Annotated in this window: 56 protein-coding genes and 1 tRNA gene (1 of these 57 running past the window's edge); 36 read left to right on the forward strand and 21 right to left on the reverse strand. The window is 51.2% G+C overall.

The window, feature by feature from the left end; all coding sequences use genetic code 11:
• The 5 genes from KK062_RS06265 to KK062_RS06285 form a co-directional block, all read right to left on the reverse strand.
• Positions 1 to 571: efflux RND transporter permease subunit (locus KK062_RS06265; RefSeq protein ID WP_254083407.1), on the reverse strand; the 571-nt coding region annotated here is incomplete at its 3' end.
• Between the two features lie 102 nt (positions 572 to 673).
• A complete protein-coding gene (locus KK062_RS06270; protein WP_254083408.1) occupies positions 674 to 1,858 on the reverse strand; it encodes an efflux RND transporter periplasmic adaptor subunit in 1,185 nt (394 codons plus the stop codon).
• 324 nt (positions 1,859 to 2,182) lie between these two features.
• A complete protein-coding gene (locus KK062_RS06275; RefSeq protein ID WP_254083409.1) occupies positions 2,183 to 3,052 on the reverse strand; it encodes a helix-turn-helix domain-containing protein in 870 nt (289 codons plus the stop codon).
• A 290-nt stretch (positions 3,053 to 3,342) separates the two neighbouring features.
• Positions 3,343 to 3,990 carry a rhomboid family intramembrane serine protease gene (locus KK062_RS06280; protein WP_254083410.1) on the reverse strand — a complete coding sequence of 216 codons (648 nt, stop codon included), beginning with the start codon at positions 3,988 to 3,990 and terminating at the stop codon, positions 3,343 to 3,345.
• Between the two features lie 9 nt (positions 3,991 to 3,999).
• The gene (locus KK062_RS06285; protein WP_254083411.1) at positions 4,000 to 4,461 is read right to left on the reverse strand and encodes a MaoC family dehydratase; all 462 of its coding nucleotides are present in this window, start codon (positions 4,459 to 4,461) and stop codon (positions 4,000 to 4,002) included.
• Between the two features lie 75 nt (positions 4,462 to 4,536).
• On the opposite strand from KK062_RS06285, the gene KK062_RS06290 reads away from it, so the two are divergent.
• From KK062_RS06290 to KK062_RS06310, 6 genes are all read left to right on the forward strand, one after another.
• The gene (locus KK062_RS06290) at positions 4,537 to 4,971 is read left to right on the forward strand and encodes a hypothetical protein (RefSeq protein ID WP_254083412.1); all 435 of its coding nucleotides are present in this window, start codon (positions 4,537 to 4,539) and stop codon (positions 4,969 to 4,971) included.
• Between the two features lie 29 nt (positions 4,972 to 5,000).
• The gene (locus KK062_RS06295; protein WP_254083413.1) at positions 5,001 to 5,774 is read left to right on the forward strand and encodes a TatD family hydrolase; all 774 of its coding nucleotides are present in this window, start codon (positions 5,001 to 5,003) and stop codon (positions 5,772 to 5,774) included.
• A 50-nt stretch (positions 5,775 to 5,824) separates the two neighbouring features.
• The gene (locus KK062_RS06300) at positions 5,825 to 6,886 is read left to right on the forward strand and encodes an asparaginase (RefSeq protein WP_254083414.1); all 1,062 of its coding nucleotides are present in this window, start codon (positions 5,825 to 5,827) and stop codon (positions 6,884 to 6,886) included.
• A gap of 50 nt (positions 6,887 to 6,936) precedes the next feature.
• A tRNA-Ser gene (locus tag KK062_RS06305) sits at positions 6,937 to 7,024 on the forward strand.
• Positions 7,025 to 7,350: 326 nt separating this feature from the next.
• A complete protein-coding gene (locus tag KK062_RS31230; protein ID WP_438835846.1) occupies positions 7,351 to 7,710 on the forward strand; it encodes a TOTE conflict system archaeo-eukaryotic primase domain-containing protein in 360 nt (119 codons plus the stop codon).
• The gene (locus tag KK062_RS06310) at positions 7,598 to 8,071 is read left to right on the forward strand and encodes a hypothetical protein (protein ID WP_254083415.1); all 474 of its coding nucleotides are present in this window, start codon (positions 7,598 to 7,600) and stop codon (positions 8,069 to 8,071) included. The genes KK062_RS31230 and KK062_RS06310 overlap by 113 nt, the downstream gene beginning before the upstream one ends.
• 486 nt (positions 8,072 to 8,557) lie before the next feature.
• Here the strand turns inward: KK062_RS06310 and KK062_RS06315 are convergent, their stop codons facing one another.
• The 5 genes from KK062_RS06315 to KK062_RS06335 all read right to left on the reverse strand — a co-directional run bounded on the left by KK062_RS06315 (position 8,558) and on the right by KK062_RS06335 (position 12,920).
• Positions 8,558 to 8,755, reverse strand: coding sequence for a DUF8506 family protein (locus KK062_RS06315; protein WP_254083416.1), 198 nt, complete (start codon positions 8,753 to 8,755; stop codon positions 8,558 to 8,560).
• Positions 8,742 to 9,365 (reverse strand): ATPase, encoded by a 624-nt coding sequence (locus KK062_RS06320; protein ID WP_254083417.1) that lies wholly within the window; start codon positions 9,363 to 9,365, stop codon positions 8,742 to 8,744. Before KK062_RS06320 ends, KK062_RS06315 begins: the two co-directional genes overlap by 14 nt.
• A gap of 861 nt (positions 9,366 to 10,226) precedes the next feature.
• On the reverse strand, positions 10,227 to 11,111 hold the full coding sequence (locus KK062_RS06325) for a pirin family protein (protein WP_254083418.1): 885 nt from the start codon (positions 11,109 to 11,111) through the stop codon (positions 10,227 to 10,229).
• 40 nt (positions 11,112 to 11,151) lie between these two features.
• Positions 11,152 to 12,174 (reverse strand): LLM class flavin-dependent oxidoreductase, encoded by a 1,023-nt coding sequence (locus KK062_RS06330; protein WP_254083419.1) that lies wholly within the window; start codon positions 12,172 to 12,174, stop codon positions 11,152 to 11,154.
• A 92-nt stretch (positions 12,175 to 12,266) separates the two neighbouring features.
• The gene (locus KK062_RS06335; RefSeq protein WP_254083420.1) at positions 12,267 to 12,920 is read right to left on the reverse strand and encodes an isochorismatase family protein; all 654 of its coding nucleotides are present in this window, start codon (positions 12,918 to 12,920) and stop codon (positions 12,267 to 12,269) included.
• Positions 12,921 to 13,295: 375 nt separating this feature from the next.
• Here KK062_RS06335 and KK062_RS06340 point away from each other — a divergent pair, with 375 nt between their 5' ends.
• From KK062_RS06340 to KK062_RS06360, 5 genes are all read left to right on the forward strand, one after another.
• On the forward strand, positions 13,296 to 13,880 hold the full coding sequence (locus tag KK062_RS06340; RefSeq protein WP_254083421.1) for a Crp/Fnr family transcriptional regulator: 585 nt from the start codon (positions 13,296 to 13,298) through the stop codon (positions 13,878 to 13,880).
• Between the two features lie 188 nt (positions 13,881 to 14,068).
• Entirely contained in the window at positions 14,069 to 14,302 is a 234-nt protein-coding gene (locus KK062_RS06345; RefSeq protein WP_254083422.1) for a (4Fe-4S)-binding protein, read from the forward strand.
• On the forward strand, positions 14,302 to 14,604 hold the full coding sequence (locus tag KK062_RS06350; protein ID WP_254083423.1) for a GNAT family N-acetyltransferase: 303 nt from the start codon (positions 14,302 to 14,304) through the stop codon (positions 14,602 to 14,604). Before KK062_RS06345 ends, KK062_RS06350 begins: the two co-directional genes overlap by 1 nt.
• Positions 14,601 to 15,014, forward strand: a complete 414-nt coding sequence (locus KK062_RS06355; RefSeq protein WP_254083424.1) for an OsmC family protein — start codon at positions 14,601 to 14,603, stop codon at positions 15,012 to 15,014. Before KK062_RS06350 ends, KK062_RS06355 begins: the two co-directional genes overlap by 4 nt.
• A 135-nt stretch (positions 15,015 to 15,149) precedes the next feature.
• Positions 15,150 to 15,311: a hypothetical protein gene (locus KK062_RS06360; RefSeq protein ID WP_254083425.1), complete on the forward strand. Its 162-nt coding sequence runs from the start codon at positions 15,150 to 15,152 to the stop codon at positions 15,309 to 15,311.
• Positions 15,312 to 15,314: 3 nt separating this feature from the next.
• On the opposite strand, the gene KK062_RS06365 is transcribed toward KK062_RS06360, so the two are convergent.
• Positions 15,315 to 16,349 (reverse strand): SGBP N-terminal domain-containing protein, encoded by a 1,035-nt coding sequence (locus KK062_RS06365; protein ID WP_254083426.1) that lies wholly within the window; start codon positions 16,347 to 16,349, stop codon positions 15,315 to 15,317.
• 200 nt (positions 16,350 to 16,549) lie between these two features.
• Between KK062_RS06365 and KK062_RS06370 the strand changes: the two genes are divergently transcribed.
• From KK062_RS06370 to KK062_RS06425, 12 genes are all read left to right on the forward strand, one after another.
• Positions 16,550 to 16,819, forward strand: a complete 270-nt coding sequence (locus tag KK062_RS06370) for a hypothetical protein (RefSeq protein ID WP_254083427.1) — start codon at positions 16,550 to 16,552, stop codon at positions 16,817 to 16,819.
• A gap of 33 nt (positions 16,820 to 16,852) precedes the next feature.
• Positions 16,853 to 17,332 (forward strand): DUF2975 domain-containing protein, encoded by a 480-nt coding sequence (locus tag KK062_RS06375; protein WP_254083428.1) that lies wholly within the window; start codon positions 16,853 to 16,855, stop codon positions 17,330 to 17,332.
• 3 nt (positions 17,333 to 17,335) lie between these two features.
• The gene (locus KK062_RS06380; RefSeq protein ID WP_254083429.1) at positions 17,336 to 17,548 is read left to right on the forward strand and encodes a helix-turn-helix domain-containing protein; all 213 of its coding nucleotides are present in this window, start codon (positions 17,336 to 17,338) and stop codon (positions 17,546 to 17,548) included.
• Between the two features lie 343 nt (positions 17,549 to 17,891).
• The gene (locus KK062_RS06385) at positions 17,892 to 18,347 is read left to right on the forward strand and encodes a MarR family winged helix-turn-helix transcriptional regulator (RefSeq protein ID WP_254083430.1); all 456 of its coding nucleotides are present in this window, start codon (positions 17,892 to 17,894) and stop codon (positions 18,345 to 18,347) included.
• A 25-nt stretch (positions 18,348 to 18,372) separates the two neighbouring features.
• Complete coding sequence (ppsA, locus tag KK062_RS06390) at positions 18,373 to 20,994, forward strand: phosphoenolpyruvate synthase (RefSeq protein WP_254083431.1); 2,622 nt, start codon at positions 18,373 to 18,375, stop codon at positions 20,992 to 20,994.
• Between the two features lies 1 nt (position 20,995).
• Complete coding sequence (locus KK062_RS06395) at positions 20,996 to 21,409, forward strand: nucleoside deaminase (protein ID WP_254083432.1); 414 nt, start codon at positions 20,996 to 20,998, stop codon at positions 21,407 to 21,409.
• A 361-nt stretch (positions 21,410 to 21,770) separates the two neighbouring features.
• Complete coding sequence (locus KK062_RS06400) at positions 21,771 to 22,088, forward strand: hypothetical protein (RefSeq protein WP_254083433.1); 318 nt, start codon at positions 21,771 to 21,773, stop codon at positions 22,086 to 22,088.
• Positions 22,089 to 22,101: 13 nt separating this feature from the next.
• On the forward strand, positions 22,102 to 23,016 hold the full coding sequence (locus tag KK062_RS06405) for a helix-turn-helix domain-containing protein (RefSeq protein ID WP_254083434.1): 915 nt from the start codon (positions 22,102 to 22,104) through the stop codon (positions 23,014 to 23,016).
• 107 nt (positions 23,017 to 23,123) lie between these two features.
• Positions 23,124 to 24,644: a sensor histidine kinase gene (locus KK062_RS06410; RefSeq protein WP_254083435.1), complete on the forward strand. Its 1,521-nt coding sequence runs from the start codon at positions 23,124 to 23,126 to the stop codon at positions 24,642 to 24,644.
• The gene (locus KK062_RS06415) at positions 24,644 to 25,324 is read left to right on the forward strand and encodes a LytR/AlgR family response regulator transcription factor (protein WP_254083631.1); all 681 of its coding nucleotides are present in this window, start codon (positions 24,644 to 24,646) and stop codon (positions 25,322 to 25,324) included. Before KK062_RS06410 ends, KK062_RS06415 begins: the two co-directional genes overlap by 1 nt.
• A 167-nt stretch (positions 25,325 to 25,491) precedes the next feature.
• The gene (locus tag KK062_RS06420) at positions 25,492 to 26,718 is read left to right on the forward strand and encodes a TlpA disulfide reductase family protein (RefSeq protein ID WP_254083436.1); all 1,227 of its coding nucleotides are present in this window, start codon (positions 25,492 to 25,494) and stop codon (positions 26,716 to 26,718) included.
• Between the two features lie 81 nt (positions 26,719 to 26,799).
• Positions 26,800 to 28,329, forward strand: coding sequence for a DUF6600 domain-containing protein (locus tag KK062_RS06425; RefSeq protein WP_254083437.1), 1,530 nt, complete (start codon positions 26,800 to 26,802; stop codon positions 28,327 to 28,329).
• Between the two features lie 77 nt (positions 28,330 to 28,406).
• On the opposite strand, the gene KK062_RS06430 is transcribed toward KK062_RS06425, so the two are convergent.
• Positions 28,407 to 29,306 (reverse strand): LysR family transcriptional regulator, encoded by a 900-nt coding sequence (locus KK062_RS06430; RefSeq protein WP_254083438.1) that lies wholly within the window; start codon positions 29,304 to 29,306, stop codon positions 28,407 to 28,409.
• A gap of 147 nt (positions 29,307 to 29,453) precedes the next feature.
• Between KK062_RS06430 and KK062_RS06435 the strand changes: the two genes are divergently transcribed.
• The gene (locus tag KK062_RS06435) at positions 29,454 to 30,581 is read left to right on the forward strand and encodes an alkene reductase (RefSeq protein ID WP_254083439.1); all 1,128 of its coding nucleotides are present in this window, start codon (positions 29,454 to 29,456) and stop codon (positions 30,579 to 30,581) included.
• 102 nt (positions 30,582 to 30,683) lie between these two features.
• On the opposite strand, the gene KK062_RS06440 is transcribed toward KK062_RS06435, so the two are convergent.
• From KK062_RS06440 to KK062_RS06470, 7 genes are read right to left on the reverse strand one after another with little or no spacing between them, the layout of a single operon-like run.
• The gene (locus tag KK062_RS06440; protein ID WP_254083440.1) at positions 30,684 to 31,931 is read right to left on the reverse strand and encodes a cystathionine gamma-synthase family protein; all 1,248 of its coding nucleotides are present in this window, start codon (positions 31,929 to 31,931) and stop codon (positions 30,684 to 30,686) included.
• Between the two features lie 56 nt (positions 31,932 to 31,987).
• Entirely contained in the window at positions 31,988 to 33,097 is a 1,110-nt protein-coding gene (locus KK062_RS06445) for a polysaccharide deacetylase family protein (RefSeq protein WP_254083441.1), read from the reverse strand.
• Positions 33,054 to 33,947 (reverse strand): glucosaminidase domain-containing protein, encoded by an 894-nt coding sequence (locus tag KK062_RS06450; RefSeq protein WP_254083442.1) that lies wholly within the window; start codon positions 33,945 to 33,947, stop codon positions 33,054 to 33,056. The genes KK062_RS06445 and KK062_RS06450 overlap by 44 nt, the downstream gene beginning before the upstream one ends.
• 16 nt (positions 33,948 to 33,963) lie before the next feature.
• A complete protein-coding gene (gene pgl, locus KK062_RS06455; protein ID WP_254083443.1) occupies positions 33,964 to 34,704 on the reverse strand; it encodes a 6-phosphogluconolactonase in 741 nt (246 codons plus the stop codon).
• A gap of 4 nt (positions 34,705 to 34,708) precedes the next feature.
• On the reverse strand, positions 34,709 to 36,241 hold the full coding sequence (zwf, locus tag KK062_RS06460) for a glucose-6-phosphate dehydrogenase (RefSeq protein WP_254083444.1): 1,533 nt from the start codon (positions 36,239 to 36,241) through the stop codon (positions 34,709 to 34,711).
• Between the two features lie 40 nt (positions 36,242 to 36,281).
• Positions 36,282 to 37,697, reverse strand: coding sequence for an NADP-dependent phosphogluconate dehydrogenase (gene gnd / locus KK062_RS06465; RefSeq protein ID WP_254083445.1), 1,416 nt, complete (start codon positions 37,695 to 37,697; stop codon positions 36,282 to 36,284).
• A 41-nt stretch (positions 37,698 to 37,738) separates the two neighbouring features.
• The gene (locus KK062_RS06470) at positions 37,739 to 38,185 is read right to left on the reverse strand and encodes an RpiB/LacA/LacB family sugar-phosphate isomerase (protein WP_254083446.1); all 447 of its coding nucleotides are present in this window, start codon (positions 38,183 to 38,185) and stop codon (positions 37,739 to 37,741) included.
• Between the two features lie 113 nt (positions 38,186 to 38,298).
• Between KK062_RS06470 and bla the strand changes: the two genes are divergently transcribed.
• Both bla and KK062_RS06480 read left to right on the forward strand, forming a co-directional pair.
• Complete coding sequence (bla, locus tag KK062_RS06475) at positions 38,299 to 39,201, forward strand: class A beta-lactamase, subclass A2 (RefSeq protein WP_254083447.1); 903 nt, start codon at positions 38,299 to 38,301, stop codon at positions 39,199 to 39,201.
• 2 nt (positions 39,202 to 39,203) lie between these two features.
• A complete protein-coding gene (locus KK062_RS06480) occupies positions 39,204 to 40,178 on the forward strand; it encodes a 2-hydroxyacid dehydrogenase (protein ID WP_254083448.1) in 975 nt (324 codons plus the stop codon).
• 42 nt (positions 40,179 to 40,220) lie between these two features.
• Here the strand turns inward: KK062_RS06480 and KK062_RS06485 are convergent, their stop codons facing one another.
• Both KK062_RS06485 and KK062_RS06490 read right to left on the reverse strand, forming a co-directional pair.
• On the reverse strand, positions 40,221 to 42,509 hold the full coding sequence (locus KK062_RS06485) for a 7TM diverse intracellular signaling domain-containing protein (RefSeq protein WP_254083449.1): 2,289 nt from the start codon (positions 42,507 to 42,509) through the stop codon (positions 40,221 to 40,223).
• 170 nt (positions 42,510 to 42,679) lie between these two features.
• Complete coding sequence (locus KK062_RS06490) at positions 42,680 to 44,002, reverse strand: HTTM domain-containing protein (RefSeq protein ID WP_254083450.1); 1,323 nt, start codon at positions 44,000 to 44,002, stop codon at positions 42,680 to 42,682.
• Positions 44,003 to 44,598: 596 nt separating this feature from the next.
• Between KK062_RS06490 and KK062_RS06495 the strand changes: the two genes are divergently transcribed.
• The 10 genes from KK062_RS06495 to KK062_RS06540 form a co-directional block, all read left to right on the forward strand.
• Positions 44,599 to 45,201 (forward strand): RNA polymerase sigma factor, encoded by a 603-nt coding sequence (locus KK062_RS06495; protein ID WP_254083451.1) that lies wholly within the window; start codon positions 44,599 to 44,601, stop codon positions 45,199 to 45,201.
• A 253-nt stretch (positions 45,202 to 45,454) separates the two neighbouring features.
• On the forward strand, positions 45,455 to 46,498 hold the full coding sequence (locus tag KK062_RS06500; protein ID WP_254083452.1) for a FecR family protein: 1,044 nt from the start codon (positions 45,455 to 45,457) through the stop codon (positions 46,496 to 46,498).
• A 28-nt stretch (positions 46,499 to 46,526) separates the two neighbouring features.
• On the forward strand, positions 46,527 to 50,045 hold the full coding sequence (locus tag KK062_RS06505; RefSeq protein ID WP_254083453.1) for a SusC/RagA family TonB-linked outer membrane protein: 3,519 nt from the start codon (positions 46,527 to 46,529) through the stop codon (positions 50,043 to 50,045).
• Between the two features lie 19 nt (positions 50,046 to 50,064).
• Positions 50,065 to 51,627, forward strand: a complete 1,563-nt coding sequence (locus tag KK062_RS06510; RefSeq protein WP_254083454.1) for a SusD/RagB family nutrient-binding outer membrane lipoprotein — start codon at positions 50,065 to 50,067, stop codon at positions 51,625 to 51,627.
• Positions 51,628 to 51,814: 187 nt separating this feature from the next.
• Positions 51,815 to 53,044 (forward strand): aminotransferase class V-fold PLP-dependent enzyme, encoded by a 1,230-nt coding sequence (locus tag KK062_RS06515; RefSeq protein WP_254083455.1) that lies wholly within the window; start codon positions 51,815 to 51,817, stop codon positions 53,042 to 53,044.
• Positions 53,045 to 53,093: 49 nt separating this feature from the next.
• Positions 53,094 to 53,555 carry a RidA family protein gene (locus KK062_RS06520; RefSeq protein WP_254083456.1) on the forward strand — a complete coding sequence of 154 codons (462 nt, stop codon included), beginning with the start codon at positions 53,094 to 53,096 and terminating at the stop codon, positions 53,553 to 53,555.
• A gap of 153 nt (positions 53,556 to 53,708) precedes the next feature.
• Positions 53,709 to 54,983, forward strand: coding sequence for an amidohydrolase/deacetylase family metallohydrolase (locus KK062_RS06525; RefSeq protein ID WP_254083457.1), 1,275 nt, complete (start codon positions 53,709 to 53,711; stop codon positions 54,981 to 54,983).
• 15 nt (positions 54,984 to 54,998) lie between these two features.
• Positions 54,999 to 55,928: an RraA family protein gene (locus KK062_RS06530; RefSeq protein WP_254083458.1), complete on the forward strand. Its 930-nt coding sequence runs from the start codon at positions 54,999 to 55,001 to the stop codon at positions 55,926 to 55,928.
• Positions 55,929 to 56,022: 94 nt separating this feature from the next.
• Entirely contained in the window at positions 56,023 to 57,147 is a 1,125-nt protein-coding gene (locus tag KK062_RS06535; RefSeq protein WP_254083459.1) for a bile acid:sodium symporter family protein, read from the forward strand.
• Between the two features lie 119 nt (positions 57,148 to 57,266).
• On the forward strand, positions 57,267 to 57,671 hold the 5' portion of the coding sequence (locus tag KK062_RS06540) for a M13 family metallopeptidase (protein ID WP_254083460.1). 1,611 nt of this gene lie beyond the right edge of the window; the window shows 405 of its 2,016 coding nt (coding positions 1-405); the start codon lies at positions 57,267 to 57,269; its stop codon lies off the right edge, out of view.

The raw sequence follows: 57,671 nt of genomic DNA on the forward strand, positions 1-57,671 counted from the left end.
GCTTCAGCCAGATGCGCATGGAATAATCTTTCGAGCCGAACACCATGGCCTGCCCGACGCCGTTCACCCGTTGGATCTGGGGAATGAAGTTAATCTTGGCATAGTTCTGCAAGAATGTTTCGTCGTACAGCGGGTTGTCGCTCATGAGGTTGGCCACCATGATCATGCTGTTCTGCTGCTTTTGCGTGTTGATACCGGCTTGTACTACTTCTGCCGGCAGCAGGCTGGTAGCTTTTGACACACGGCTTTGCACGTTTACGGCAGCCAGGTCGGGGTTTGTGCCCAACTTGAAATATACTGTCAGCGCCATGGTGCCGTCGTTGTTCGACGTAGAGGTCATGTAGGTCATGTCCTCGACGCCGTTCACGGCTTCTTCAATGGGCGTGGCGACGGAGCGGGCCACCACTTCGGCGTTGGCGCCGGGGTAGTTTGCCTGCACCTGAATGCTGGGCGGGGCGATGTCGGGGAACTGCGTCACCGGCAGTTGAAGCAGCGAGAGCACCCCCAGCAGCACGAGTATGATTGAGATGACCGTTGCCAGTACCGGTCGTTCGATAAATGTCTTTAACATAAGAAGCGTTATTAAAAGGTACGTATAGGTCCTGCCGGGCCTGCTTCGATGAGAAGCAAGCCCGCTAAGCGGCCGGTTGGCCGGCAGGGTATAACGGTGTGATTAAATAGGTTTTGTTTTCAGCAAGCTGTCGAGCGTAATGTGCTGCGGTGCGATCAGTGCACCGTCGCGCAGGCGGCTCAGGCCTGAGTATACGATCTTTTCACCCGGCTTCAGCCCCTCGTCTACAAAGTAATATGTAGCGCTTTGGTCCTTGATGTGGATCGGGCGGCTGGCTACTTTGTTGCTATCGGAGACGACAAACACCAGCACCTTGTCCTGTAGCTCGAACGTTGCCTCCTGCGGCACTACCAGTGCTTGCGCATGGTTGCGTGGGATGCTGACGCGGCCGGTGTTACCCGAGCGGAGCAGACCGGCAGCATTGGGGAACGTAGCGCGGAAGGTGATGGCACCCATGGTCTTGTCAAACTGACCTTCGACCGTGCTCACGACGCCCTTTTCAGGGTATACTGTGTTGTCGGCCAGGATCAGGTTGACGGGTGGCAGATTCTTGAGCTTCTCTTCCAGCGTGGCGCCCGGCACCTGCTCTTTGAACTGCAGGAAGTCGACTTCGCTCAGCGAGAAGTAAGCATAGATATCTTTTACATCCGACAGGACCGTGAGCGGCAGGTCTTCGCCACGGCCCACGAGGCTCCCGAGCTTGTAGGGAATGTGGCCGATGTAACCGCTTACCGGTGCTTTGATCAGCGCATAGCCGGCGTTGATCTCGGCGTTGCCCATCTGGGCACGGGCCTGGGCTACGTTTGCTTTGGCTGATTCGAGGCTGGCTTGTGCTGTCTGCAGTTGGATTTCCGAGATGACGTTGTTTTTCACCAGTGGCGTGAGGCGGTCAACTTCCAGTTGGGCTTTCGACTCGTTGGCTTGTGCAGCCTTCAGCGATGCCGTGGTGTTGGCTACCTGCTCGCGGTAGGGGCGGTCGTTGATGCGGAACAATGGCTGACCGGCTTTAACGTATTCGCCTTCGTCTATAAAGATCGTCTCCAGGTAGCCTGCTACCTGCGGACGGATCTCGACGTTCACCTTGCCTTCCAGCGTAGCGGCATACTCACGATGTGTGGTAGTGGCTATGTTGGCGACAGTCAATACGGGCAGGGTAGGGGTGGGCATTTGCATCATGCCGCCATCGTTGCCCGACGACGAGGTACAGCTGTTTAATATGGCGACGAGTGCCATGCTCCCGAGCATGGTGACTCCGGTGGTTGCAAGTGGGTTCAATAAACGTTTCATACTTCCTTCTTTTAGATATGTATCAATGTGGTTTCAGGTTCGTGAGGCAAGCTGGCAATGTGCCGGCGGGGCGGCCGGAGGTCATGCAGGCCGGTGTAGCAGAGCAACCGGCGCGGAGGGCATAACGCGCAGGGTATACTACGCTTTCGGATCGGCCGTATGACGGCGACACGGGAATGCGTGGTGGATCAACATAATCTGACTTACACGCAAAACCTCTGTAAAAGGTTTTATCGGTAGTAGATTATTGTGCATTCTTGCCAGGTTGATCATGAAGCAAAAGTATTACACTCCATGCCAGCAAACATTTACCTAATCATGGCATTAATTGTACTTTTCGCGGATCGTGCGTTGGTATAGATACGGCGTATGGCCCGTGTGTTTTTTAAAGAATCGATTGAAATACGAATCGTCTTCAAACTTCAGCTGCCAGGCAATCTCCTTCATGGAGTAGTTCCCCCAGAATAACAAACGTTTGGCCTCCGTCAGGCGCTTTTCGTCGATTACCCGTTTGGCCGTCTTGCCAACGGTTGTTTTGATCACCTCATTCAGATGGCCGGGCGTTACATATAGCATGTCAGCATACTCGGCCACCATAGTCTTCTCACGAAAGTGTGTATCGACCTGATATTTAAATTGACGTACCAGTTTATTCTGTGTGGAATCCATCTGCATCACTGGCACACTGATGCTCTGCAAACGTGCGCAACAGATAATAAAGGCATTCAGGAGATTTCGGATCAGGCTGTCTTTCTGTGGTTTGTTCGCGGCAAACTCCTCTTCCATCAGGCGTGCATAGACCAACAGCTCTTCCATGGTCGACGCATCGAGATCCTGAATTACGTGACCAAACATACATTCCCAGCACGCCATCCATCCCTGCACCTCGCCCATCAGGAAGTCTCTGTTAAAGGAGATGAACTGCAACTCGGCATCGTAGGACTTGACATACTGGTGCACTTGCTCCGGACTCATGGAGATCAGCGCCGGTGCTTCGATATAATACTTTTCGAAGTCGATGAACTTCTCGATTGCGCCTCTTGTCAATAAGATGAGCGAATACCCTTCGTTCCGATGCGGCTCCTGGAAATCGGTGAAGTCGTCATCCGGCTCGCACCGGGAGATACCAAAGTTGGTACCACCGGAGCACGTCATGAGATTATAGACAGGAATGATCGTGTCGGTGAGGTTCATGGAAGGGTGTGTATAATGGGCCATCGGACTTCGGTTTCGGGGACTGAATCCTGTATTACAACGAAACGGGTGCTAAAAGTTCGGTCTTTTGGCTGAATTTGTATAGAAAACACATCCGGCCCTACAAAAGACACCCCCTGTGTGTCAAACGATGTCACCTATTTTGGGTCATATACAGGCTGACGGCTGTTCGCTTCACGCAGAGTTCACGCACGCTTCATACAGAAACTGTTACCAAGACAACCATCGTCGTGGAGACCCTTAAAACAGGGCCTTGTTTTTTATTGTGGTTAGTCGAACATCCGCCAGCTCTTGAGCTGTTCGATGAACTCGGGCAGCACGCGCGGGTACAGCACAATGCAGAAGACCATGCCGAACAACGCACCATAGAGGTGGGCGTCGTGGTTGATGTTGTCTTTTGCCTTCTTCCCCTGATACCAGGAGAACACCAGGTAGGCTGTGCCCATGATAAACCCCGGGAAGCAGAATGCGAAGTATATGCAGATATCTTCTAACGGCAGAAAGATCACAAATGCAAAGATCACCGATGCGACACCACCCGAAGCACCCAGGGCATTATACCTGGGATTGTCCTGGTGTTTAAAGAATGTGGGGATGTCGGATACAACTATACCGAGGAGGTATAATGCCACGAAGTATACATAACCCAGGGGTCCGAATACAACCAAAAACACACTTTCCATAGCTGTACCAAAAAAGTACAGCGAGAACATGTTGAAGATAATGTGTATGTGGTCGAGGTGAATAAACCCCGAGGTGATGAACCGGTAGTACTCGCGCCGGTGTTTGACGCGGTACGGGTTCATGATAAGCTTGTTCAGAAAGTCGGGCCGTTCAAAAGCGTAGAAACTTATGATAACGGTCAGGCCGATCAGTACATTGGTAACAGTAAGAAGCGAGTCGAGATTGACGTTCAAGTCAGTGCGTTATTTGAAGTGGTACAGGAAGATGATCGACGCCGTAAACGCCGGCTTCGGATTGTCTTTAATTTCGAGGGTAGCCAGCAGCTGCGCTTTGGTAATGCCGCGCAGGTCGGCAAGCGACTCGAGTGTTACTTTCAGGCGCACTTCGTTGTCGACGATGACGGGCTGGGCGAACTTCAACTTTTCGATGCCGTAGTTTACCAGCATTTTGACGTTGTTGATCTCGGCGATTTGATCCCACAGGTAGGGGATGATCGACAGGGCCAGGTAGCCGTGGGCGATCGGTTTTTTGAACGGGCCTTCCGCCGCCCGCACGGGGTCGGTATGGATCCACTGGTGGTCGAGGGTAGCTTCCGCAAATTTATTGATCTGTTCCTGGGTGATCTTCAGATAGTCTGAGTAGCCCAGGTCTTTTCCGATGTGTTGTTCGAATTCCTGGAAGCTGCCAATGACAAGTTTGCTCATACGGTTAGAATAGGATAATGCGAGCGAAAGTAGAGATTTCCGGGAAATAATGCGAAATTTGTTGGATTTGTAAGTATGGCGAGTACCGTAAACACCCCATTTGTCAGGTCGGCGGCCGTGCCGGAGGTACCAGTAAAGCCCAGCCCCGCCGTCGATACCGAGATCCTGGCGGCCATCGCGCCCGAGACGCTGGAGGATTCCTACGTGTACGTGCACTGCTATTTTGAGAACGAATCGGAGGAGATGCTGATCCGCATCTGGCGGACCACCTACCTGGTGGATCGCGACACGGGATCCCGTTCCAGCCTGGTGCATGCCGAAAACATTTCCTATGCCCCCATGTGGACGGCCATCCCGCGGGTTGGCACCTACAACTTCCTGCTCATTTTTTCGGCCCTGCCCAAGGCGTGTACGATGTTCGACCTGGTAGAGGAGGTACCGCAGCCTGGCGGTTTCCACGTACAAAACATCGCCCGTAACCAGCAGGATGTTTACCACGTCGATATTTAATCACCCCGCATTTTCCACCCGAGTATGCCATGGATTATTATATAGATACCCACGCACACCTCTATGCCAAAGCCTTCGTCCCGGACCGTACCGACGTGCTGGCGCGGTGTGAAGAAGCAACGATCGGCCGGGTGTATATGCCCAACATCGATCACACTTCCATAGACGATATGCTTGAATTGGAAAGCCGGTCGGGAGGCCGCTGTCTCTCTATGATGGGCCTGCACCCTTGTTATGTAAAGAAGGACTTTGAGCGTGAGCTGTACATTGTCGAGGAGTGGCTCGCCAAGCGCAAGTTTGTTGCTGTGGGCGAGATCGGTACAGACCTGTATTGGGACAAGACTTTCTGGGAGCAACAAAAGGAGGCCTTCACCATCCAGGTGAACTGGGCCAAAAAATATAACCTGCCCATCATCATTCACTGCCGTGAAAGTGTCGACGAGACAATCGAGCTTGTAGAGGGGCTCGCGGACGGTAAGCTGACGGGTATATTTCATTGCTTTTCGGGGGACGCCGCTCAGGCCGAGCGCGTCACCAGAATGGGATTCCTACTAGGCATTGGTGGCGTCGCTACCTATAAGAACGGAGGCCTCGATGCCGTGCTGCCCACTGTCGGGCTAGAGCACCTTGTGTTGGAGACCGATTGCCCTTACCTGGCCCCGGTGCCGTACCGGGGTAAGCGCAACGAGCCGTCGTATATACCGCTGGTAGCGCACCGCATGTCGGAGATTATGAAGATACCGGTAGAGCAAATACAGGCGGCCACCACCGCCAATGCCCTGAAGCTTTTCCACCCTGTCTGACAGGCCCCTGACGCAAACAACCCAAACAACCAGCATACACCACCGCCAACATGAATTTAAAAAAGATAAGCATAAACGCTGCCTTGCCGGAGAAGGCGCGTTCCCGGATATTGATCATTTATACCGGGGGAACCTTCGGCATGACCTATGACAAAGACGGCGTGCTCATCCCTTTTGACTTTGCTTCCATCCTCGAACATCTGCCGACGCTCAAGAACCTGTCGCTGGAGATTACTGTCGTATCGTTTGAGATACCGATCGATTCGTCCAACATCAACCCGGGCCACTGGCAAGTGATCGGCGAGGTCATTAAAGACAACTACGACCAACACGACGGCTTCGTGGTGCTACACGGTACCGATACGATGGCCTTCACGGCCTCGGCCATTAGCTTTATGCTGGAGGGCCTGCACAAGCCGGTGATTTTTACCGGTGCTCAGTTGCCGATTGCCGAGCCCCGGTCTGACGCCCGCGAGAATCTCATTACTTCGCTCGACATTGCCTCTGCCCGTCGCAACGGTGAGCCGCTGGTAAACGAGGTTTGTATTTACTTTGACTATGTGCTGCTGCGTGGCAACCGGACCAAGAAGGTTGAAAGCATGCAGTTCGATGCGTTCAACTCGGGTAACTACCCGCCGCTGGCCAAAGCCGGCGTAAAGATCGATTACAACTTCTCGGCTATGGCTGTTGTGTCGCCGTCGTCGCTGACGCTGCGCAAGTCGTTTGAAACGAATATTTCCATTCTGAAGCTGTTCCCGGGCATCAGTCAGGAGATCGTGCATGCTATTCTAAGCATTCCCGGCCTGAAGGCTGTGGTCATGGAAACCTATGGTTCCGGTAATGCCCCCACGCTGCCCTGGCTGACGGAAGAGCTGAAGCGGGCGATTGAAAACGGCGTAATCATCCTCAACATCTCGCAATGCCCGGGTGGCCGGGTGCTGCAGGGGCGCTACGAAACGAGCAAAAAGCTGCAGCAGATCGGTGTAATCGGCGGTGCCGACATGACCACCGAGGCGGCCGTAACCAAATTGATGCTGCTGATCGGCGAGTACGGTCCCGACCGTGCGCGTGAGCTGGTGGGTTTATCCCTGGCCGGAGAATTAACGGCCTGACCTTGCAAAACGCCAGAAATATTGATTTCTTTGCACCCCGTTCAACAAAAGGAGAGATGTCCGAGTGGTTGAAGGAGCACGCCTGGAAAGTGTGTATACCCCCAAAGGGTATCCAGGGTTCGAATCCCTGTCTCTCCGCATAAAGAAAGCCTGCAAATTTTAACAGTTTGCAGGCTTTTTTGCGACTGGTGGAATGGATATCGAACCTGGTTGGCACTGCTCAATGCAAATATATGATAATCAAATACTTGTAGTTAAGCCACTGCTGGGGAAATGATCTAATACAACATAGGTCAGTATTGTCTGCTGCGCTATTTTCGGGAACGATCAGTCCCTGATATACTTTGACTCTATAAGCTTGAAACAACGCGAAAAAAGGACAACCTTTATTTTTCGTATGTGGTCAGCCGATCAAATCAAATCTCTATAAATCTCTCTTCCGCGGCCGCGACGATGTTTTTGCCGTGCGCTGGGAGAAGGCCGGAAAGAGCGGCTATATACCTGCCTGCCGCTTCGATCCTTACCGGTACAGATTACATCAGATGCACGGGGGAACCTTCCAAAATTACACCGAGAAGGAATATTTGCCGTACGATAGTCACCAGGCGATTAAACACCTTGAAGGTGGTCACCTGGCAGGGATCTATCCCCTCATGCAGGACAATACATCTTGGTTTATAGCAGCCGATTTTGATAAACAATCGTGGGTTGATGATTGCCGGAAATTCATTCAAGCTTGCCGCAGCAAGAATATACCTGCATATTTGGAACGATCGCGGTCGGGTAACGGAGTTCCTGAAATCTGTCACACGAATTGGATCTGAGGCACTGGATGAACTGGATACATCGTTGGCTGGCATTGAAGAATCCAGTACTCAGGTTCAACCCGGGAATTTGGTCATTACGCTCGGCAATAACATCTCGATCAATCGAGATTATCGTGATTATAAGATTGATTACCTCGAAAGGCTTTTTCAGAAAAGGAATGTGCATTATAAAAGATTCGTAAAAGAAGGACCTTTGTTTGATTTTTATGAGCCAGTCACAACTAGCGATAAATCATTCTCTATTGAGAACCAGGTCCAGATTCCAATCGAGCATCTGGAATTTAAGTTTGGGATAGTCGCGTTCAAATATCAATCAGAGCAGTTTAAGATGATCTTGATAGGATCGATCGTGAGATAATAGAAGGCGTTCGCTTTCGATTTTTATTAGAGAATATTTTAAAGCGGCATCCGGAGACTCATCAGGCTAACCTTCTGGATATTCAACAAGTTCAGACCAACGTGGTAGATTCACAGGCGTTGTACAATTCACCTGATGATTTGCTGAATGAAATTTTGGGAGACCTTAGATACAGAGGAGGCTACCTATATTTGGCATGTAGACAAGAGCGTATCTACCCTCCGAGATGCTTTGAAACAGATCGACGACGCATTGGGAGTAATTCGACAGAAAGGTCGTCAGGCATTTATTGATGGTGTTACATCCAACTTTAGTCGCGTTCTTCACGATTACTCAGATCCAATGAAAGGATTCATTTTATGGCGAGACGCGCTGGAAGAACGTTTAATCTGACAAAGGAGATTTTAGTCGCTTTGGACGTGCAGGTCTCGATCATATCTGATGCCCTTTAGACACCAGTTTTTATAATGCCTTGCAGCCAGGAGGCTATTGCAGGGGATTTTTGTTTATGCGCACCTGCGGAAGCAAATCCTTCGCTGGCACCTTCTTCACCTCTCCATTAACCGAGATAACCAGAGAGCCTCCGATGGCTGCATTCTCCTCCACGAGCTTGCGTGTTGCATCGTTCATCCCCTGCAATATGTCCTTAAAAAGCCCCGTCAATTCAGGTTTATCCTTTTCCATATCTCTTGCTTTGCTCTACGATTACATTCCAAAAATAGTCATTCCTAACAACATTTTTCCCCTCTTGATCCCCTGTCGCAATAGGCTCAATTACCACATTTGTGCTATTCACAACCATCCACCCATTCACCACGGGAATAAACAAATTAATCAGATTGAAAATTCCACGGTAATATCGACGCTCAATAACATCCCCGGGAATATTATGCCCACCCTTTGCAACGCGCGCAGCTACGCGCTCTTTCGCGGTCTGAGGTGAATCCAACCAGATGTACAACAGCGTTACTTTATATCCAAGCGACTGAGCTCTTTTAACCAATGACAAATAGCTCCTTGTCGCCAGCGTTGTCTCGATTGCAAAATCTACGTTCGCTCTCGTTAGCTCGTCAATCCGGGATAACATCAGTCTACCGGCCTCAACGGCAACCCCCTCCGGATTAAATGGAGACAGGCCCGCGGCAATACTGTCGGCGTTTACAAATTCCTTGCAATTAAGTAATCCAGGAAAAATTGTGAAGCTGGCAGTAGTCTTACCTGCGCCGTTGCATCCGGCTATGATATAAAGATTAGGCAATGAGTCTTGTTTTTCTTGCAAAATCGATAAACGCATCTAAACAAACAAAATCCCCTGTCTGTCCCTGAGGGGCAAAAACGAGATTGACCCAAGGCGGTTTGAAAATCTATCGTAAACCAGCGAAAAATGTCTCAAATTCGATTCAAATGAGGTTTTTCCTAATAATCACCCTGTACAACAGTCTCAAGTCGTCCACACAAGGTTCGAGATTTTGCCGGTCCTCCCCGCCAATTAAACAAAAACGTCCCAGGCAAGGCCTGGGACGTTTTTGTTTAAGGAGAGTTCGTCCGGTGTTTCACTTGAGCGACCTCTCTTTAAGCGAAAACAACGTGAGGGTAGCGAACGGAACTCATTGGATTGAAGCCACGCCGGGGGGGACCATAGAGGAAAGAATTCAGCGTATGGACTGCCTTTTTATCCTACTTAGTGTTTCTTTAGTAATTCCCAGATAAGATGTAATGTGGTGCTGAAGGGAGCCGTTGCGTACAGCACAGTTGGTTACAGCGTATGAATTTTTTTTTAAGGCTATCCAGTTAACTGTCAAAGTAAAAATTGACGAGGTGATAATAAAAGATGACATCTCATTTGTCCGGACACATTCAAATGGAACTACACTCCTCCGACAAGAGAAACTATCTCTGCAGAAAACAGGGAGTTCTTCTTATTAAGAAAGGAACAAGACGAGTGGAGAATTGCGCGGTATATTTTTAACCAACCTAGGTAGTTTGACAAAGATCTGTCGATAACCAGGGTTCTCCAAAATGAAAGCTGACGAATAATGTTCGTCAGCTTTCATGCGAGTTTGAGCGGGTGCGATGTAATTGTCCATGAGTCAAAATACGTAGTGAGTTCTTTACCGGTTTGATCAGCTTGTAAAAAAACGGTGTCAGTCTTGGCTTACTGTGTTTTAGATCTTTGTTTTTCGTAATCGATCGTTCCGTAATCGCCATTATAAAAATCCTGATAGGCATTGGCAATATCCAACTTGGAATTCATGACGAATGGCCCTTCTTCGAAAATGGGTTCCTGATAGGTCTCGCCGCCGAACAATAGAAGGTCACAGGCTTCGCTGTTTTGGTTGCGTATCTCTATACTTCCTTCCTTTCGGTCGAACTCGACAAAGTCACCGTCGTTGAAATCTTCATCGTTGATCGTGGCAGACATCGTGGGCAGATAAGCAGCTACCTCCAGTTTATCCGCTATGTTGATAGTAAAAACAGCATCCTGCTCCAGGTGGATATGATAGAGGAATTGTTCTGAATAATTAGGGATCGGGGCGCTTAAATCCTCAAAAGAACCAACGATAATTTTGATCCAGCCGTTTTTATCGGGTAAGGTTTTGTAGGGCACTTCATTGCCTTCAATAGCTAAATATTCTGGCTTTTCAGATTTTATTTTTGCCGGCAGGTTGATCCAGAATTGGAAGGCATGGATCAGTTTGGAATCCGTCCGGGAATCATAATTCAACGTTTCGTCGTGGATGATACCCTTACCTGCCTTCATCCATTGAATTCCGCCCGAATGAACCATGGCATAGTTCCCGGCACTGTCGAAATGCTCGTCCTCGCCATTCAGGATGTAAGTCAATGTGGCAATGCCCCGGTGCGGATGCGCGCCGGTACCTTCCTTATTGATGGTCGTTTGGATCGTAGGAACGATATGATCGAGGAATACAAATGCGCCCACGGCGTGCGCGTATCTGTTAGCCAGTATGCGGTATATTTTAAGGTCGCCTATATCTGCTCTTTGTCCCTGAGTAGAAAAGCTGCTTTTCTTTTTCATATTAAATATTTGTGGTGAACGGTTTAAATTACTGTGGCTATCAGCCGTTTTTTCTGATCTGTGGGATCACGTTCGAACCGATCAGTTCAATGGCCCGCATGGACTGCTGGTGAGTAAGGCCGGCAATATCCATCTGAAACATAAAACGGTCTACGCCTCCAAGTGCTTGGCTATGGCGCAATAGCTTTGCTTTGACCGTTTCCGGCCCGCCAACGACAAGAACGCCTTTTTCCGATACCAGTTCGTCGAACTGACTTCTTGTAACAGGAGGCCAGCCGCGTTCGCGGCCTATTTTGGTCCATGATTCCTTATAGCCCGGATAATAGTCATCGATTGCTCTCTGGTCGTCCACACCGACATAGCCCGGTGAGTGCAGTCCTACCCTCAATTCCTCTGGTTTAAATCCAGCTTCTTCACCAGACTTTCTGTAGAGATCGACCAGCGGACGAAACCGCTCTGTCTCGCCGCCGATGACGGCCACCATTAAGGGAAGCCCAAGCATACCGGCACGTACAAATGATTGCGGCGTTCCGCCCACACCCACCCAGACAGGTAGCTTCTCCTGAAGCGGTCGCGGGTAAACCGGCTGATCTTTCAGTTCTGACCTGAACTTACCCGACCAGGTAACGAACTCTTCGTCCCGGATCTGTAGCAGCAGTTTTAATTTCTCTATGAACAAGGCGTCATAATCCTGCAGGTTATACCCGAAAAGGGGAAATGCTTCTGTGGAGGAACCACGGCCGGCCACGATCTCCGCACGTCCTTTGGAAATGATGTCGAGGGTGGCGAATTGCTGAAACACTCTTACAGGATCTGAAGCGCTCAGTACGGTCACTGCACTCATCAGCCGGATCTTTTTGGTTCGGGCTGCCGCCGCTGCCAGGATCACTGCGGGAGCCGAGTCCAGAAACTCTTTTTTATGGTGTTCGCCGATGCCGAAAACGTCCAGTCCGGCCACATCTGCCGCCACTATTCTATCCAGCAGTTGCTCCATCGTATCAACGCTGCTCAGCTCACGGCTGCTATACATTGCCGAGGCGAAACTGTCTATACCTATTTCCATGTTATTCTCCTTTGATCTTTTAATTAACCGGATGGATAAACAAACGCGACACCCTGAGATCGATCAAGGTGTCGCGTTTTCAAGGGTCCTGACTATTGCGCAGGGACAGGTGTATTTAACAGTTGTTGCTCCCAAAGAAATGCCACGCCGCTTGCGCCGCCATGTTCTACCAGGATATTTGCAAGTCCAAGTCCCGTTTGGGTGCGAGCGTGGTCGCGCTGCCATTCCGAAACCACGGCTATCCAGTTGATCGGCGTGATATCGTGTGCCTCCATACGACGTACGGCCATATCGTGAGCTTCCACTGAAACCGCTCCGCAGGCGTCTGTAACGACATATACATCATAACCTTCGCCTGCAGCCTGGATCGCAGGCATAGCCACACAGATCTCCGTGTAGAGCCCCGCAATGATCAGTTGCTTGCGGCCGGTTTTGGTTACTACGTTGGTAACGTTTGTGTCCTGCCAGGTATTGATAAAAGTACGGTTGATGGGCTTTTGGTCTGGGAATACGTCCTGGATCTGTTTGAGGAGTGATCCTCCGCGTTCTTCGATGACCGTGGTAAGAATGGTGGGTACGTTGAACAATTTTGCCGCTTTAGCAAGTCCGGCGGCAGCGTTGATGATCGCCTGCGGATCATGGCTGTTCAGGTTTGTGAACTGAAAAGGCTGGTGATCGATCAGTACGACGACGCTATCTTCCGGACGCAGGAGGGCCTCAAGGCCCCTTTTTACATTTTTTGACATTGTTTGATAGTTGTATAATTAATGAATAATCGAAAAATTGCGATGCGCTTAAGAGCCCATGTTCGTTAAAATGCTCTTTGTTGTTTCGTATGTCTTGTCCCTGGTCGTCATTTCGGTTGGCTGTATGGAATGGCCGAAAGGATGTTTGTGACGTGGATCACGGAAAGAAAAGAAGGACACGGATCTCATGATAATTCTTGTTTGTTTGTGACAACGCAAATTTCATGATCCTGATAGATCAGAAAGATGACATATGTAGCAAAAGAATGTAGATAATTGTCGATGAAATTCCTGGAACACGCGCGGCGGCGCAAGTGGTCCATCTTATACGACGATCAATAATATTTAATATTTAAAAAGGTACTGGAGGTTTATATGTACAACGCTTTTTTTGACTATCTGAAAAAATTCAGTTCTGAACCGCTTTCAGACGGGGAAAAGGCATTAATCAGACGGACATTTACTCCGTTCAAATTACGGAAAAGACAATTTTTGCTCCAGGCTGGGGACCAGTGTAAATATTTCGCATTTATCGTAAAAGGTGCGATGCGCATGTATTCCGTGGATGACGGCGGAATTGAACACGTTGTACGGCTGGGTGTTGAAGAATGGTGGATGGGTGACCGGGAAAGTTTTGTGGAGTTGACGCCAAGCCGCTATCATATCGACGCCTGGGAGCATTGCGAACTGCTTTATGTGACCAGGGAAGGTACGATAGAACTACAGAATAAGATACCGGCGTTCTGTGAAATGAAAATGAGGCTTGACGAGCGCAATATGATGGCCAACAACCGGCGTCTCACCTCCACTATAAGTTCTTCGGCAGATAAGCGTTATACCGATTTTGTAGAATGTTATCCTGAACTTTCTCAACGTTTTCCGCAGCACATCATTGCATCCTATCTCGGTATCAACAAGGATACGCTAAGCCGCGTCAAACGTCTGCACAATCTGAAATAGATACTTCTCGTCCTTGCCCTACCAGAAAGTAGACTTTTGTCTACTACTTTTTGCGATAAATATCATCTTCCTCTTTTAGCCCGGTTGCAGACATTTGCGTGTCAACGTATACGATTGTCACGCAAGGCGCCAGGTTCGCTCTCCGTGCCCTTTTTATAGGTTTGGCGACGATCTATAATGAGCACGCTATGGAAACACTTACATATCAGAACGGGGAAATAACGATCCTCTGGAAACCAAAAACATGTATTCATGCGGGCATCTGTGTCCGGACGCTGCCTCAGGTTTATGACCCGAAGGCACGCCCCTGGATACGACCGGAAAATGCCACGACCGAGGAACTGATCGATCAAGTCGCCAGCTGTCCTTCGGGGGCATTGACCATTCTACAGGATGTTGCGGAAAACAACACTAAAGCTTAATGGAAAGGACGACAGTAGCTTTTGAAGGCCGTGCTTACGGCGAAGTGCAGCTCTTTACAGATGAGGTCAAAGCCGGGAAAATGGACATCGCCATCACAAACGGAAGATTGACAGTATTCCACACGGAAGTATATCCCGAGTTTGAAGGTCGGGGGTTCGCAAAATTGTTGCTCGAAAAGCTGGTCAGCTATGCAAAGGAGAAAGATCTGAAGATCGTACCACTTTGCCCGTATGTGAATGTACAGTTCCGACGTCACCCCGCGCAATACGAGGATGTCTGGGAAAAAGACTGGCATCCATGAAATATATGTTGGAGACGCCGATCAGCGGGGTGATCGGGACCGATAAGTATAAAACTGCTATTCACTGGAGGAATGGCGTACTGATTACGGACGAACCTGAAAAACTGGGCGGAAAGGATGTTGGCCCGGATCCATACACGCTTTTACTGTCATCTCTTGTTTCCTGCACACTGGCGACACTGCGGATGTATATCGATCATAAAGGTCTGGAGATCCCGGAGATCGAGGTTGAGGCCAATATGTTCCACCGGATCGGGAGCAATGGTGTAGTCCTGCGCATCGACCGTAAGATCGACATTAAGAATGTGGGGGATCCGGAGCTACAGCAAAGGCTGATCCGGATTGCGGAGGATTGTCCTATTTCCAAGATCCTGAAAGGGAACATCAACATCCAGACGGAATTTAAGTGAGAGGCAAGGCAAATGAATTAAAGATCTTTGTATTGGCAGGCCGAGCGCGCAGCATAAGAACGGATTCTTTCTCGCTTGGGTACCAGCATTCAAATTTAAGATCAGAACAAATGCTATAACTGATAGGCAATAACGATGCACGAAAACCTGCTGCTGATCCTGGGACTTCTTTTTATTGTGATGCTGCTGGTCATGCTAGCTCAAAAGATCCGCATCGCCTATCCGATCCTTTTGGTGCTGGCCGTGACCAAAAAAAGGCAACCCCACCGGGTTGCCTTTTTTGTATCGATAGTATGATCACTATCGGCAGTCGTATGCATAGGTCTCGGCGGAGCCTTCATTGAAAGTTCGTGTCAGGGGGAGACCATCTTCATTGTACGTGTACGTGACTACCTGCGTATCTTCGTTGAATGTAAGTTGCGTGAAATTATTTTTATTAAACGACTGGCCGTAGAAGACGTCGAATTCCCAGTTCCCCAGGCCCACCTGGGCGTGCGGGTTGGGTTTGTCGTCGTATTCGATGTCGTAAGTAAATTGCACCTCATCGCTGTCTGCGTACAAGTCTATATGCGTAATATTGTCGTTGGTATAGGTAAATACGGCAGAATCCTGTCGTGCACCGTCTTGTTCTACGGAATGGTCGCCATAGCCGGTAACGCGTTCGCCGTCAAGGTAGAAGATTACGTAACGCGCGGCTTCGAAATCGGTCTCGTCAGGGTGGTAGGTTACGGTAATCGTGCCCGTGGCGTAGGTGTAAAGGGTGTATTCGATTAATTCGTCGTCGCTGAAAGTGTCGACGCGGCTGAGCTTTCCATCCGTATATTCATACTCCGTGCGGATTTCCGGAAAAGTTTCTTGAATATAGGTGACGGTGGCGACGGTGTTGTCGGTATTGTAGGTGATATAGTTCATGAAAGAATTGGCACCCGGCAGCTCGGTTGGATAACAAACGAGCTCCGCTTCTTCTACCGTAACGGTTACCGTGTAAGTTTGTTGACTATCGTCTTCGGCGGTTACGGTGTAGGTAACGGGGTTGGTGAAGTTTTGCGCCGCGCCGGAAGCCGGCGAGATACTGGCGTCTTCTGAAATTTCGATCGTGGGAACAAGTGCCGTTACAACCGTGCCTGCCGGTACCGTAGCAGCAATGGTTTTGGTCGTAGCGTTGATCGTGGCCGTTACGTTCGGCGTAAGACCGAGGAATTTAAACGAAGTAATGTTTTTTTCGGAGCTTTCCGGATCTGTCGGGGGAGTATCGTCATCATCGGAACATTGCATGCTGACTGCGGCAACCGCCGCCAGGATAGCATAACAGAGGAGTCTTTTGTGTAGGTACATAACTTTAGGGGTTATAAGTAGTACCTCTAAGATACTTAAAAAGCTAGCGTTTTCGTGCCTAGAAAAACAGGCGCATTTTATAAAAGAAAGTATCAACCAGACACGTATTCCGCAGGGACAAACGCCGGGCAACATCGGGAACCAGGTCGATCTGTTAGTCTGGCCGCCGGTAATTGGGGTCAGGGCCTGTGGGGCATCCGATGGCCATCAGCGGTACGAGCTTTGCCACCGAGGCACACGTGCAGGTATTTTTCGGCACCCTGCCCTGCGGTTGTGACCGGTGTTACGCCCGAGCGATTACCACGACGGTGCCGGTGGGCGCCAGCTCAAGAGACATCGGCGACCTTGTCATTTACCGGATTCTGGTCAATGGATATGCTAATGCTGCCGGGCCGTACAAAAACGGCTGTTTTTTCGGTATTATTCGTAATACGGCAAATATTTATTGTTTATCAGTAAATATTTATTAAATTCACATCAGAATGATAACCATAAAACAGTCTATGAAAAGAATTTCAACAGGATTTCTTCAGGCAGTCATCGTGCTTATCGGCATCGTGGTGCTTGCCGTTCTGATTCGGCTTCCCTTAACCGAGGGAAGAGCTGTAAACTTAGATTTGTTAAGCATTTACCTGGACCCGCTCATTTTGTATGGATACGCAACATCAATCGCCTTTTTTGTTGCGCTGTATAAGGCGTTCAAATTATTAGCGTACATAGGCCACAATAAAGTGTTCTCATCAGACTCTGTTGCGGCCTTAAAGAGCATAAAGTATTGTGCAATCGTGTTTAGTATTTTAATTGTGATAGCAGGACTATACATAATGTTATCCCATAATAAGGAGGACGACCCCGCGGGTTTTCTTGCCATTTGTATCGTGACTACGTTTGCTTCTATCGTCGTGGCAACTGCTGCGGCAATATTTGAGAAAATCTTGCAGAACGCCATCGATATGAAATCTGAGAATGATTTAACAATTTAAGCCATGCCAATCATTGTAAACTTAGACGTGATGATGGCAAAACGAAAAACTTCTCTGAATGAACTTTCCGAAAAAGTTGATTTGACATTATCTAACCTCTCTATCTTAAAGACAGGTAAGGCGAAAGCAATTCGCTTTAGCACCTTAAATGCAATTTGCAAAGCATTAGATTGCCAACCAGGGGACATTTTGGAATACGTAGATAACAGGGAATGATGAAAGTGAATGAAGAGAGCTTATTCGTCTCCAAATTTCAGGTATTGCCGCAACCGGGTAGTAAAATAATCTGTTTGGAGTGACATATATAATTCCTTATCGATCTACCAGATCCATTTCTGAAATATATCCGACCCGTACAAACGCCATTCATCCGTTAAAATCGTTAGCCTAATTGCTATCGATATACTTCCCTTCGCTGGTAGCTTACATATTTAGTCCTGACCTACGTCCCACAACCTGGTTTATAAGGCACTTCAACTCGTGGGTCTTTTCATTGTATTTGGATACGCGGGTTTATTTAATTATCTTTGTTACTAAGATATTTAATAAATAAGATATTATGGACAAGGACACGGTACGGCACATCCGCAAGCTGAGCCAACAGTATGCCTACATCTCTATTCAGATGCACGAGGCCATTGGGCGTAAGGCGGGGCTTTCGGGTACGGACCATAAGTACCTGGGCTTTTTAATCGAGAAGGGGCAGATGACGGCGGGAGAGCTCGCCACGCTCACGGGCCTAACGACGGGTGCTGTGACGGGGTTAATAGACAGGTTTGAAAAGAAGAAACTGGTAAAACGGCGGTTTGCGGAGGAGGACAGGCGGAAGGTTCTCATTGAGCCTAATACAAAAAATATCATGGCGCTTTTTGAACCGCTGTATAAGGAGTTTCGGAGTAATTCCGAAAAGTTGATTGCATCCTTTTCGGGGAAAGAGCTGAATGTGCTGGAGACCTATTTCTCCAGCGCCGTTAAAATAATGGAAGAGACAACGAACAAGGTCAACGATAGATAGAAGCTGAAACGTAAATACTTCAACTATGATCGGAGGGAGTTCATTTGTATTGAGTCTTCAGGAGAGTGACAGGACGAAGCTTGCCATCGTCGGCGGGAAGGGAGCAAACCTGGGGGAACTGAAGAAGATCGGAGGGATTCTCGTGCCGGATGGCTTTTGCATCACGACGGATGCTTTTACACGTGCGCTCGGTGAGAACTCCACGATCAAGGTGTTGCTGAATCGGTTGTCAACTTTCGGGGTGGCAGACCTGGATAAGATCCGTGGGGTTAGCGGTGAGATTCGTAGGATCATCGAAGGGGTAGCCCTTTCTCAGGATATTCGTGAAGAAATCACACGCTCCCTTTCCAGGTTTGACGAGAAAGAAGCCTTTGCTGTGCGGTCGAGTGCGACAGCGGAAGATCTGCCGACGGCGTCTTTTGCCGGACAGCAGGATACATACCTGAATGTTATCGGCGTCGAGGCAATCTTACGGCACATCAGCAAATGTTGGGCATCACTCTTTACAGCGCGTGCAGTACTATACCGTATTCAAAATGGTTTTGATCATCGAAAGGTGCATTTGTCGGTGGTAGTGCAAAGGATGGTTTCTCCGCAGGTGGCCGGTATCATGTTTACAGCCGACCCCGTTACGGGCAACAGGAAGGTCATATCCATCGACGCCAGTTTCGGCCTGGGGGAAGCGTTGGTCTCGGGTCTGGTACATGCCGACGTTTATAAAGTACGCGACGGCCAGGTAATCGATAAAAAGATAGGTGCCAAGAAGCTGGCTATTTATGCTTTTAAGGATGGCGGGACAAAAACGCAAGAGATTGAGCCCGCGAAGCAAAACACACAAGCCCTTACGGATGGGCAGATTTTGCGGCTGGCACACCTTGGCAGAGGGATTGAACAACACTTTGGCTACCCGCAGGATATTGAGTGGTGTTTGGCCGACGATAGAATCTATATTGTTCAGAGTAGACCGATTACAACATTATTTCCGGTTCCCGAAGAGAATGATCGGGAGAATCATGTGTATATATCCGTCGGGCATCAGCAAATGATGACGGACGCGATGAAACCCCTGGGGCTATCGGTGCGGCAGTTAACTTCTGCCGGCCCGATGGCTATTGCGGGAGGACGGATGTTTGTGGATGTTGCGGCCAGGTTGTCGTCACCGGCCACCCGGAAAGCGATACTGGATATGGCGGGCCAATTCGATCCACTTATAAAAGACGCCCTCATGACGATTCTTGAGCGGGATGATTTTATAAAATTACTGCCAGGCGACGAGCCCGCTAAAGGTAGTCGTGTTCTTTCGATGGCGGGCTTCCGTACGCAACTTGAAAATGATCCCGCCATTGCCGCTGGCCTGGTTGCCCGCAGCCAGGCATCGATAAAAGCCTTACAGGAAAACATTCAATCAAAATCAGGATCGGATCTGCTCGATCTTATTCGGGAGGATCTTGACCAATTGAAGACCAGTCTATTTGATTCGCAGAACATGGCCGCGATCATGGGGGCCATGGATGCTGCCGTCTGGATCAATGACAAGATGAACGAATGGCTGGGTGAAGTAAACGTAGCCGATACGCTGTCGCAGTCTGTGCCGAACAATGTCACTTCGGAAATGGGCCTGGCGCTGTTGGATGTCGCCGATGTGATCCGTCCGTATCCGGCGGTAATTGAATATTTACAACGTGCACACGGTAAAGATTTTTTAGATGAACTGGTGAATATCGCGGGAGGAGACGAGGCACGGAAGGCGGTCGATGCTTATCTGGAGAAGTACGGCATGCGGTGTGCCGGTGAAATCGATATTACGAGAACGCGGTGGCGTGAAGATCCCAGGATACTGGTTCCCCTGATTCTTAGCAACATCCGAAACTTTGCGCCCCAGGCCAGCCAACGTAAATTTGAACAGGGGCGGCAGGAAGCGTTGAAAAAAGAAGCGGAGCTGTTGAATCGACTTAAGCAATTACCGGACGGTGAACAAAAAGCCGAGGAGACAAAACGCATGATCAGCCTGGTTCGGAATTTTGCCGGCTATCGGGAGTATCCTAAATACGACATTGTGAGTCGTTATTTTGTGTATAAGCAGGCCTTGCTGCGGGAAGCGGAAGCCCTCATGTTAGCGAATGTTATTCACAACAAGGAAGATATAGCGTATCTCACGTTTGAAGAGCTGCACGAAGTTGTACGCCATCATGCACTGGATTATCAGGTCATCAAGAAGCGGAAGGATGACTACGAGCTGTATAAGAAATTGACACCCCCGCGGGTTATTACGTCGGATGGTGAAATCATTACGGGTACGTACAAACGGGAGAATCTTCCGCCGGGGGCGATTATCGGCCTGGCTGTTTCCTCAGGAATTGTAGAAGGGCGAGCACGCGTTATCGTAAAGATGGAAGATGCTGTTCTGGAAGATGGCGACATTTTAGTTACTCCGTTTACCGACCCTAGCTGGACGCCGTTGTTCTTATCGATAAAAGGACTGATTACTGAAGTGGGAGGATTGATGACTCACGGCGCGGTGATTGCGCGCGAATATGGTCTGCCTGCCGTGGTCGCGGTGGAGCATGCTGCCCGGTTGATTAAAGATGGGCAGAGAATTCGTGTGAACGGAACGGATGGATATGTAGAAATTTTAAAAAGCGAATAGAATGAACAACCATCAACGCTTTATGCAACGCTGTTATGAGCTTGCTGAGCTCGCCGCCCGGGAGGGCGAAAGTCCGGTAGGAAGCGTGATTGTAAAAGACGGCGTCATTATCGGCGAAGCGTATGAAAAAAGTCGTCAGCTAAAAGATATTACCCGGCACGCTGAGACATTGGCCATCCTGGATGCACGGCAGCGGGGCAGAAACTTAGAAGGCGTTACCATGTATACTAATGTGGAACCTTGCATTCTTTGTTCGTATGTTATACGCCACCACAAAATTGGTCATGTGGTCTTTGTGAAATATTCCGGTGAGCTCGGCGGGACTGTTGAACCGTTCAATGTTCTAACAGCGTCGTGCTTTAATTCTTGGGGGCTTCCTCCTGTAATCACCCAAGTTTCAGAAAGAGGATTATAAACGGGAAGGCAATACATCGGAAGTTGGAGGATATTAAGAACTTTAGGAATACGATGAATCACTGCGAGCCGTTATGTTTTCTAGGCACGACAATAGACTGTACGCAAGCATTGAGAATGCATGCAATACTATATGATTTAATATGCTGGATGGATCCAGACCTTGTCCGTTACTTTCAAAGTATTGATACTTGTGCGGCCAAAATAGCACAAATTGTGCGGACTTAGTTATCCAAATTCCGCTGTAATAAAGTCTAACTTCCCATTTAGACAATCGTCAATTAGCCTACAACAATCGTCATTCCGGCTACACCTTGCTCATCGCGCAGCGGTACCTTTGTGATACAAAATCACGATAGACCATGCGCAAGCAAACAAAAGAACTCTCCGCAATCGAGATTACATCGTTCTTACTGCAGACGGAGTTTTCCATGCAGGACTTTATTGAGGTCAATGTACCGATCGATGCCTGGCTAAAAGAGCAGCCTGGGTTTGTCTCCCGGCACATTGCTCAGGAAACGGATGGCCGTATTACGGATATGCTGCTGTGGGGAAGTGTCAGCCAGGGCACGCAGGCCATGCACCGGCTGATGGATGTCTTTCGTGACTCGCCTATTCACAGCATGATCGACCAGGGCACGGTGTCGTGGAACGTGATGCCCGTACGGCATCAGATTTAGCTACCTTTGTGCCGTGAAGACCGATCAACCCGTCTTGTTCGAATCGATTGCTGCGCTGCACCGGGCCGTTGGGCAGCCGGCGCCCCTGCATCCGCTGGTCAGCATCGTCAATTATGGCGAAGTCGGCGGCGACCTGTCGCACCTGGCGAGCGGTATGATCATGGGCTTTTACAAGATTTCCTTCAAGACGCGCTTTCGCGGCAGGATACGGTATGGCCAGGGATACTATGACTTCGAGGCGGGCGGTATGTCGTTCATTGCGCCCGGGCAGCTCATTCGCGGCGTAGACGAAGAGGCTGACTACGAAGGCATGTCGCTGCACGTGCATCCTGATCTGCTTCGGCCGTATGCGCTGGGTAAGGCCATCCGGAACTACGGTTTCTTTTCGTATACGGCAGCCGAGGCGTTGTATGTATCTGAAAAAGAGAAGGAGACCATCCTGACGGTTTTTGATCGTATTCAGGACGAGCTGAACGAACGGATCGACTCGTTTAGCCAGGACGTGATCGTAAACCAGATCGAGCTGCTGCTGAACTATAGCAATCGGTTCTATAACCGCCAGTTTATCACGCGTAAGGCGGTTAACAGCGATATACTCGGCCGGTTTGAGGAGCTTCTGGAGGTATACTTCCGGGATGAGAAAACCCTGATGACCGGCTTGCCGACCGTGCAATACCTGGCCGACCAGCTCAATCTATCCCCACGGTACCTGAGCGACCTGCTGCGATCGCTGACCGGCCAGAATACCCAGCAGCACATCCATAATAAGGTGATCGAAAAGGCCAAGGAATACCTGGTGGCCGGTCAGTTGACCGTGGCCGAGGTCGCCTACCAGCTGGGGTTCGAGCATTCCCAGTCGTTTAATAAGGTCTTTAAGAAAAAGACCAGCCAGACGCCCCTTGAATTCAGGCAAACGTTTAAAGGCTAGCCAACGGTAATTTTCCATCCCACGAAAGCAGGCATTCACCCCATTTGCTTGGTAGGCGGTGTCGGTCCCAGTATCTTTCGGATACTATTGGGAAATATATATACGGCATGTTAGAAAAGATCGATTTGAAACGAACGGAATTTTGGGCAGCCACGGTCCTGTACGCGTTTGCACTTATCCTGTTGCTGAGAGACGTATCCAACAGCAACATGGTACCGATATGGACACCGTATCGGGAGTTTTTTGAGGAAAACCACCTGCATTATTCGTACTCCAAAAATTATTTCTTTCCCCAGGTGGCCCGCCTAACCGGTTATTATGGTGCTTTCCTGCTCTGGAATTTTGTGATCACCCCGTGCCTGTTGGTGCGGCGTCGGATGATCTGGGGTATAATGTTGATCCCTGTGTTGCTCGGTGCTCTTTGGCTGTTGCTGACGTTTACGGACACCTGGCTGCGGAGTTACCTGTTTGAGATTAAGACGGCTGATTATGCGCATAACTTAATGATCAAGCAGAGTCTGGTGACTGCCGTGTGGGTCCTGATCGCACTGGCAGGCTATACGTTTGCCAAGCGGATCATAGCAAACGTGCTGGCGCGCATCGCTCAGTTGTTACCCCAATACAGTACAGTGGCCCAAAACATATTCCTGGCGCTGGTGGTGTGGGGAGCGGTGGGTGTAGGGATTGTTATGTTCATGCCGGTGACGAAAACCGTCATCCAGGGTATGGGCATTGTACTGTTCAGTATCTTTCTATATGGACTCTCCTTTACGATGCTTCTCGAAAACACGTTAAAGAAAGGTCTTTGGGCCTACCTGTTGAGGATTGCCGGCATTAGCATGGGCGCTGGCTTGCTCCTTTTTGTCGTGGGCGGTACGGGGTGGCGGCATCGTGATTTTATGCTGGTGACGGTGACCGCGAACGGATTCTTCCAGGTGTTTATATGCGCCCCGCTGTATTGGCTGATATATCAGCGTAGTCTGAGCGCGCGCCAGCAGCTCACATCGCTCCGGACGGCGCTGGGGAGCTCGTCGGCCAACCTGGACTTTCTGCGGTCGCAGATCAACCCACACTTTTTGTTCAATGCGCTGAATACACTTTACGGTACAGCGTTGCAAGAATCTGCTGAACGCACAGGGGAGGGCATTCAGCGCCTGGGTGATATGATGCGCTTTATGCTGCGCGAGAACATCCAGGAGAAAATACTGCTGGGGCGTGAGATCGAATACTTGCAAAACTACGTGGCATTGCAGACCCTGCGCATACAATCGTCCCCCGACATTACCATCTCGCAGCACATCGAAGACGACGTGCACGATCTGCACATTGCGCCCATGCTTCTGATCCCGTTTGTAGAAAACGCCTTCAAACACGGCATTAGCCTGCGTAAGCCGTCGCAAGTGGTCATCTCGTTGCAGATTCGAGAAGGTATATTATACTTCGACGTGCGCAATACCGTGCACGAAAAACAAGACCACGACATCGAGGCTGATAAGAATGGCATTGGATTGGAAAATGTACGACTACGACTGCAGCTGTTATATCCGCAAAAGCACGAGCTGGTTGTGCGCCAGACAGCCCTCGAGTTCTTTATTCACTTAACCGTTCGACTGACCGAAAAAGTATGATGATCGCCATTGCCGTTGACGACGAGCCCATAGCCCTGGATGTAGTAAGAAGCCTGGCGGCCAAGGTGCCCTTTCTGGAGTTGAAAGAATGTTTTACAGATGCTTTCAAAGCTATGGACTACCTGCAGCGCAATTCGGTGGATTTGTTATTCCTCGACATCAAAATGCCCGACATAACGGGTATAGATTTTCTGAAGAGCCTAAATAAAATGCCGTTGGTGATCTTTACCACGGCGTATTCCGAGCACGCCGTGACCAGCTTTGAGCTCGATGCGGTTGATTATTTACTCAAGCCTTTTTCTTTAGCGCGATTTATGAAGGCGTGTAACAAGGCTCATGAGCTCTATGGTTTTCGGAATGCGGGTAATAGTAAAGAGTATATGTTCCTCAAGACCGGCTACGAACAGGTGCGGGTGCTGTTTAGCGAAATTGAATACCTGGAAGCTGCCGGCAATTATATAACGTTCAAATTACATGACCGCGAGGTTGTGTCGCGCATGACCATGGTGGAGGTAGAGAATCTGCTGCCGACCGGCAAGTTTGTGCGGATACACCGCTCGTTTGTCATCGCCATTGCCAAAATAGAAAAGATCGAGCGACACCAGGTAACCCTGCGCGGCCGTGCACTGCCCGTGGGAGGCGCCTATTTGCCAAACCTGGAAGCAATCAGTAAGCAATAAAGATCTATACAGCCGGTCTCGCGAGACGGCTGTATACACCCCGAGTTTTTTTTCGGTAAACACGTATGAGCTGCCGTGGCAGACCTCATCAGGAAAATATTGCCTGTTGAGCAATCTCCGGCGTAGAAATTAAAAATCTAGTGATTAACACACAAGACGGAATGATTATGAAAAATATTATAGCAAGCATTTTAATGTTGTGCGTCACCGCTGTCACTGCTCAGCATAACGCTAATGAGTGGTATACGATAGAGGTTGACGTGAAGTCGATGTCGACTAAACCTCGTATGCTATACTTGTGGTATGACGGTATCGGTCGTGGAGGTGACCACGCATTCTACGACAGTGCCGTAGTGGTTCATGGTAAGGTGCAATTCAAGGTGGCCATCGCCATGTCGGGCGAAGCCTACATAACACAAATATCAAAGGCGGCGCTTCGTGCGGCCAACCGTCACCTGCCCGATATTACCAAGGGCGATGCGTTGAAATTTTACCTGGAGCCGGCCGCACTGACGATCTACTGTGTGGACTCGCTTAGTAACTATGTTGTTACGGGCGGCCGGTACAGTAAACACTACGGTCACTTAAAAAAGGCGGAGGATGAATTTCTGCAACGTCGTGACTACTATTATTACCCTGAACTGGAGCGTTTGTACAAAGAGGATTCCATTGCGTTTAAGAGATTATTGCTGGACTATAAAATGGTAGAAGCAGATTATTACAATGTAACCCTGCGCAATTTTGTGCTTTCTCACTTAAACTCCGTTGTCTCGTTAGTGGCCTTACGTGCTATACAGTATAAAAATGGCGACGATCTGCGACTGAGCGATACGTTGCTCAAGTCGCTCAATGCGTCCGTTGCGCAGGCGCCCGAGGCGGATGACATCTGGCTATACCGCGAAACACTCGGCAGAACAGCCATCGGCGCAATGGCACCCATCTTTAATCTTCCCGATGATACCGACGCTATGCACGCATTGGAATCTTATCGCGGCAGCTATGTGCTGCTGGAGTTCTGGTCGAGCGACTGTGGCGTGTGCTTGGCAGAGCACCGCAAGCTCAAGAATATCCACGACCAGTATCGCCACCGGAACTTTGCGATACTCGGCGTTTCCTTTGACACCCTGCGCGAGCCGTGGTTGGCGGCCATTCATCAGGACGGCATCGGCAAGTGGGCACAACTTTCCGACCTGAAAGGATTTAATAGTCGCATCGCGATGTTATACGGAGTACGCAATGTTCCTCAAAACTACCTGATTGACCCCAGCGGCCATATTGTGGCCAAAAACCTCTGGGGCGATGAGCTTGCCACAAAACTGAAAGAAGTTTTCCGCAGCTGGCAGCCGGAAACGCAGACTACGCCGTTTTTTGATAAAGCCAGTCGCAGGAATTAACGCCTGCAAGCACCGCAACCGAAGTAGTGTAAAAAATGGCATAGTTTTTCGTTTAGTGTGTAGTACTAACAAACATGAAATATGAAAAAGGTGTGGAATAAATGGATCATGATGATCGCGGCGGCCTTTTTCGTGAGCATGCTAAACGTGACAGTCAGTATGGCCCACGATGGAGGCGTTACATTGCAAGTCTTCTATGACGAGCTGCAGCCCTATGGTACCTGGATAGCATATGAAAACTACGGCTATGTCTGGCGACCGCGCGTCGACCGTGACTTTGTTCCGTATGCTACCAACGGTTATTGGATCAATACAGAGTACGGTAATACATGGGTATCAGATTACGGCTGGGGCTGGGCGCCCTTTCACTATGGACGCTGGTTCTACGATGATTTTTACGGATGGATGTGGGCGCCCGATACGGTCTGGGGACCGGCCTGGGTAGCGTGGCGCAGTGGTGGCGGTTATTATGGCTGGGCGCCGCTTATGCCGGGTATCACCGTCAGCGTATCGTATAATTATTACGACCGCATTCCAGACCGCTACTGGAGCTTTGTGCCGTGCCGCTATATAACCTATCGCACCGTTTACCGGCATTGTGTACCGCGCCCGCAAGTAGTAACGATCATTCACCAGACGACGGTGGTGACACATCACTATACGGACAGTCGTCGTCGTACGTACTTTACGGGCCCGTCACGCCGGGAGATCGAGCGCGTGAATAATACCCGCGTGCCTGTGTATGCGGTCAACGATCGCAGCCGTCCGGGTAGGACGGAGATTGAACGCGACCGCGCAAGCTTCTATAAGCCTGAGATTAACAATGACCGTGAGTCTCGTGCCCAGGCAATGCCTTCGCGAATGGAGCGGAGAGACAGACGCTCGACGACTGATCTGCGCAATGGTCTGGACGACAACTCCGCGAACCGGCAATCGGTTGAGGATCGCCGTCGCGAGGTACGCGACCAGCCAACACGGCGGTCTGAAACAAACCGTGAGGGAGATGCCCGGATTGAAGAGCGCACGCGTGAAACTGAAAATGTCCGAAGAGGGCAGGAGCAGGAACGCAACCAGTCGCTGGAGCGGGTGCGTCAACAGCAAGATCAGAAGCTCCTCGACAAGAACGATTTGCGGCAGTCGTCGGATAAACAAACCCGCGAGCGTGAGGATGGTCGCCGTCAACAGGAAGCTCGCGAACGGCTAGACCGGGACAACGATAATCGACGTATGCAGGAAGAGCGCGTACGCGACCAACAACGCCAACAAGAGCAACAACGGGTGCAGGACCAGCAGCAGCGTCAACAACAGCAACAGGAGCGTACGCAGGAACGGCAACGTCAGCAGGAGCAACGCGTCCATGAGCAGCAACGTCAGCAACAACAGCAGCAGCGTATGCAGGATCAGCAACGTCAGCAAGAGCAACGCCAACAAGAGCAGCAGCGTCAGCGGGAGCAGCAACAACGTCAGCAGGAGCAGCGGGTACAGCAGCAGCAACGTCAGGAACAACAGCAAATGCGTCAGCAGCGCATGACGCAGCCGGAGCGGCAGGCTCCAAGTCGCTCGGAGTCGCCCAGGGAACAACGGGGCAACGGATCCAGACGGAGAGACTAACTATCCGTAGCAAGAACGATATAATCTATGATCTCCTCCCATCGAAGCGGGGGGAGATTTTTTTGTAGCTGTCAAGGTTAAAACTCTTCTTTCTCGAAGATTGCTTTCACCTGGGTGATTTCCTGTTCATAGATTGTTTTCTTGCGGGTGGCGAAGTAGAGGACGTTTTCAATCACTTTTGTACCGGTTGAAGCGATGCGCATCTTGCGGGTGGCTACGGCTTCGCGACACAGGAAGTCGGGTATAACGGAGAATCCCTCGTTATCACTCAGGCACCGTACGATCGAGCTGATGTTGGGGACGATGTAGTTGGGCTTAAAATCTGGATGCTCGTTGAAGTTATTAAACCAAAAACGTTTCAGGTGTTCCATATCGGCGGCCGTGCTATACCAGATTTGCTGCTTCAGCCATTGTTTAGCCGCTTCCAGATCTTTCTTTTTTAACAATGACTCCAGCGCCGTGGTGCGAGTTTTGTTCCCACAGACGAGTACAATGCGTTCTTTCGAGAACGGTGCATACTCCAGGTTTTTTTGCTGGCCTTTTTGGGGTGTGATGATCAGATCCAGTAATCCCTTGTCGAGATCTTGCTGCATCTGCGGATACTCGCCGAATTTGATGATCACGTTAAACGGCAGGGAGCTGATGTGCTTTTCCAGCGTAAATTGAAATGTCTCGAAGCACATGCCGATGCCGATCGTCGATCGCTCGGTCTTTGAGCTTTTGTGAAAGACTTGTTCAGCCGTTTCGAGCTTATTAAGAGGCTCCAGGATAAAATTATACAATACTTTGCCGCGTTCGGTCGGCACCATCTTCTTGGCTGACCGGTCAAAGAGCTTGTACCCTGTATATGCTTCCAATGAACTAAGATGAAGGCTCACCCCCGGCTGGGAGATGTAGAGTTGTTGGGCTGCGCCGGTGAGCGTGCCGGTGTCGTAGATCGCTTTAAAAGTTCGTAGCCATTCCAGGTTCAGAAGCATCGCCGTCGATTTATGTGAGAATAGTCTTAGAGTGTGTATCAGTTTTCTGATGCAAACCTACTATTTAAGTTATTGTGATAATAGCACGTTCCGAAGGATTTTCGCGTAGTAGAGGAAAGAAATTAACATCATTTAATAAACATCGCTATGTTATTCCAAGCTTATACGCTTCAAGACCTGAAACTCAAAAATCGCATTGTTATGCCGCCCATGACCCGCTCACGCGCAGCGACGGGGGAAGTGGCCACCGCGTTGATGGCCGAGTATTACGGCCAGCGCGCTTCTGCCGGCCTTATTATTTCTGAAGGCACTCAGATCAGCCGGCAGGGCCAGGGGTATGCCTGGACGCCCGGCATCTATACACCCGCTCAAATCGAAGGCTGGAAACAGGTGACCCGTGCGGTACATAAAAAGGGCGGGTTGATCTTCGCGCAGCTCTGGCACGTCGGACGCGTATCGCATACGTCGCTGCAAGCGAACGGCCAGGCGCCGGTGGCGCCGTCGGTTGTGGTGGCCGAAGGCGTTAAAGTATTTGTAGACGCGGAGGGAAAGGGCTCGGCGAACGGCAAAGGTGTCATGACACAACACTCGACCCCACGCGAATTGACCGTGCCCGAGATACACCAGATTGTACAGGACTATGCACAGGCTGCACGCAATGCCATCGCGGCGGGCTTTGACGGCGTCGAGCTGCACGGCGCGAATGGCTATCTTATTGAACAATTCCTGGACTCTCAAACCAACCTGCGTACCGATGAGTACGGTGGCTCGCTCGAGAACCGGCTACGGTTTCTAAAAGAAGTCGTGACGGCTGTTGCCGATGCCATCGGCGGCGAGCGGGTAGGCGTTCGACAGGCACCATTGACAACGCACATGGGTGCTGTGGATGATAACCCTGAAGAAACCTATATCGCCGCAGCCCGCATACTTGACGAACTGGGTATAGCCTACATTCATATTGCTGAAGCCGATTGGGAAGACGCTCCCGTCATGCCCGTTGCATTTAAAGAGGCTTATCGCAAGGCCTTTCGCGGCACCCTCATCTATGCCGGTAAGTATACTGTGGCACGCGCCCAGGAGGCGCTGGCGAAAGGCTGGGCCGACCTTATCGCCTTTGGACGTCCTTTCATTGCCAATCCCGACCTGCCACTGCGCCTGGAAAACAACCTGCCGTTGAACGAAGCCGACCGGACCACATTCTTCGGCGGCGATACACGCGGCTATACTGACTATCCGGCATATGCCAGAACCGAGGTCTTAGCTGAAAATGAATAACGTAGTAGTCGAAGAAATTTATAACACGATGCGCCTGGAGAGTTTCCAGGCGCATCGTGATGTTTTATAGAAGAAGCAAGAGATCCTTTGAGTTTCCTATCCTTAGGCTTTCGAAGCCTCCAGTGCCTGCCGGAAATCTTCTATCAGGTCCTCTGTATCCTCAATGCCCACCGACAGCCGTATCATCGTGTCGGGTATACCCATCTCGGCCCGGCGTTCAGCGCCGAGCTCGAAGAAGATAGTCTGTGCCACCGGTATCGCCAGTGTGCGCGTATCGCCCAGGTTGCTCGACTTGATCACTACCTGCAGACGGTTGAGGAATGCCAGGCAATCAATTTTTTCATTGACAACAAAGCTCATCAGGCCGCCGTGGCGGTGAAACAGCGATGATGTCAGCGCGTGCTGCGGGTGGCTGGCCAGTCCGGGGTAATATACTCTACTAACCAGCGGGTGGGCTTCCAGGAAATTTGCCAGGGTCTTGGCGTTATGACAGGCACGTTCTAAACGCAGGGCCAGGGTTTCGGAACCAACGGAAATGCTGTGCGCAGCTTCGGGAGAAAGCGTGCCACCACCGTCGCGCAGGCCGCGTTTGCGGATCTGTGTAATGCCCAGCATGGCCGGTTTGATTTGCGCGCGTAGTATGGCCGTGATGTTTGGGAACTGCTCCCAGTTATACAGTCCGGTGTCGGTTACGGCGCCGCCCAGGGCGTTGCCGTGGCCACCGATATATTTCGTCAGCGAGTTGATAACGAGGCTGGCCTTGACCGACATTGGCTTGAACAGGTACGGCGAGGTCATGGTGTTATCGACTACGTAGATCAGGTTCTTCTTCGCGCAGAGCTCGCCGATGTTGGCCAGGTCGGCCACTTGTGTGGCGGGGTTGGCGATGGTCTCTACGAATACCATGCGCGTGTTGTCGCGACAAGCGTCGGCCACGTTCTTAGCGTCTGTGACATCCACAAACGAGATGGCTACCCCCATGTCCATGAAGGTCTGCATGATGCTGCGGGTGTTGCCGAAGAGGTATGAGCTCGCCACAATGTGATCGCCGGCTTTGATCAGTGCCAGTACCGTGGCGGTGATGGCGGCCATGCCGGTTGCAAAGCTTACCGTGGCCATACCACCTTCCATCTGTGTCACCTTGTGCTCGAGGGCTGTTGTCGTGGGGTTGCCTTGCCGTGAGTATGCGTACCCTTTGGTCTTGTTTTGAAAGACGTCTACCAGGCCTTGTACATCGTCATATCCCCAGGTGACGGCGGTATGGATCGGCTGATGCAGGGAGCCGAATTCGGGCTTTAAGAGGCGGTCGGAGTGAAGCAGTGTGGTGGTAAATCCCTTGGGCTTGCTCATGGCACGTTTGTTTGAAGTGCGGCAAAGATAAAAGCATTTCGCTATTCCCCCAGGCCTTACTTCACCTTCGTGTTGATCCACAGGTGGCTGTACCAGTACCAACCACCCTTTTTGCCAGGGGCAGTGAGCGTGTACAGTGTCCGGCGTCGCCCGGCAATGTCGGCGCCGGCTTGCACTGAAACTGTTACCAGGCCCGTGGTATCTTGTTTGGTAATGCGACACGAACAAGGGCTGCCCTGGGCAAAGCATTGCAGGCGCCTGGCTTGGATCTCGTCGCCGTTGAAGGTAAGCGTCAAGGCGGGACGTTTATCGGGCAAGGGCATTGGCGCGGAGGGCGTCGTTACATCCAGTGCACGCATCACAGCTTTCTCGGCAAACCTGGCGGGAGCAGAATAGGCTTCCGCCATCGGAAATCGCGGACACATAAACACGTCGGTACCATTGTACAAAACGCCCGAGAGTTGCGCCGCCGCGGCTTTAAACCCGGCATCTTTTACGATCTGCTTCATCTTGTCGTCGAACTCTCCATAGGGGTACGAGAAGACCACAGGTTTTTTGTCGAGATGCTTTTCAATGATGTCCTGGCTTTGCATGACCTCCTCGCGGAAGGTCTCGTAGCGGGTGTCAGCGCTTTGGTTGAGGAAGTAGTCGTGCGAGTGTGTATGATTGCCGATTTCGACATCGCTGGCCTGTGCCGTGTTGAGCTGGTCCCAATTCATGAAGTCGCCACCGCCTACGGTCTTGGTGTTGATGAATAGTGTGGCGGGCATTTTATACTTCTTAAGCAGGGGCAGTCCGTGGTGGAAGAAGCTGGCATACCCATCGTCGACGGTAATGACCGCGGTCTTTTGTGACGGCGCATCGGATTGTAAATAGTCGATGGCGTCGGAAAAGTTGAGCACCTGAAACTTGTTCTTTGCCAGGTACGCCAGGTGTGCTTCGAAGTCTTTAACGGATACGTTGGTGGTAGGATAGCGCCCATCGCCCACGCGGTGGTATATAAAGCAGACGATGTCCTTGCGGGGCCCGCTTGCCGGTTTTTCGGCGGTGCTGGTACATGCCAGCAACACAATGAGAAATGACAGGTAGAACAGCGGTCCCGGTATCCGGGAGGCCACGGAGTTAGTCCGGTAGAAGGTAAGCCGGGTCCAGCTGGTACGTATCATATTGCGTGAGGTTGTTGGCAATGATCATCTTCTTAAGCTGTTGCGTATAGGCCGACCGGCGCTCGGAGTAATACTTGAGATGGGGGAGAAGCTCAAACGGGTCTTGCGTGTGTTGCATGGCTTCGCGCAACTCGCGATAGGAGCGCGCGCGCGCCAGGATCTCGAAGTAGTGGCCGATGGATTGCGCCATGTCGTCGTACGCGCGCACATATACTTGCTTGGTCTTTCGCTTGCGCGAAGCCGCCATGCGGGGCTCTTTGGCGTTAAAAGACCAGATCCCAAACAGGTTCCGGGCTTGCAGAAAAAAACGTGATTGGCCCCAGCCGCTCTCCACGGCGGTCTGCGCCAGGATTACACTGTTGGGCAGCGTCACCATGCGGTCCGGCAGGTCTGTCAGGCCCACGGCCCGGTAACGTCGGCGCATGTCGTAATAAAAGGCGCTGTCGCCGGCCGTCCAATAACGCTTGCGCTGTAAAATATAGATCTTCTCGCGGTTTTGCTCGATCTGGTATTTGGCCACCAGAATAGAAGGCAATACGGTAGCAATGAAAGTTCGCTTTGCTTCCCGGCTGGGCAGCTTTGCCAGTCCTGACACATTGGTATATAGCAACGGTTTCACCAGATTGCCCGTCAAAGCAGCAACCTCTTTCAGCGATTGGAGCTGAATAGTTTCCGTGCGTACATGAAAGGTCTTGTTACGGCCGGTGTTGTGGGCAATGATCAGGATGATCAAAATACAACCCAGGAAGGCCGCCCAGTTTCTGTGTAGCTGTTGCGCCATGCCGTAAAAATAACGAAGCCCGGGGCGTACAGCAAGTCGTCGCCCCGGGCCGGTCAGAAATATCGGCATACCCGCCAAATAAGCGTTAATGGCGCTTTTTCAAGTCAGCAGACAGGTTTGCGGCTGCAGGCTCGTCTAAAAACCACACGATTTCACCCTTTTCAGGATGAATGAGCTGGGCTGGGTATTCATCCATGTTGCGGGCATCTTCCAGAATATGGTGTATTGCTTCGGCTTTGCCACCGCCGTACACTAAAAAGGCAATAATTGCCCCCCGGTTGATCACCGGGGCTGTCAGTGTGATGCGGTTCATTTTCACCTCGTCAATGTAGAGACCTTTCACAAGCGCCTCCTTTTCGTGCAGCACCGAGGTGTGCGGGAAGAGCGACGCGGTATGTGAATTGTCGCCGAGCCCCAGCAGGATAAAATCAAAGCAGATGGGCTTCTCGACAAAGTAGCCGCGAATGTCCTGTTCGTAGCCTGCTGCTGCCGCGTCTACTGAGAGGTCGGTGTTCATGCGAAATACCTGACCCGGGGTGATGTTCAGCGGTGTAAACAGCGTCTCTTGCGCCATGCGGTAGTTGCTGTCGGCGTGCGTGGCGGGCACATAACGCTCGTCACCAAAGAAGAAGAAGACCCTGGTCCAGTCGATCTTCGACCGGTAGGCGTCCGATGCGAGCAAGGTATATAATTTCTTCGGCGAGCTGCCACCCGAAAGTACAAAGGAAAAACGGCCGTGCTTGTGAATCGCTTGCCTGGCGCTGTCGACGATGAAGTCGGCCAGCGTTGTCAGCAGCGTATCGGTGTTGTCAAAGATGCGGAGCATAGGTTTACTTCTTGGAGTTTTTCAGCGGTAAGGTAAACCAGTGGAAACCGTCTTTGGCAATGAGTGACTCGGCGGTTTCAGGGCCCCATGAATCTACCGGGTAGTTCGGGAAGCTCAGGCTCTTCTTGCCACCCCAGGCATTGAGGATTGGCATGAGCAGGTCCCATGCAGCTTCCACCTGGTCGCCACGCATGAACAACGTCTGGTCGCCCAGCATGGTGTCGAGCAACAGCGTCTCGTATGCCTCGGGCGTGTCCCCTGTATACGTACCGTTGTAATCAAAGATCATGTCCACCGGGTTGAGCGTCATGTCCAGGCCGGGGCGCTTGGCTTGCACTTGCAAGCGTACGCTCATTTCTGGTTGTATGCTGATGATCAGGCGGTTTTGCTGCCAGCCTTCGATCGCTTCCGACGGGAAGATGAGGTGCGGCACATCCTTGAACTGGATCATGATGACCGACGACGACTGGTGCATGCGTTTACCTGTGCGAAGGTAGAAGGGCACACCGTGCCAGCGCCAGTTGTCGATGTGGAATTTGATGGCGGCAAATGTTTCGGTATTCGAGTCGGGCGCAACACCGGCTTCTTCGCGATAGCCAGGGTGTTCCTTGCCTTCCATCCAACCTTTACTATACTGGCCGCGTACAGCGTTCTTTTTGATATCTTCGGCTGTGAACTTGCGCATGGAGTGCAGCACGTCCACCTTTTTGTTGCGTACTTCGTCGGCCTGGAAGCTCACCGGCGGCTCCATCGCCACCAGGCAGAGCAACTGCAAAATGTGGTTCTGGATCATATCGCGCAGCGCACCGGCTTCGTCGTAGTAGCCCCCGCGGCTGCCCATGCCCAACTGCTCGGAAACAGAGATCTGTACATGGTCGATATAATTCCTGTTCCACAACGGTTCAAAGATCGAGTTGGAGAAACGTAATGCCAGTATGTTCTGTACGGTCTCTTTGCCCAGGTAGTGATCAATGCGGTAGATCTGTTGTTCCGAGAATACGCCGCCCAGCAGTTGGTTCAGCTTGCGCGCCGACTCCAGGTCATGGCCAAACGGTTTCTCGATGACGATGCGGGCCTTCTCGGGGTTCGCAGCTAATTTGAACTTCGAGAGGTTTTCGGCAATCGTGCTGAAGAAGCGTGGGGCTACTGCCAGGTAATACACTACGTTCGGCTCGCCACCACTCATCTTGCCAAAGCTGGCAATACGGTCGGCCTGGTCCTGGTAGGTTTGCGGATTGTTGATATCCGACACCTGGAAGAATACGTGTTTGGCAAACTCGTCCCATGTTTCTGACGGCGCCTGGGTCTCTCGTTTACGGGAGAATTGTTTGACATCTTTCAGCAATACTTCGCGGAAAGCGTCGTCGCTATATTGTGTCCGGCCCATAGCCACGATCTGGAAATGCGCGGGCATCCAGCCGTCGATATACAGGTTGTAAAGCGCCGGCACAAGCTTGCGCGAGGTGAGGTCTCCGGTACCACCGAAGATAAAGAAGACCGTTGGCTGTGATTTAATGGCGTCGGTTGCTGCACTCATGTAGTAAAAGCGAAAATGGTTACGTCGTGATGGGGATCGATTACTTTTTGGTCCATTGCGTGTGGAAGACGCCTTCCTTGCCGATCAGCTCATACGTGTGCGCACCGAAGAAATCGCGTTGCGCCTGAATGAGATTCGAAGGCATATGCTCGCTGCGCAGCGCATCAAAGTAGCTGAGCGACGCGGCAAAGGCTGGCACCGAAATGCCCGTGGCCGTAGCGGTCGAAACCACCTGGCGCATGCCCGACAGCGCACCTTTCATCTGTGCGGCAATGTCAGCATCCAGCAACAGGTGGGGCAGGGTATTATCTTTCTTATAGGCATTGTGGATGGATTGCAGGAAGGTCGAGCGAATGATACAACCCCCACGCCAGATCAATGCGATGTTCGCCAGCTGCAGGTTGTAGCCATACTCTTTCGATGCCTGCGACAGCAGGTGCATACCTTGCGCGTAGGCAATCACCGTCGTGAAGTACAGCGCTTCCTCCAACGCTTGTACAAACTTAGCCTGGTCAACGGAAAGTTTCAGGCCGTTGTCGGCATACAGCTTTGCCGCCTGGGTGCGGATGGCTTTGTATTTAGACAGGTCGCGCATGGACACGGCGGTATCGATGGCCGTGATCGGCAGTTGCAGATCCATTGCTACCTGCGAGGTCCACTTGCCGGTGCCTTTCGACCTGGCTTCGTCTTTAATGCTATCCAGCAACAGTTGGCTGCTGCCGGGTTCTTTGTAGGCAAATATGTCGCGGGTGATCTCGACAAGGAACGACTGCAGGCGTCCTTCATTCCACCCACGGAAGGTGTCGTGCATTTGCTCACCCGTCAGGCCCAGGCCTTTGCGCATGACTTCGTAGGTCTCGGCAATAAGCTGCATGATGGCATACTCGATACCATTGTGTACCGTCTTTACAAAGTTGCCGGACGAACCGGGACCGATATACGTTACGCACGGTTCGCCGTTGACCTTGGCTGCAATGGCTTCAAAGATCGGCTGTACTACTTTGTAAGCGTTCGGGTCACCACCCGGCATCATGCTCGGGCCGTTGCGTGCGCCTTCTTCCCCTCCTGAAACGCCCATACCAAAAAAGTGCAGGCCTTTGGCCTCCAATTCTTCGGCGCGGCGGTTGGTATCCATAAAATGCGAGTTGCCACCGTCAATGATCAGGTCGCCTTTGTCCAGCAGGGGCGTGATCTCAGCAATGGCACTATCCACGATCTTGCCGGCCGGCACGAGCAGCATGACTGCGCGCGGCTTGCTAAGGCTGCCGATAAACTCCTGAAGCGATGTAAATCCCTTTACTTCTCCTTTAACCTTCTCCTTACTAAGCGCCTCTACTTTCGAAGCATCTTTATCGTATCCGGCCACTTTAAAATTGTGGTCGGCCATATTCAACAGCAGGTTACGACCCATAACGCCTAAACCTACCATTCCTAAAACATACTGATCGCCTTGCATTTTGGTTGCTGATTAATTGTGCAGTGATACTAAATATTGTGTTATTCTTTTTCGAGTCGGTGTACTTTGTCCAGCCGGCGCTGGTGCCGCTCGGCACCGATGTAGTTTGCCTTTAAAAACGCCAGCACGAGCTCCTTGGCCATTTCGCTGCCGGTGACACGCCCCCCCAGGCAGAGCAGGTTCATGTCGTCGTCTTCGACGCCCTGGTGGGCGGAAAAATAGTCGTGCACGAGGGCCGCCCGTACACCGGTCACTTTGTTGGCGGCGATGGAGGCGCCTACGCCGCTGCCACACACGGCAATGCCCCGGATCACCTCGCCGGCGGCAACGGCCCGTGCCAGCGGCACGACCATATCGGGATAATCATCGGTGGGATCGAGCTCGAATGCACCAAAATCCTGAACGTCGTAGTGCTGGGCGCGGAGAAAGGAAGCAAGGACCTCTTTCAGTTCAAAACCTCCATGGTCTGCGGCTATTCCTATTTTCATGGCGTATTAAAATATAAATATCGATGCTCATTCGTTCATAAAAAAATTGATCGCTCAAAATCCTGTGGGCCAACCATTCCTTGTTGTTACATTTGACAGAACCTAGTAACCGTATGTGTCTTAAATCCACCACCACCGCTGTTCTCTTTTTTTTGCTAACGTCCGTTGTTTATGCACAAACAGATGCCCTGCGAAAAAAGATCCGCTCCCTTGCCGAGGCTCGCCAGGCAAACGTTGGCGTAGCCATCGTCGGCCCTTTCGGGCAGGATACACTTACCCTGCATGGCCAGCAACATTACCCTATGCAAAGCACCTATAAGTTCCCGTTGGCGCTGACAGTCTTTAACCAGATTGACCATGGGCAATTGCGTCTTGACCAAAAGGTTCACCTGACAAAGGCCGATATGTTGCCTACGTATAGCCCGTTGCGCGAGCAGTATCCCGAAGGCGATGTAGATGTCACGATCCAGGAACTGTTGAAATATACTGTCACCTATAGCGACAACAACGCATGCGACATCCTGTTCCGCCTCATCGGTGGCACAGCGGTGGCCGATCGCTACATCCATACCCTGGGCATTTCCGATATTGCTATTGTCGCCACGGAGGAGGAGATGAGCCGCGCGTGGGATGTACAATATACCAACTGGACGACGCCCGTGGCCATGGCACGATTGTTAACCGAATTCCACGAAGGCAAACACCTGGCCGCCGGCAGCCGCGCGGTGCTGTGGAAGATGATGGTGGAGACGGTGCCCGGAGCAAAACGCCTGAAAGGCCAATTGCCGGCCGGTACGCCGGTGGGACATCGCACAGGTACATCCGACACCAACGAGCAAGGCGTCACCGCTGCCGTCAATGACGTGGGGGTGGTGGTATTGCCCGACGGTCGCACCTATACCATCGTCGTATTGGTGTCCGACTCGCGCGAAAAACCAGCAGTAAACGAAAAGATCATTGCTGACATCAGCAAGGCAACCTGGGATCATTTCCTCTCGTCATCGAAAAGAAAATAGCCATGAACGTTTTTATCACACGCAAGATACCGGAAGCCGGCCTGCAGTTGCTGCGCGAAGCGTCTATACAGATAACCGCGTGGACAGAAAAACGCGACCTGACCGCGGCCGAGCTGGTCGAACGTTGCAAGGACCACCAGGCACTGCTCAGTGCCGGCCACAACAAGATCGGCGCGGAGTTCCTGGAAGCTTGCGCACACCTCAAAGTAGTATCCCTGCACTCGGTGGGCTATGACAACGTGGACGTTGCAGCAGCGACACGGCTCAAAATACCCATTGGGAATACGCCCGGCGTGTTGAGCGGGGCCACGGCTGACACTGCCTTCCTGCTTATGGCGGCGGTAGCGCGCAAGGCATTCTACATGCACAAAAAGATCCTCCAGGGAGGCTGGGGTTTTTCAGATCCCACGGCCGACCTGGGGGTAGACCTGAATGGCAAGACGCTCGGTATTTGGGGCCTTGGCAAGATCGGCTATGAAATGGCACGTCGTGCTCAGGCAGTATACGGTATGCGCATCGTATACCACAACCGCGGTCACAACGAGGAGGCCGAGCGCACTCTCGGCGCGGTGCGTGTTTCGTTTGACGAGCTGCTCGCGCAAAGCGATGTGCTGTCCGTACATACGTCGCTCACCCCCGAGACGGCCGGCACATTTAACGCCAGTACTTTCCGGCGTATGAAGCCAACCGCCATATTCATCAACACGGCGCGCGGAGGCATACACGACGAGCCTGACCTGATTGCCGCCTTGCAGCAAGGTGTGCTCTGGGGTGCCGGACTCGATGTGACCAACCCCGAGCCGATGGCCGCCAGCAACCCGTTGCTGTCAATGGAAAACGTCGCCGTGCTGCCGCACATTGGTTCCGCCACGCAGGAAACCCGTAATGCCATGGCGATCCTCGCCGCGCGCAATGTCATTGCCGGCTTGCGCGGCGAGCGACTGCCTACTATCGTAAACCCCGAAGTATATACCTGAGAAAAGGACTATACAACAATAAACGTATGTCGTAATTACCGGTTATACCGGCTTTGCGCTGGGTACAGTACCCGATCCTTTGGCAAACGCGGTAGCCACCGGCCGTGGTGCAGGCGGTACCGGTACTTTATCAAATACAATTGTAAACTCGCTTCCTTCCTGGGGTGTGCTTTGCATGGAAATGTGGGCGCCAATGGCTTCCACCTGGCTCTTGACCAAATAAAGTCCAATGCCGCGCCCTTCACCATCGCGGTGAAAGCGTTGGTACAAATGAAAGAGCTTGTCGCCATGTCGCTGCATGTCGAGTCCCAGGCCGTTATCTTTCACCATCAGGCGTACGAGGCCATCGACCACTGCCGTGCGGATGCTGATCACCGGTATGCGGTCGGGATGCCGGTATTTAATGGCGTTGCTGATGAGATTATATAAAATGCTCTCGATGTAGGGCGAGATGGTATACAGGGCATCGGCGGCGGAGAGGTCTTGCGTGATGCGCGCATGACTCGCATCGATCTCGTCCTTGAGGGCCATGCAGGCGCTCGCCAGTCGTAATGTCAGGCTTACCGTTTCGAACTGTTTGCGCTGGCCGTTGCGTATTTCCAGGATGTTAGACAGGTCGTGAATGACGGTATCCAGTTCCTTGCCAGACTCGGCCACCTTCTGTAAGATCACGCCCACTTCGTCACCGTGTGGATCAACGAGCTTGGCCAGGTTTGTTAATCCCAGCAGACGGGCTACGGGCGATCGCAGATTGTGGGCAACGATAAAGGCGAATTGTTCGAGTTGTTTGTTCTGGTCCAGCAGCTCGGTATTAGTGACCAGGAGCTCTTCTGTGCGCGCGCTGATTTGTTTTTCAAGTTCCTCCGTGTGGCGCTGTAGCAGGTCGTGTTGTTTTTCTACCGTCTGACGTGCCTCGCGCAGCGCCTGATTGCTTTGTTGCAGCTCCTGGTTCTGCAGCTCGATCTGTTCCTGTTGGGTCGTGAGCTCTTCTACCTGCGAGGAGATTTCTTCGTTTTGAGCGGCGATCTCTTCATTTTGTGAAATGAGCTCCTGCGTACGTTCCGTCACCAATCGCTCTAACTCGGTGTTCTGTCGTTTTACGATTTCCAATACTTCTGCCTGCGCCCGCTCCTTTTGTTGTCGTAGCAGGCCTACTTTGCCGGCCAGTCCAAAGGCCAGTAAAATACTTTGGCCTACAGCGCCGATCACAAACGAGTTCCGCGTATAAAAGCCCGGGGGTAGAATAGCATTTATATATAGTATAAATACCAATGCGGCCCCCAGGAAGAAAGACAGCGCGGCGATAAAGATGCCCGCTTGCGGGCGGTGCTGCCGGTGTGCCATTACGCCCATCGTCAGTAAGTAGGGCGTCACTAACAGTGTGACGAGCTGCATCACCGCGTTGCCCGGCAAAGGCGCACCCGAAAAGAAGAGTATGGCCGAAATCGCCAGCAGTATATAGAATATACGCAGGCCACGATGCAGACGCGGCATATAGGTATCCGACTGAAGGAAGCAGCTGGAGAATAGCAAAATCAACAGACTGGAAATGCCACCGAACAACATCGGATATTCATTGATCCACGGCGTCTCCGGCCACAAGTATTCAAAGCCCGCGCCGACATAAAGAATGTCGATAAAGAGCAACACGGAGAAGAGATGCAATGCATAATATAAATAGCTGCGCTCGTGTACAATGAAATAGGTGACGAGACAGGAGAAGGTCATGATGACTAATAGCCCAAACAAAAAACCAAACGAGAGATTACGGGTGCGCTGTACGTCCAGCACACCCTTAAAACTGCTGACCGTCATGGGTATATCCAGGTTCACGTCAGTTTTGACGCGCAAGTAGAACGTATGCGGGGTGCTGTCGCCTGCGGTAACGAGACGGTATAAAAAATAATTGTTTTTGATCGGCCGGCTGCTCATCGGGTGAAGCAGGCCAAAGGTATGGCCTTCATAACTGCCATCGGGTTGAGGGGCAAAGAGCTGGATGTGTTGCAGGCCGGGTTCTGCGATTTCAAGAATACACGCCGACCTGGTATGATTCACGACGGTAAAGCGGAGCCACACGGCCGCCGGCGTGGTGCCGAAGTGCGGCCACGATGTTTCCGATCGTTGGAATTGCCCCGCTCTCGGTGCGGTGCGAACATCTTCCAGGCTCAACGCCGCGCTTTCATCTTTATAATAATATACCGAGCGCCCGATGGGAATCGTCGTTTCGTCGTCGCGAAAATGAATAACCTTTTGCGCTGTGCTTTCCCGAAAATGAATGATAAGCACCAACGGCAAAAGCAGGAATCGCAGGAGAACGGTGATTGCAGCCATACAGTGTGTGTTGATGAATACGGACCAGAAACGCTTCTGTGAAGCATCATGATTAATATAAAAAAATATTCCGTATGTATACAATTTGTGGCGCGTTCAACGATACAACTACGTATATTCCTATACGTACTACTATGTAGTGATAATGGCTATAATGACACGTCTTTGGATTAATCGAGAATCCATGTCGAGCGTTGAAAGGAACGCCAGGATATTGTGGCAAAATCTGCTTTCGGATCCACGAAGGGCCTTAATGGGCCGCCGTTCAGACTGACTTCGGATTGTACATACAGCGCCACATCCGTGTAGCCTTTCGACCGCAGGTCGCGTAGAATAATTTTCGCAGCTTGCCAGATCATATCGGGACTTCGCGAGATCGCGCGGATCTGCAGGGGCGTAAAATAGTCACGCAGTTGTACAGGAATTATTTGGCCATCGGCCGTGCGTGCTTTAAATGACAAACGCCCACTTTTCGTGCGCAACATCATGTGCCAGGCCATGCGATGGCCTTCTTCCGTCCAAAACACAGAGCCAGGGAAAAGGAAGTGTCGCAAAGGCAATAACAGCTGCACCGTGAAGTACAGTACCAACGCCGCGGTAACGACGTTTTTATAACGGGAGGTATACACCTTTGAGACAAATTGAGCAGGCTCCTTTTTCCGGAAGAAGATCTTGCGTATGGTCTCCGGTGGGAAGAAGAAGAGGGTGAGTGCAATCATGAGGTATGGGAAGCCGCCGATCTGAAAGGTGATCGAGTTGAAAACGTTAAAGATGACACAAAGCACAAAGCCAAGCACGCGCGTACGGCGCCACAGCAGCAGGGGAGTAATAAGCAGGTCGAAGAAGATACCACCGTAGATGATAAAGGTTCGGAACCATGCCTGGCCGAAGAGCGGCCCGAGTACGGGGTAGTGCGCTTTGGCATCAAACCAAATGGCAATCGGCTTTCCGGCCAGCCAGTCGGGATATAGCTTGGCCAGCGACGCATAGGTAAATACGAGTCCCACTTGCAAACAAAAGATCAACACACACCACCTGGGGCAGGTATGCTGCAAGGTCGCCGGGTTACGACGCACATCCAGTGAGCGGTACCGTTGGGCCGGTACGACGGCCAGAAAAAGCCCCAGCAGGATCAATAAATAATAGTGATTGTTGTAGTGCACCTTCTGCATCAGGTAGCATCCCCACCATAGAAAAGTAAAGGCGATGGTGGCAATCCGATAATAAAGCCCCAGCATGATACAGAGGCCGGCCACGGCGATCAGGCCATAGTAAATATATACTGCGGTTGGAGAGGGTAACGTCAGCCATTCAAAACCTATAAAGGGTAAGGCATGCCGCGGGGCAACAAACGTTTCGTGTATCCAGCCAGTGGCAAAGGCACCCACCACCTCCAGGAAAATCAGGAGGCCAAAGAATATACGGAATAAAACCAGCCCGCTGTTATCGACCCGCTCAAAGAGATAGCGGTGTATACTTGCTAATGACATCATCAGTAAAAATCTGACAGCAATTTAGGATGAAGCGTGAGAAGGTACATGTGATGCAACCCTTTATAATGAGAAAAACCGCCTGAATGGTCCAATAAACCGAATAAAGGCACGTTGATACCCGGAAAAATCCGGTACAAAGATGAGGAGAACAGACTGTGGGAGGTTTTACACAGTGGGGCGATGACCAACGAATATTCCTGGGGACTGATAAAATTAATTGTGATAAATTTTTTGATATGATCAAAAAGTATCAATTTGGTAGTGCTTAATAACTGTTGGTCTTAGACCCTCAGCTACTAAACGACCTGAGCAACGTGAGAAAGATCATGATGACAAAGGCGGCTCAAGACGATCGAACAAAGCCGGAAGACGCGCCGGTGATTGTGCAAAGCCAGCTAAAGACTACCCTTGTTTGATTGCGATGATCAAGGTTACGGTGTAAAGTACCGCCCCTGATTGTAGAGTGATCGAAACGCGTACTTCGCCTTACGTGACGAAGTAACAGGATAAGATACCGACGAGCTGTACAGTAATGTATGGTGTATGTATAGACTTACGTGTGGGGTGGATGAACTAGTTACTTATCGGGTTTTCGAATGCACGCTGAACAGGAACAAAGTATTTGGAACGCATTTAAACGTGGAGAATGGCATGCCTATAGCCGCCTCTACGAGGAGTACTACCGCCGGTTGAATAATTACGGTTATAAATTCACCCGCGACGTCGCACTGATCGAGGATACCATACAGGATCTTTTCGTGAAGTTGTGGACCAACCGCGAAACGCTCAGTACGCCACCTTCGGTTAAGAATTATTTATATAAGGCGTTGCGCCATTCGCTATTCAGAAAGCTGAAAACCCAATCCAAGCTCTCGTTTTCGGCCGCTGATGACTATGATTATACGTTTGAAGTTTCGTATGACCACCAGTTGATTTTGCGCGAAGAGCAACAGCATATGCAGGACATGATTAAAGAGGTCGTCAGTAAGCTGCCGCCCCGCCAGCAGGAAATAGTATACCTGCGGTTTTATGAAGGACTATCGTATGAAGAAGTTGGCGAAGTCATGTCGATACATATAAACTCAGTCTATAAACTGTGGTACAAAGCCCTTGACAACCTGAAAGATACGCTGCACTACCTGGTTTGCCTTCTCTGGTGCCTATGCTTGCCGAAACCTGATCCGGCAGTTTTATCATAGTCACCGCAAACCCTCGCAGCAACCGCACACACACCCCGCACACGAAGTTAATCAACCCCGAACCCATCCGAACTGACCCTGATTTCCGGGATCAACAGCCCTTTACTGTGTTTAGTGAGACGCGATTGACTAATATTTAATTAGGCTGTCGCATGTAAGAACTTTAATAAGTTTCTGCAATTCTATCGTTTCGCAAGGGATAATTTGCCTAACGAGCGGTGTAGTAGGATTTGTAAGAAACTGCTAGGAGCACATGCAAATGGAGGAATACGAAAAGTACACGTTATCGGATTTTTTGGAAGATGACTCGTTTGTGCGTTGGGCGACCAATGCCGAGCCGGAGGCCAACGTGTTCTGGAAGGAAGTGATCAAAAGCTATCCTGAAAAGGAAGCGATTATGACCCAGGCGGTGGAGGTTATCACAGCGTATCGCAGCCAGGATACTTTTACTAACGAAATGGGCCGCCAGCCAGTTTGGAGCCGTATTCAAGCCGAAATCAGTCGTGAGGAAAAACCCGCTGTAACACGTGGCAGAAGTATACCACTTTATATGAAAGTGGCAGCAGCGACTACGTTGCTGGTAGCCGCAACGGCTGTATACTGGTTCTTCGCTGATCATCGTGAAAGTGTGCATACTGCCTATAATGAAGTAACAAAGGTCGTGCTGCCCGATCACACCGTCGTGACACTGAACGGTAACTCGACGCTCTATTATAATGACAACTGGACCGACGAGACACTTCGTGAAGTGTGGCTCGAAGGAGAGGCCTTCTTTAATGTGAAACACATAAATAAAGACACCCTAAACATTCGAGAAGGGGAACGCTTTCTGGTGCACGGTCGCGATGTAGAAATTGAAGTATTGGGTACTTCTTTTAATGTACGCGACCAGGCTGACAAGACGGATGTAACACTTATTACCGGCAAGGTAAAGGTTGTATTGACCAGTCTGTCGGAAGATTCCGTGGCAGATGTAATCATGTTACCTGGCGACTATGCCGAGTTTGCTAACCAAAACCTCATTGCCAAGAAGAAAATAGAAAAACCGCAGCAGGCCACCGCGTGGATCAGCCAGGATTTTGTATTCACCGACGCGTTGCTGAGAGATATTGTCAAGACACTTGTTCAATTCCATGGCTATACGGTCGACGTGAAAGACAACAAGTTGCTGAACTTAAAGATCGAAGGCGAGATCAGTGTATCCAGTATTCCCGAGCTACTGGCCACCATCTCGGCAACGCTCGACCTAAACGTAGAACAGAGAACAGAAAAACATATCGTGCTATCGAAAAAATAAATTTACGACCTTACCTAAATTCTTTATTATGAAACACTTTAACTCCAGCTTACTGGTTAAGAGTACGCTACTGTTGTACATGGTGGGTGCCGTCGCGCCCGCCGGCTTTGCACAGCAGTTTGCTTCCACCGCCAGCGCGCGGGCGCTGCGGGGTATGCAGGTCAACTCAGACCCAGGGTTTGTTGATGACCAGCAGGTTAGCCTAAAAGAAGCATTGAATGACTTAAAAAAACGTTACGATATCCGCTTTGCATATCGCGAAGGCCTGTTAGAGGGCAAGACCGTTTCTGCCGCGCTATTGTCGGAAAACCTGGCGCCGGAAGAGACGTTGGAGAAAATGCTCGACCAATGCAAGCTTCAGTTCAAGAAGATCAATAAAAAACAGTTCAGCATTTTCGCTGGAGAAGAGTCGGCCACGCTATTCGAAAACACGCAGCCGGTAACGGCTGCTGAAATGGCAGCGGCAACGACAACTACCGTAGCGCCAAATTTCACGCTTACCGGTACGGTTATCTCTGGTGATGATAACACTACCATGCCGGGCGTAAACGTTGTCGTGAAAGGCACCACCATTGGTACCACTACTGATGGCAACGGTAAGTATACACTGTCTGTACCCGACGAAGGCGGCGTGCTGGTATTGTCGTTCATCGGCTATGCCACGCAGGAAGTCCCCTTCACCTCGGCGCAGACGGTTGTAGACGTCACGATGCAGGTGGAATTATCCACCCTTGGTGAAGTGGTTGTAACGGCGCTTGGTATCGAGAAAGATAAGAACGCTTTGGGCTATTCTGTAACGGAAGTGAAAGGCGAGGAGTTCACACAAGCCCGTGAAGTAAACGTGGCTAACTCGCTGAGCGGTAAGATCGCCGGTCTAAATGCTACCGGTTCGTCCACTGGACCTGGTGGTTCCAGCCGTGTTCTGATCCGTGGTAATGGATCACTCACAGGTAACAGCCAGCCGCTGTATGTAATTAACGGTATGCCAATCGACAACTCGGTACCTGGAGGCTCTACGTCACCTAACGGTGCCAACGGTAACCTGGCAACAAACATCGACCGCGGCGATGGTATCGCCGCGATCAACCCCGATGACATCGAGTCCATCACGGTATTGAAAGGTGGTACGGCTGGAGCCCTCTACGGTTCGCGCGGCTCCAATGGTGTTATTCTTATCACTACTAAGAAAGGTACGGCCCGCAAAGGCATTGGTGTAGAATACAACTCGACGTATACACTCGACCGCGTAGCGGTATTCCCCGATTGGCAATATGAGTATGGTCAAGGTGAAGGTGGTGTCATGCCTACTACCCAGGCAGATGCCATAAGCAGTGGCCGTCGCTCGTTCGGTGCCCGCATTGATGGCAACACCAACTACGTGGCGGCTGATGGCAAGAACCACCCGTATTCAGCACAGAAGGACAACCTGAAGAATTTCTACGAAACCGGTAAAACATTCACGAACACCCTAGCTTTCTCGGGTGGTAACGAAGCAATCCTGTATCGTTTGTCTCTTTCTGATCTTGATTCGAAGAGCATTTTGCCCAACACCAAATACAACCGCAAGACGGCTAACCTGAACATCAGTGGTAAGCTGAGTGATAAGCTGCGGGTAGAAGCTGTTGCACAATATACACGCGAGGTCGGTACGAATCGTCCCAACGCCGGTGACGCGCTGGGCAATCCGAACTGGACGCCCTACGAAGTCGCCAATACCGTTGATGTACGTTGGCTTGATCCAGGTTATGATGCAAACAACAACGAACTGGCATGGAACGATGCGCCCATCGCTACTAACGGATATTTTGTTATCAACAAAGTGAAGGAAAACGACGATAAAAACCGTTTTATCGGCCAGGCATCAGTATCCTATGATATCCTCAAGAATTTAACGGCGAAGGCTATTATAACACGCGACTTCTACTCGTACGATTTTAAGCACATCCTGCCTACCGGTACGCTGTACCAGCTGAGGGGACAATACACCGGCATGGAAGCGGAAGTATCAGAAACCAACTCGATGGTTACATTAAACTATAAGGCCCAGCTCAGTGAAAGCATTGGCATGTCTTTGTTGGGTGGTTTCAACACCCGTCGCGCTGTAGAAAAGCGTTTGGATATGAGAGGAACTGAATTTACACAACCCTACTTCTATGCCTTCACCAACCTGAACCAGTCATCGGTAATACCGTTCGACGGCCGCTCAGAAACGAACTCGGTGTTTGGATCCGTCGATTTCGACTATAAGGGTTACCTCTTCCTGACAGCCACCACACGTCAGGATTGGTTCTCAACGCTTAGTCTAAAGGACAATGGTATCTTTTACCCCAGCTTGGGTGCTAGCTTCGTGCTGTCGGACGCGATCACAATGCCGACCGCGTTTAATCTCGTGAAGTTCCGCGCTTCGTGGGCGCAAGTTGGCGGTGGCTCTCCTGATCCATACCAGATCAACCTGACCTATAGCGCCGTACCGAGTAGCACTGTACCGTTGCAGAACGTGACAGAGGCATCGCCAGGTACCAAGAACCTCACCAACGCACAGCTCAAGCCGTTCACGTCTACTACCACTGAAGTTGGCTTCAATGTGCAAATCCTCGACAATCGCCTTGGCTTCGACGTAGCGTTGTACGATCGCCGTTCTACAGACGACATCGTATCGGTGCCTGTCTCCCTGGCCACCGGTTACAACAACGCCGTGCTGAACTCCGGCGAGTTGAGCAACCGCGGTATCGAAGTGCTGATCAACGCTACCCCCGCAAAAGTCGGTGCCTTTACCTGGGATCTGAGCTACAACTTTGCCTACAACAAGAGCGAGGTACTGAAACTCGCCGAGGGCATACAAACGCTGCAGATTGGCGCGTCGGCTAATGGTAACGCTACCATCCGCAATAACGTTGGCCAGCCTTATGGTGGCATCTACGGTTACCGCATGCTCCGCAACGATCAGGGTGTACCAATCTTCGACATGGTTGCCAACCTGCCCGGCCAGACAGATATCAACCAAAAACTCGGTAACGGCGTGCCCCCCATTACCATGGGTTTAACGAACGATTTCCGCTACAAAGATTTCAGCTTGAATGTATTACTTGACGGTAAATTCGGCCACGACGTCTTCTCGGTAACGGAAGTATATGCCGCACGTTTGGGTCTCCATAAAATGACGCTGGAAGGTCGTGAAAACGGACTGACGCTCTCGGGTGTTACGCCGGAAGGCACTCCGCACGAGCGCGTTATTACCGTGGCCAACCTGCGCGCGCAATACTATAACAGCGTCAACCGGTATACGGAAATGTTTGTACACGATGCCAGCTTTGTAAAGCTGCGTCAGGTAATCCTGTCGTACCGCCTGCCGGTAGAAAAAGTTAAATTCCTCAAGATACAGTCGGCGACCTTGTCGCTCGTAGGCCGCAACCTGGCGATTCTTTATAAGAAGACAGATAACTTCGATCCTGAGCAAAGTTTGACCAACGGTGCCGCGCAAGGTATCGAATCGATCGGTCTGCCCCGCACCCGGTCTTATGGCGTCAACCTGATGGTTAAGTTTTAATCGTAAAATTCCACGACAAATGAAAATCTTCATCAAAAAATACGCTTCATTACTGCTTTTACCCGGCATGCTGCTGGTAAATGCTTGCGACGATTTTGGCGATGTGAATGTCAATCCCAACGCTATCTCGACGCCCACACCGGATTATATTTTCAGCAAATCCCTCTACGACGGTACAGCGGTCTTAGCGAATCACGCTTCGCTGTTGTTGGGGAACATGCAATACACGACCAGCTACAACGACGTGGCGGGCTTTGGTTCGAAATATGTGGCAGCGCAGCAACTGCGCTCGTCGTCGGTATTCACCGACAGCTATCCGAACCAGATTAACGAGATCACGGAAGTGATCAATGCCGTGCAAGATGAGCCGGCAAATGTGAACAAGCTGTCGATCGCCCGCATCTGGCGCGTGTTCTGCTACTCGCGTCTCACGGATGTGTACGGTGATATCCCGTATATTGAAGGTGCACAAGGATATATTCAAGGCATATACCAGCCTAAGTATACACCCCAATCGGAAATCTATGCCGACATGCTTAAGGAACTGCAGGAAGCTACTGCCGCCCTGAACTCAAGCGACGTTTCGTTTGGCGTGGCTGACGTGATCTACGGCGGTAACACCGACCAGTGGAAAAAATTTGGCTACTCGTTGATGTTGCGCCTCGGCATGCATCTAACCGAGGTGTCGAACAGCACGGCCGAGGAGTGGGTGAAACGTGCCATTGCCGGCGGTGTGATTCTGCAAGATGCAGATATCGCTGCGATACGGAACTACAACGCCACCGGTCAGACCATTACGCGAAATCCGATTGCCTACAGCCTGTTCCAAAGCGATTATATCGCGGGCAACGGCAGAACCAATCCGGAGGGGGGTAAATATCAGGAGACTTTTATCGATTCGCTACAGGCTAATGACGACCCCCGTCTGCCAATCCTTTCGATTGTGTGGGTGGACGGCACGCCAAACAATGACCCGGACATTCAGCAGGGCATGGCCGATGATATCAACGGCTCTGCGCCCGCGAACTTCGGCGATCTGTCTGAGCCTAACCCAGCTACGGTACTTTTGCAATCCGGGTTGCAGTTGATATTCACTACGCAGGAGGTTAACTTCCTCTTGGCGGAAGCTGCGCTGCGTGGCTGGTATAGCGGCACGCCGGCCGACCTTTACGAAGACGGTATCCGCGCGGGCATGCGCCAGTGGCAGATCGCTGTCGGTGCCGCAGGCGCCATTGGCTCACAAGATGTAGATGACTATGTTGCCGCGCATCCGCTGGTAACGACCGGCGATGTGGACTCTCAGCTAGAACAGATCTATACGCAGTTTTGGATGGGTGCCTTCCCCGACGCAACCGAAGTATATAACGTCTACCGTCGCCTGGGCTATCCGGCGCTTACGCCGAACAACTATGGCGGCAATGCCACCGGCAACCAGCTGATCCGACGGTTTATGTACCCCACGTCTGAGCAGTCCCTGAACACGACCTCTTACAATGAGGCAGTGCAGCGTCAAATCAGCGAGAATGGTTGGGTTACAGATAACCTGAACGGCCATGTATGGTGGGATGTTAACGGACGGTAATAACCCCTAAAATAAAGGCCGGTGTGCACACACGCACACCGGCCTTTTATATCCAAACGGCCTTACCATTTATATACCGCATCATACCGCTACCAGCTTTTACATTTTCTCCGCCTGCCCTAACCGCTATCTTTCGCTAACGCACCGGAACGCTAACCTATAAGACACCCTAACACCCCAAGTATACATGCTGAACCGTAGAGAACTCCTTCGCCGCCTTTCTTCTTTTCCCGTGATCGGTGGCATCGTAGGCAGCGTCGCACCTTTTTCCGTGCTGGCCGCACCTAAAGAAAAGACCCCGCCGAAACGTGATGTATTTAAAGAGCTGGGCGTACGTACTTTCATCAACGCCGCAGGTACGTATACCGCCATGACCGGTTCGCTGATGCGGGACGACGTGATGGACGCCATCAATTTCGCTTCCAAAGAATTTTGTATGCTGGACGAAGTACAGGACAAAGTTGGTGAGAAGCTCGCCAAGCTTGTACACTCCGAAGCCGTCGTCGTAACCTCCGGAGCGTTCTCCGGCATGACCCTGGGCCTGGCGGGTGTCCTCACCGGCATGGATGTAAAAAAAGTAGAGCAACTGCCGCACCTGGAGTATACCGGCATGAAGTCGGAAGTGATCATCCAGAAGGCGCACGATATTGTTTATAACCACGCCCTGACCAACACCGGTTGTAAGATCGTTTGGGTGGAGACTGCCGAGGACGTGGCCAAAGCCGTGAACGAGCGCACCGCGCTTATGCACTTCCTGCACATACAATCCGACCAGGGCAAGATTCAGCACGAAGAGTGGGTGGCCTTGGGAAAAAAATATAATGTTCCCACCTCCATCGACATTGCGGCCGACGTACCGCCCGCATCAAACCTCTGGCGCTTCAACGACCTCGGCTTTAGTTTTGTCGTGGTTTCAGGAGGTAAAGCCATTCGCGGCCCGCAAAGCGCGGGATTGCTGATGGGGAAAAAAGAAATTATTGCCGCCGCCCGATTGCACATGCCCCCACGGGGCTTTAACATTGGCCGCGGATTTAAGATCAACAAAGAAGAGATCTTTGGTATGTATGTAGCCATCGACACCTATCTCAAGGCCGACCACGACAAAGAATGGAAAGAGTGGGAGGCAGGTATCGCACACATCCAGAGCGCCGTCAAAGGCGTGTCTGGCATAACAACGGAAGTAAAATTGCCGGAGTTAGGCAATCACACGCCGACACTGCACATCACCTGGAACGAGTCGGTAAAGATCACGAGTACCAAGCTCAAAGAAAACCTGCGCAATGCCAGTCCGTCCATCGAGATCGCCGGCGGGGGAGAACCCAATAGCGTATCGGTGACTGTGTTTATGCTGAAGCCCGGACAGGAAAAGATCGTGGCGACGCGCCTGAAGGAGGAGCTTAGCAAAGCGGTAGCATAGAAATGAAGACAACCCCAAAATAATTGTTTCACTATTTGTATAAACAGCCATGAAAGAACAAAGAAGATCGATCCTGAAGAAAATCTTTACATCCGCTGCGGGCGTCGTAGGCCTCGGCATGGTAGCGAACGCGAAGAGCGACGCTACACCGGAGAAAGAGGTATTCAACGTCGTGAAGGATGATCAGGATGTACCGTTGTTTTCCGGTTCTACCAAGTTCGGTAACCTGGTGTTTGTGGCAGGCAAAGGCGCCCACTTCGATGGCGACATCACCGCCCACACACTCCATGTGCTTGACGAACTGGAGAAAGAGCTTGTCAAAGCAGGTTCTTCCATGAAAAAAGTATTGAAGGTAAGTGTGTTCCTGCACGACCTGAACGACTACAAAGCTATGAACGAGGCCTACAAAGGCAAGTTCGGTGACAAGCCCCCCGTACGTACGACGGTCGCCGTATACGGTGGCGTGCCCGGCGACTCGCTCGTGGAGATGGATTGCATCGCCTATATTTAATGGGTAACGCTGCCGGCACGACCGGCAGCGCCATTCTCACGCTGAAAGAGAATCAGGACTGATCCGAATAAAATAATCGGTCGGACGTTATTGTAATGCCTGCAGTAAAGAAAAAATACCAGACACCCAACATCCGAAACGGACCTTAATTTTATGTATGTAACTCGTAAACTGTATCTCCTTTGCCTGCTCCTGATGTGTGCCGGTGCGGCGCTTGCCCAGGAGTACACCCTGCTACTGAAAGGCGGCCACGTAGTCGACGCCAAAAACAACATCGATGGTGTCATGGACGTCGCCATCAAAGACGACAAGATCGCGCTCGTCGCTAAAAATATAGACCCCAAAAAAGCTACCCTGGTGGTGGATGCCAAAGGCCTGTACGTAACGCCTGGCCTGATCGACATACATTCACACAACTTCTTCGGTACACAACCCGACCACTATCTGAGCGACGGCTTTGAGGCGCTTCCGCCCGATGGCTTTACGTTCCGCGTCGGTGTAACGACGGTCGTGGATGCCGGTGGTGCCGGTTGGAAAACGTTCAGCACCTTCAAACGCCAAACCATCGAGCACTCCAAAACACGCGTGTTGTCGTTCCTCAACATTGTCGGCGAAGGTATGCGCGGTGGTCCGTACGAGCAGAACCTGGCCGACATGGACAGCCGCATGACCGCCATGGTCGTACGCCAGAACAGCGAGATCGTCGGCATTAAAGTAGCACATTTCTCGGGCACCGAGTGGGACCCGGTCGACCGTGCCGTAGAAGCTGGCAAGATTGCCAACGTACCCGTCATGATCGACTTCGGTGGCCACGTACCGCCGCTGCCCCTGCGCGACCTGCTGCTGACGCACCTGCGTCCCGGCGACATCTTCACCCATGCCTATGCTCGTCTCACAGGCCGCGGCCCCGTCATGGACGACCAGGGCAATCCCTTTCCGTATGTGCAGGAAGCCATCAAGCGCGGCATCGTCTTCGACGTCGGCCACGGCGGTGGCAGCTTCATGTTCTCGCAAGCTATACCGGCCATCAGGCAAGGATTCTATCCCACTACCATCAGCACGGACATTCACACCGCCAGCATGAACGCGGGTATGAAAGATCAGCTCAATGTCATGTCAAAGTTTGTCAACCTGGGCATGCCGCTGCAAGCTGTGTTCAAAGCGTCTACATGGTCGCCGGCATCGGTCATTCATCGCGATGACCTCGGACATCTCACCGCCGGTGCGGTAGCGGACATAGCGGTATTCAGCATGCTGACGGGTAAGTATGGATTTATCGATTCGAAAGGATATAAATTCGAAGGAACGAAGAAGCTGGAATGCGAGCTGACGCTGCGCGCAGGCGAGGTCGTATACGACCTGAACGGTATATCAAAACCGTCGTGGACGACCGACCCTAACTCGGCCGCCTTCGCCAACAAGAAATAAATGCTAATGCTCACCATGAAAAAAAAGAATGTGATACTGGGCCTGCTGTTCGTGGCAGGAGCTTTTACGGCCCCTGTGCAGGCACAAACAATACCGAAAGAGGAGCTCATCTTTCTTACATCGGAATGGAAAGGGGAGCGGTTTCCTGATGGCCGCCCCCGCATTCCTGATGAGCTCGTAGCGCGCGCCAAAAACGTGTCGATCGAAGAAGCCTGGCTCGTGCTGCGCAACGAAGGCTATACCTCGCAGTTTGAAGGCAACTTCAAAGTATTGAACAGTAATCAGCCCATGGCAGGCCGCGCGTACACAGCGATGTTTATGCCCAGCCGTCCGGATGTGGAGAAGAATATTAAAGACCGTGGCAAAAAAGACGGCCGCATCGGCAACACTAATTCCTGGCCCATTGACAAGCTTTCGAAAGGTGACATTTATGTGGCCGACGGATTTGGCAAGATCGAAGCAGGCACGTTGATTGGCGACAACCTCGGTAATTCCATTTATGCCAAGTCGGGCAACGGTGTGGTGTTTAACAGCTCCGCCCGCGACCCTGAGGGCCTCGCGAGAATCAAAGGCTTCAATGCCTGGGTGCGCGAGTGGGATCCGACCTTCCTCGAAAACTCGGTGTTGATGGGCCTCAACACACCCATTCGCATCGGTAAGGTAATGGTGCTGCCCGGCGACCTGGTACTGGCGCGCGACGAAGGTGTAATTTTTATACCCGCTCACCTGGCCCAAAAGGTTGTCGTGACGGCCGAGTTCCTGCAGTTGCGTGACAAGTTTGCGTTTGACATGCTCCGCGAGCAGAAGTTTACGCCCGGTGAGATCGACAACCAGTGGACAGACAAGGTGAAAGAGGCCTTTCTGCAATGGCTCGATAAGCACCCGAACGAGATTCCCATGAAGCGGGCCGAGCTCGACGAGTATATGAAAAACAGAACGTGGTAGACATCCAGGGTCTGTAGTTCATGGTTTACGGAGGTTTGGCCGGGGACTGTGGGCTACGGACCGTGGAGGTCTTTTTTTCCTGACCTAAACAACCATGACAAAATATTTTAACACCTTGCTCTGGAATGCAGCATCCTTTCTGGTCATTGCTGTTGCGCTGGTCCTGACCGGCGACATACATTTTTACATTGGCGATGACGATCTGCGGCTCTCCGGTATAATGTTCATCATCTTCTTCCTGTCACTTGCCATTGGCGTACGCGGCTATCCGACATTTAAAGGATTCTCCTATACCATCATGATCCTGGCTGCCGTGACGACATCCATGTATTACCCGCAGTACTTCATTTCTGTAAACGGGTATCGTCTTGATAATCTCTTTACACCGCTGCTGCAGATCATTATGTTCGGCATGGGAACGGAAATGAGCCTGAAAGATTTTATCGGTGTCGTCAAAATGCCCAAGGGCGTGATCGTCGGTACGCTGAATCATTTCACGATCATGCCACTTTTAGGCTTTACACTTGCAAACGTTTTCGACTTTCCCCCCGAGATTGCAGCCGGAGTAATCCTGATCGGGTGCTCGCCCTGTGGCATGGCTTCCAACGTCATCTCGTACCTGGCCAAAGCCAACCTTGCGCTGTCGATTACGCTGACAACCGTCTCAACCTTTCTTGCACCCATCCTGATGCCCCTGCTCATGAAGCTGCTGGCCGGCCAGTTCGTGGAGGTAGAAGTAACAAAGATGATGTGGGACATCACCAAGATCGTGATTTTGCCCGTGGTGGCGGGACTCGTTTTCAACCATTTCTTCCGCGGTAAAGCACACTGGCTCGACAAAGCAATGCCCATCGTGTCGATGGCCGGTATTGCCTTCATCATCCTGATTATTACAGCCAATGGCCGCAACAACCTCCTGGACATCGGCCTCTTGCTAATCGTGTCGTCGCTCATTCACAACACGGCCGGCTACCTGCTGGGATATTGGTCGGCGCGCCTCTTTAAAATGAAGGAGCAGGACTGTCGCACCATCGCCATCGAAGTAGGAATGCAAAACGGAGGCCTCGCCTCGGGCATTGCCAAGGAAATGGGCAAAGCCGCGACGGTCGGCCTGGCACCCGCCATTTTCGGCCCGCTCATGAATGTTACAGGCTCCATCCTCGCGTCGTGGTGGCATCGTAAACCCATTGAAGACAAAGAAGCCGTCGTGACGGCATAACAAGATATACCGTGGCACGATCTGCGTCGACACGGGATTTTGATTGAGGTTAAGGAAAAAGGCACCGGCAACGGTGCTTTTTTTATTATTTTTAATGCTAACGATCTTACCTAAGCACTATGAAAAAACTCCTATACCTTTCACTCGCACTACTTCTCGAGGGCGCTTGCGAGCAAAAGGCGCCCGAAACAAAACACATCGTCGTCACGGGAATAGACTCCAGCAAGAAACCTGGTGACGACTTTTTTATGTACGCCAACGGCATCTGGTATGACACGGCACAGATTCCCGCCGGCCAGACCGGCGTAGGCTCGTATTCTTTTCTGAATTTTCCCCAGCGCATACGCCTCAAAGGAATTCTGGATAGCGTTGCCAACAGCAGCAATCCCGCCGGAAGTATCGAACAGAAAGTGGGTGACTTCTATGCATCCGGTATGGACACCGTCACCATCAACAAGCGGGGCTATGATCCGATCAAACCCCTGCTGGCGCGCATCGACGCGCTGACCGATGTACCCTCGTTG

The sequence above is a fragment of the Dawidia cretensis genome, from assembly GCF_018598175.1.
In the GTDB taxonomy this organism is placed as follows: Bacteria; Bacteroidota; Bacteroidia; order Cytophagales; family Cyclobacteriaceae; genus Ohtaekwangia; species Ohtaekwangia cretensis.

Excerpts from the sequence above, each read along its gene's own strand:
- KK062_RS06270 (WP_254083408.1), bottom strand. The coding sequence starts at position 1,858 with ATGAAACGTTTATTGAACCCACTTGCAACCACCGGAGTCACCATGCTC.
- KK062_RS06275 (WP_254083409.1), bottom strand. The coding sequence starts at position 3,052 with ATGAACCTCACCGACACGATCATTCCTGTCTATAATCTCATGACGTGC.
- KK062_RS06285 (WP_254083411.1), bottom strand. The coding sequence starts at position 4,461 with ATGAGCAAACTTGTCATTGGCAGCTTCCAGGAATTCGAACAACACATC.
- KK062_RS06290 (WP_254083412.1), top strand. The coding sequence starts at position 4,537 with ATGGCGAGTACCGTAAACACCCCATTTGTCAGGTCGGCGGCCGTGCCG.
- KK062_RS06295 (WP_254083413.1), top strand. The coding sequence starts at position 5,001 with ATGGATTATTATATAGATACCCACGCACACCTCTATGCCAAAGCCTTC.
- KK062_RS06300 (WP_254083414.1), top strand. The coding sequence starts at position 5,825 with ATGAATTTAAAAAAGATAAGCATAAACGCTGCCTTGCCGGAGAAGGCG.
- KK062_RS06310 (WP_254083415.1), top strand. The coding sequence starts at position 7,598 with ATGATTGCCGGAAATTCATTCAAGCTTGCCGCAGCAAGAATATACCTG.
- KK062_RS06315 (WP_254083416.1), bottom strand. The coding sequence starts at position 8,755 with ATGGAAAAGGATAAACCTGAATTGACGGGGCTTTTTAAGGACATATTG.
- KK062_RS06320 (WP_254083417.1), bottom strand. The coding sequence starts at position 9,365 with ATGCGTTTATCGATTTTGCAAGAAAAACAAGACTCATTGCCTAATCTT.
- KK062_RS06325 (WP_254083418.1), bottom strand. The coding sequence starts at position 11,111 with ATGAAAAAGAAAAGCAGCTTTTCTACTCAGGGACAAAGAGCAGATATA.
- KK062_RS06330 (WP_254083419.1), bottom strand. The coding sequence starts at position 12,174 with ATGGAAATAGGTATAGACAGTTTCGCCTCGGCAATGTATAGCAGCCGT.
- KK062_RS06335 (WP_254083420.1), bottom strand. The coding sequence starts at position 12,920 with ATGTCAAAAAATGTAAAAAGGGGCCTTGAGGCCCTCCTGCGTCCGGAA.
- KK062_RS06340 (WP_254083421.1), top strand. The coding sequence starts at position 13,296 with ATGTACAACGCTTTTTTTGACTATCTGAAAAAATTCAGTTCTGAACCG.
- KK062_RS06345 (WP_254083422.1), top strand. The coding sequence starts at position 14,069 with ATGGAAACACTTACATATCAGAACGGGGAAATAACGATCCTCTGGAAA.
- KK062_RS06350 (WP_254083423.1), top strand. The coding sequence starts at position 14,302 with ATGGAAAGGACGACAGTAGCTTTTGAAGGCCGTGCTTACGGCGAAGTG.
- KK062_RS06355 (WP_254083424.1), top strand. The coding sequence starts at position 14,601 with ATGAAATATATGTTGGAGACGCCGATCAGCGGGGTGATCGGGACCGAT.
- KK062_RS06360 (WP_254083425.1), top strand. The coding sequence starts at position 15,150 with ATGCACGAAAACCTGCTGCTGATCCTGGGACTTCTTTTTATTGTGATG.
- KK062_RS06365 (WP_254083426.1), bottom strand. The coding sequence starts at position 16,349 with ATGTACCTACACAAAAGACTCCTCTGTTATGCTATCCTGGCGGCGGTT.
- KK062_RS06370 (WP_254083427.1), top strand. The coding sequence starts at position 16,550 with ATGGCCATCAGCGGTACGAGCTTTGCCACCGAGGCACACGTGCAGGTA.
- KK062_RS06375 (WP_254083428.1), top strand. The coding sequence starts at position 16,853 with ATGAAAAGAATTTCAACAGGATTTCTTCAGGCAGTCATCGTGCTTATC.
- KK062_RS06380 (WP_254083429.1), top strand. The coding sequence starts at position 17,336 with ATGCCAATCATTGTAAACTTAGACGTGATGATGGCAAAACGAAAAACT.
- KK062_RS06385 (WP_254083430.1), top strand. The coding sequence starts at position 17,892 with ATGGACAAGGACACGGTACGGCACATCCGCAAGCTGAGCCAACAGTAT.
- ppsA (WP_254083431.1), top strand. The coding sequence starts at position 18,373 with ATGATCGGAGGGAGTTCATTTGTATTGAGTCTTCAGGAGAGTGACAGG.
- KK062_RS06395 (WP_254083432.1), top strand. The coding sequence starts at position 20,996 with ATGAACAACCATCAACGCTTTATGCAACGCTGTTATGAGCTTGCTGAG.
- KK062_RS06400 (WP_254083433.1), top strand. The coding sequence starts at position 21,771 with ATGCGCAAGCAAACAAAAGAACTCTCCGCAATCGAGATTACATCGTTC.
- KK062_RS06410 (WP_254083435.1), top strand. The coding sequence starts at position 23,124 with ATGTTAGAAAAGATCGATTTGAAACGAACGGAATTTTGGGCAGCCACG.
- KK062_RS06415 (WP_254083631.1), top strand. The coding sequence starts at position 24,644 with ATGATCGCCATTGCCGTTGACGACGAGCCCATAGCCCTGGATGTAGTA.
- KK062_RS06420 (WP_254083436.1), top strand. The coding sequence starts at position 25,492 with ATGAAAAATATTATAGCAAGCATTTTAATGTTGTGCGTCACCGCTGTC.
- KK062_RS06425 (WP_254083437.1), top strand. The coding sequence starts at position 26,800 with ATGAAAAAGGTGTGGAATAAATGGATCATGATGATCGCGGCGGCCTTT.
- KK062_RS06430 (WP_254083438.1), bottom strand. The coding sequence starts at position 29,306 with ATGCTTCTGAACCTGGAATGGCTACGAACTTTTAAAGCGATCTACGAC.
- KK062_RS06435 (WP_254083439.1), top strand. The coding sequence starts at position 29,454 with ATGTTATTCCAAGCTTATACGCTTCAAGACCTGAAACTCAAAAATCGC.
- KK062_RS06440 (WP_254083440.1), bottom strand. The coding sequence starts at position 31,931 with ATGAGCAAGCCCAAGGGATTTACCACCACACTGCTTCACTCCGACCGC.
- KK062_RS06445 (WP_254083441.1), bottom strand. The coding sequence starts at position 33,097 with ATGATACGTACCAGCTGGACCCGGCTTACCTTCTACCGGACTAACTCC.
- KK062_RS06450 (WP_254083442.1), bottom strand. The coding sequence starts at position 33,947 with ATGCCGATATTTCTGACCGGCCCGGGGCGACGACTTGCTGTACGCCCC.
- pgl (WP_254083443.1), bottom strand. The coding sequence starts at position 34,704 with ATGCTCCGCATCTTTGACAACACCGATACGCTGCTGACAACGCTGGCC.
- zwf (WP_254083444.1), bottom strand. The coding sequence starts at position 36,241 with ATGAGTGCAGCAACCGACGCCATTAAATCACAGCCAACGGTCTTCTTT.
- gnd (WP_254083445.1), bottom strand. The coding sequence starts at position 37,697 with ATGCAAGGCGATCAGTATGTTTTAGGAATGGTAGGTTTAGGCGTTATG.
- KK062_RS06470 (WP_254083446.1), bottom strand. The coding sequence starts at position 38,185 with ATGAAAATAGGAATAGCCGCAGACCATGGAGGTTTTGAACTGAAAGAG.
- bla (WP_254083447.1), top strand. The coding sequence starts at position 38,299 with ATGTGTCTTAAATCCACCACCACCGCTGTTCTCTTTTTTTTGCTAACG.
- KK062_RS06480 (WP_254083448.1), top strand. The coding sequence starts at position 39,204 with ATGAACGTTTTTATCACACGCAAGATACCGGAAGCCGGCCTGCAGTTG.
- KK062_RS06485 (WP_254083449.1), bottom strand. The coding sequence starts at position 42,509 with ATGGCTGCAATCACCGTTCTCCTGCGATTCCTGCTTTTGCCGTTGGTG.
- KK062_RS06490 (WP_254083450.1), bottom strand. The coding sequence starts at position 44,002 with ATGATGTCATTAGCAAGTATACACCGCTATCTCTTTGAGCGGGTCGAT.
- KK062_RS06495 (WP_254083451.1), top strand. The coding sequence starts at position 44,599 with ATGCACGCTGAACAGGAACAAAGTATTTGGAACGCATTTAAACGTGGA.
- KK062_RS06500 (WP_254083452.1), top strand. The coding sequence starts at position 45,455 with ATGCAAATGGAGGAATACGAAAAGTACACGTTATCGGATTTTTTGGAA.
- KK062_RS06505 (WP_254083453.1), top strand. The coding sequence starts at position 46,527 with ATGAAACACTTTAACTCCAGCTTACTGGTTAAGAGTACGCTACTGTTG.
- KK062_RS06510 (WP_254083454.1), top strand. The coding sequence starts at position 50,065 with ATGAAAATCTTCATCAAAAAATACGCTTCATTACTGCTTTTACCCGGC.
- KK062_RS06515 (WP_254083455.1), top strand. The coding sequence starts at position 51,815 with ATGCTGAACCGTAGAGAACTCCTTCGCCGCCTTTCTTCTTTTCCCGTG.
- KK062_RS06520 (WP_254083456.1), top strand. The coding sequence starts at position 53,094 with ATGAAAGAACAAAGAAGATCGATCCTGAAGAAAATCTTTACATCCGCT.
- KK062_RS06525 (WP_254083457.1), top strand. The coding sequence starts at position 53,709 with ATGTATGTAACTCGTAAACTGTATCTCCTTTGCCTGCTCCTGATGTGT.
- KK062_RS06530 (WP_254083458.1), top strand. The coding sequence starts at position 54,999 with ATGAAAAAAAAGAATGTGATACTGGGCCTGCTGTTCGTGGCAGGAGCT.
- KK062_RS06535 (WP_254083459.1), top strand. The coding sequence starts at position 56,023 with ATGACAAAATATTTTAACACCTTGCTCTGGAATGCAGCATCCTTTCTG.